The sequence below is a fragment of the Williamsia sp. genome (assembly GCF_036566845.1).
Taxonomy (GTDB): Bacteria; Actinomycetota; Actinomycetes; order Mycobacteriales; family Mycobacteriaceae; genus Williamsia.
The window spans coordinates 1-46,907 of sequence record NZ_DATCVM010000066.1 but is presented as its reverse complement, the minus strand read 5'-3'; the positions used below and the strand labels follow the sequence as shown (position 1 = coordinate 46,907).

Sequence of the window (46,907 nt, the reverse complement as noted above, 5' to 3'; positions counted from 1 at the left end):
GGGGCAGCCGCCCGCCGGTGACCCCAACTACGGCGCCTATCAGCCCTATGGCCAGCCCGCGCCGGGAGGATGGCCGCAGGGCGGCGGGGGTGGGCAGGTCCCACCTCCGAAGTCGAAAAAGCCGTTGTTCATCGCCTTGGGTGTTGTCGCCGCGGTGGTGATCGTGGGCCTGGTCGTGTCTCTGGTCGTCGCCTTCAGCGGCGACAGCGATTCCGGCGAGCCCGATGCGGCGGTTGAGTCGTACCTGCAGGCCCTGGCCGACGGTGATGCGGCGAAGGCGCTCGGTCTGATGAAGGCGCCGGCATCAGAACTCCTCCTCACCGACGACATCCTCAAGAAGCAACAGGAGATCGCCCCGATCACCGACGTGAAGATCATCGACACCAACGACTCCAGCAGCATGGCGACTGTCCAGGCCACGTACATGTTCGGTGACCGAAAAGCCGACGAGACCTTCATGCTGAGCATGACCGGCGGCGACTGGCGATTGGACGACGGTGCCGTCGCGGTCGACATCTCGTACTTCAAAGACGGGATCCCCGGACTGACGGTGTTCGGCGTGCCCGTCGACCAGGAGTCGAAGATCTACGTGTTCCCCGGCCCCGTCGAATGGGGAACGTCGAACAAGAACTTCACCGTCGTCGACGAGAAGCCGAACGAGTTCGCGATGTCAGGGAGCAGCTATGGATCGACCAGCTCACCGACCGTCGACCTGAGTTCCACCGGTACCGCGGCCGTCCAGTCGGCGTTGCAGACCTACGTCGACAACTGCGCGTTGTCGAAGGAGACCGACTCGAGCATCGACAAGCCCGGCTGCGAGCAAACCGTCTACGCATTCGACGCGGAACCGGGTTCAGCGGTGTGGACCGCGCCCACCGACCTTGGCGCGGTGGAGTACTCGCTCGGCTATGACGACCCCAATCAGGTGTCGATCAGCGGCGACCTACCGTGGTCGGTGACGTATCGGACCAAGGCGTCGGGGACTCGGCCCGGGGAGACCAAGACCGAGACCGACACCCAGTATCTCTACGGCGACGTCGACCTGTCCGTCGACGAGCCGGTGTTCACGCCTAGCTGACCGGCAACAAGACCACGGAGCCGCTCGTGGCCCGCGCCTGGAGATCGGTGTGGGCGCGGGGGGCTTCGGGCAACGTGTACCGATTGCCTACGTGGACCTTCACCATCCCGCTGCTGATGCCGGTCATCACGTCCCCGGCCCGCCAGGCCCGTTCAGCGGGATCGGCGATGAAATGTGCGATGGTCGGCCGCGTGACCGAGAGTGACCCGGCGGCGTTGAGACGCTGGAGGTCAAACGGCGGAACCGGACCGCTGGCCGCCCCGAACAGGACAACCGTTCCGCGTACGGCGGTCGCGTCGATGCTCTGGTCGAAGGTGTCGGCACCGACACCGTCATAGGCGACCGCCACACCTGCGCCCGCGGTGAGGGCCCGCACGCGCTCGGCGAGATCGTCGCCGTACCGAAGCACCTCGTCGGCACCCGCGCCGCGCGACAACTCTTCCTTGGTGTCGTTCGACACAGTGGTGATGACCCGGATGCCCTTGGCCTTCGCGATCTGCGTCAGTACCAGTCCGACCCCACCGGCGCCGGCGTGCACCAGGACCGTGTCGCCGGCTTTCGGATGGGCCGAGCCGTCCAGAAGGTAGTGGGCGGTCATGCCCTGCAGCAGTGCGGACGCGGCCACCTCATCGCTCACCGCATCCGGAACCGCCACCGCGACATGAGCGGGCATCGTCACGAGTTCGGCGTAGCTGCCGGGGGCATCACACCAGGCCACCCTCTGGCCCGCCGAGGGCGACTCGACGCCGTCGCCGACCGCGACAACAACACCGGAGCCTTCGCTGCCGGGTATGTACGGCAACTGCATCGGGTAGATGCCCGCACGCTGGTAGGTGTCGATGTAGTTCACGCCGACCGCCGCGACCCGAACGAGGATCTCGCCCGGCTTCGGCTCCGGGTCGGGGAGTTCGACGAATTCGAGGACTTCGGGCCCGCCGTGGCGGCTTACCTGGATCGCGCGCATGACTGTAGTTGTACCCACTGATGGCGGTGGTACACAGCGGGGTGTCCCATCTCGGACCCGTCAGCACGGCAACTATGCTGTGGCAATGAGCGAGCACAAGGCGGTCATCGCAGCGATCAGTAAGTACGTGGCGCGCGAAGGCGGGTCGGCAACGGCGGTTTTGCAGCCCATCGGCGCAGCCGGTGTGCGGATCACTCTCGTCGGCGGTGCCGGCGGCATCCTCGGTGACCAGGTGGTGGCCGACCTCGACACGGCGAAGTCGATCGTCGAGCAGGTCGATGGCCTCCAGGTCGGGGAGTGGGATCGGGAACTGACCTCGGCGGCCACGGTGGACACGTCGCACTACCGCAAGATGGCGGGCTGGGTCGCGAACACCTAGTGCCCGGCGAGCGCCGGGTTACGACGCAGCTGCGGCCTCGATCGGCTGACCCGATGACTCCGGCCCGGATGTCGCCGGTGCCTGTCGCGGCCGCATGGCCACCCACAGGGCAGCCGTGGCAGCCACCGTGGCTCCGGCGCCTGCGACGTGGACGACCACGAGTGCGGCCGGAATGTCGGTGATGTACTGCGTGACACCCACCAGTGCCTGCGCGGAGACGACTCCGACCACCACGTAGAGACGTTTCTTGAGTCCCGTCGGCGCGGCGACGGCGAAGAGCGCGAACCCGATTGCGACCAACACCGACAGGTAGGCGATCAGCAGGTCGGCGTGCAGGTGCACGAGTGTGGTGATCTCGATCTTCAATCGTGGAACCGGCTTGTCGATGCTCTTGTCGCCCGCGTGCGGCCCGGCCCCGGTCACCATCGTGCCGGCGATGAGGACACCGGTCATCAGTACCGCCGAGACCACCGCGAGCCAGCGCAGCGGTGCGGGGACCACGGCCACGGCCACGCCGTCGTCGGGTTCGCGGACCTTTTCCAGCAGCAGAACCGACAGCCACACCATGCCCATCGACAGCAGCATGTGAATGGCCACCGTCCACCACAGCAGGCCGGTGAGCACGGTGATGCCGCCCATCACGGCCTGGACGATGGTGGAGGCCGGCATCAGCCAGGCGTAGACGCGGACCTCGTAGCGGCGACGCGCGCGGGTCACCGCGATCACGATGATCGCCGCGGCCAGGACCACCAGGAACGTCAGCATCCGGTTGCCGAACTCGACGGCCCTGTGGATCGCATCGACCTCGTCGTGCTGGACCGGCGTGAAGCTGCCGGGGAAGCACTGCGGCCACGTCGGGCAACCCAACCCCGATGCGGTGACCCGGACCACCGACCCCGTCACCGCAATGCCGGCCTGTGTCAGCACCACCGCCACAGCGGCGAAGATCTGGAAGCGGAGTGAGGGGAGCGGGAGCCGGTCGACGAGCCGGACAAACAAGCGATACACGTTATTGATCGTAGGGTGCCGGGTTTGACGGTCGGGGCTCAGGTGAACTTGAAGTAACGGACCGCCGCGACACCGGCCGCGATACCCCAGGCAGCCAGCACGGCGATACCGATCAGGTCGAGCGAACCGGCCGTTGCCTGATGCAGCGCCTCGCTCAGGGCCCCGGAGGGCGTGCAGCGGACGATCCACTCGACGGCGGTCGGGATGTTGTCCCCGACCACGACGATCGAGGCGATCCCGATGAATGCGAACCAGAGGAGGTTGGCCAGGGCGAGCACGACCTCGGCCTTGAGGGTGCCGCCGAGCAGTAGGCCCATCGCGGAGAACACCAGCGTGCCGATGGCGATCACGAGGATGCCGAGGAGCAATCCGCCCGGCGAGGGATCCCAGCCCAGGATCAACCCCAGGACACCGAGGATCACCGCCTGGATGCTGACGACGATGGCCACGGCTATCGATTTGCCGGCGATCACGCCCCATCGCGGCAGCGGTGTGGCACCGAGTCGCTTGAGCGCGCCGTACCTGCGATCGAATCCGACGGCGATCGCCTGACCGGTGAAGGCGGTGGACATCACCGCAACCGTCATGACCGCCGGGACGAACATGTCGGGGCGGGACTCGTCGAAGTCGCCGACGGGCAACAGACACAAACCGATCAGCATCGTGATCGGGATGAACATCGTCAGCAATTGTTGTTCGCCGTTGCGCACCAGGAGGAGCAATTCGATGCGGGACTGTGCGGCGAGCATCTTGTGGATCGACGCGGCCCGCGGACGAGGGGTGAATGTGCCTGCGGCGAAGCGGTTGCCGCTGCTGGTCGGGGTGGTGGTCATTCGCGGATCCCACGGCCGGTCAGATCGAGGAACACGTCTTCCAGACTCCGAGTCTCGACCTGTAGGTCGGTTGCCAGTACGTCGATATCTGCGCACCATCCGACTACGGTGGCCAAAACACGAGGGGTGACGTGGCCGGTGACCAGGTACCCGCCGGGTGAGAACTCCTGGCACGAATAGCCTTCTGGCAGTACAGCTTCCAGCAATTTCATATCGAGTCCGCGGGGCGCGTGGAAGCGCAGCTCGTTCTCGGCGCCACGGCTGGTGAGTTCGGCGGGGGAGCCCTTCGCGACCTCGACCCCGTGATCGATGATCAGCAACTGATCCGCGAGCTCCTCCGCCTCGTCCATCAGATGTGTGGTGAGCAACACCGATACACCGTCGGACCGGAGTCGGTCGATCAACTCCCACACCATGATCCGGGCGTGGGCGTCCATGCCGGCGGTCGGTTCGTCGAGGAACACGACCTCCGGACGTCCCACGAGTGCACACCCGAGCGCCAGACGCTGTTGCTGTCCACCCGACAGCCGGCGATACGGCGTGCGCTGGGCGTCGACGAGCCCAAGGTTCTGCAACAGCCAATCGGGGTCGATGGGATCAGCGGAGTATGCGGCGCACAGCGCCAACATCTCGCCCGCTCGTGCGCCCGGGTAGGCGCCACCACCCTGGAGCATCACGCCGATCCGGCTGCGGACCGCTTCGTTGTCGGCGATCGGGTCGAGTCCGAGAAGCGTGACCTCACCGGCATCCGGGGCGGCGAAGCCTTCGCAGATTTCGACGGTGGTCGTCTTGCCGGCGCCGTTCGGGCCGAGGATCGCCAGGATTTCGCCGGTCTGGAGCTCGAAGTCGAGGCCGCCGACCGCGGTTGTCTCACCGAATCTCTTGACCAGGCCTCTGACTGACAAGGCGGGTCCGGTCGCCGCGGCACCGGTGACCCCGGGAGCGTACGACGGGCTGTTCACAACGACCAAGAGTATGCTGCCGGCGCGCTGAGTCCGAATACGGGTGACACCCCGGGGCACGCGCTGACTCCCCGGCTCACCTGGTAACGGATGCCGCCCCGGCGTTCTCGGTGTTCACGCGCTTGCGCCGCTGCCATGGCATTTCCTCGAAGAACAGTGCTGTGAGTATGGCCACAAGGAGGATGGCCGCGACGATTGCCTCGGCCAGCTGGAAGCCGCGCGTCCCCGCACCGGTGGGGAGCACGACGATGGCCATGACCGCCGACAGTGTGATCGCGATGATGCGGAACCATCGCCCCGTGGCCCAGGCGGCGAGCGGGATGATGAACCACAGCAGATACCAGGGCTGAACGAACGGGAAGAACAGTACGAAGCTGCCCATCGCGAGGCCGAGGGCCCCGACGGGGTGGATGCGGCCGGCCAATGCTGCGAGCAGCCAGCGCACCACCAAGATCGCCGCGATGACCTGGCCGACCGGACGGGCGACGTCGAGCATCGCCTGGGTCTGATCGCCCAGCCCGAGGAGAACACCGACCCGGCCGGTCGTCACCGACATGAACGTCGGCATCGACATCCAGGAACGCACCACTCCGCCGGTCGACAAGGTCTTCGTCCAGCCGAAGCCGAGTCCGGTCCCGACGCAGATGAGAACGGTGACGAGAACGAGGATCGTGACCAGGAGCCCGGCCGCGCCGAGCAAGGCGAGCACGCTGCGCCTGGAGCGTTGCCAGTATTCGCGCACCGGGGCATGCCGCAGTGCCGGAAGGGTGGCGCCCCAGCGACGGGCCAGCGCCACACCGACAAAGCCCAGCGCCAGCAACGAGGAGACCTTGATCATCCCGGACCCGGCGATCACCACCACGCCGGCGATCAGGATCCACCCCGGCCGGCTCGGCAATACAGAACCCGGTTTTCGGAGCCGCATCGGTGAATCGATACCCCGGAAGCACAATTCGAGTCCGGCAAGCATCATGCCGAGCATCAGCGCCTCGTTGTGGATGCCGCCGACCAGATGCAGGATGAGCAGCGGATTCATCGCGCCGAGCCACAGCGCGGCGACGGGCGACACCCCGCAGCGGCGGGCCAGGCGGGGCAGCGCCCAGACGATCATCCCCACGCCGAGCAGCGCCAGCACCCGGTGTGCGGCCAGGGCGGCCGGGATGTTCTCACCGGTCAGGTGGGTGATCTGGTCACCGAGCCAGAGGAACAGGGGACCGTAGGGCGCCGGTGTCTCACGCCAGATGTTGGGCACCGAGCGCGTGAACACGTGGTCGATGCCCAGTCCCGTGGCCGGACTGATCGAGTAGGGATCGAGGCCACGCGCCGCGATCTCACTCTGGGCGAGATACGAGTACACGTCCTTGCTGAGCATCGGCGGTGCCAGCACGAAGGGGATGATCCAGACCAGCAGCGTCCGATCGGCCTGACTGCGGGTCATCCGCCGAGTCGGTGAGCGGTCCTTCATGACGTCGACACCTAGACGCCCGACGGCGAATCGCCCGAGCAACAGCCAGGCGAGGACCAGGATCACCACACCGGTCAGGGAGAACGTCAGTGCAGTCGGCCACATCCGCGACGGCAGGGACAGCACGCGCATACCGGCGAGTGGATTCTGCAGCACCGGGAGCGCGCCGGTCCCCAACGACCCGACGAGGATGAGGACCGAACCGAGGGAACCGAAGACCCGGATCCGGAGCAGGCGTTTGTTCTCGGCGGGCGTGAGAGGCCCCGCCTCGGATTCGTCGCCGTGCAGCCGGGCGACCGCCAGCCCGTAGTCGCCGGTGGCGTCCTTGTCGGGTTCGGGTTCTCCGACGCGTCGTAGGCCCAGGTATTCGAGAGCCTTGCGGAATTCTGCGCGGATCGGACCCCGAGATCCCGGGGCAGCGTTCTCGGGGCCGACGGGAGGGTCGACTTCTGGGGCTGCGATATCCGGCACAGAGGAGACTGTAATCGCCTGATCGATTCTGCCCGCCCGGCCCGCGGTGGCGAGCGCCACGGCACGCTCGCAGGTGTGGCGTTGGTCAAGCAAGGTGACCCTTGCTAGCAATCGGAATCTATTTCGGTAACACTTGTGTTGTGAAAACGGCCGCTGATACCTCGCATGCCCCGGAAGGGGTATCGATGTCTGCTGCGCCGGGCACACACATCGGAGCTGAATCCCCGGTTCCGGTCAGCCACGACGGACAGACCCGGGCCGCTGTGGTCACCCTCATTCTCGAGCAGGGGCCGGTCACCGCGGTGCACATCAGCGACGAGCTCGGCATCACCCCCACAGCGGTTCGTCGCCATCTCGACGCGATGATCGCCTCGGGTGATGTGGTCTCGACCGCGGCGCCGCGCTATGCACAGCGTGGTCGTGGTCGTCCGGCCAAGCATTTCCAGCTCACATCGAGCGGTCGTGGTCGCCTCAAGCACGCCTACGACGACCTGGCCGGCGCCGTCATGCGCCGCCTGCGCAAGATCGGTGGCGAGGAGGCGGTTACCGACTTCGCCATGGAGCGCGCGCAGGAAATCATGTCTGACGTGCCGGTATCCGGCAGTTCGGCGGAAGATCTCGAGAACACCGCAGAACAGATTGCCGAAGCTTTGACCAGTGCGGGATTTTCTGCGACCACCCGTCGCGTTGGAAATGGTGTGCAGATCTGCCAGCACCATTGCCCGGTCGCGCATGTGGCCGCCGAGTTCCCGGAATTGTGCGAAGCAGAAACCGCGGTGTTCACCGCGAAACTCGGTACACACGTGCAGCGTCTGGCAACGATCGCCAACGGCGACTGCGCATGCACCACCCACGTGCCACTTGCAAAAATGCAGGCGGCAAATCAGGTCGGCGCCCAGTCCGCGTCGGCATCGGTAGCCTCCGGAAGGAGTCACATATGACGGTCACAGACCCGACCCCCGCAGTAGCATCGGCGGACGTTCTGACGCAGGAAGAGACGATCGACTCTTTCGGTTCATACGGATACGGCTGGTCCGATTCCGATGTCGCCGGTGCCAGCGCCCAGCGCGGCCTGTCCGAGGCGGTCGTCGCGGACATCTCGTCCAAGAAGAGCGAGCCCGAGTGGATGCTTGCCGCGCGCCTCAAGGCGCTCTCGATCTTCGATCGCAAGCCCATGCCGAACTGGGGCAGCGACCTCGACGGCATCGACTTCGACAACATCAAGTACTTCGTGCGGTCCAGCGAGAAGCAGGCCGCCACGTGGGACGATCTGCCCGAGGACATCAAGAACACGTACGACAAGCTGGGCATCCCCGAGGCCGAGAAGCAGCGTCTGGTCTCCGGTGTCGCGGCGCAGTACGAGTCCGAGGTCGTGTACCACTCGATCCGTGAAGACCTCGAAGCGCAGGGTGTCCTGTTCCTCGACACCGACACCGCGTTGAAGGAGCAGCCCGAACTGTTCCGCGAGTACTTCGGCACGGTCATCCCGGCCGGCGACAACAAGTTCTCCGCACTGAACACCGCGGTCTGGTCGGGTGGCTCGTTCATCTACGTCCCGCCGGGTGTGCACGTCGACATCCCGCTGCAGGCCTACTTCCGGATCAACACCGAGAACATGGGTCAGTTCGAGCGCACGCTGATCATCGTCGACGAGGGTGCATACGTGCACTACGTCGAGGGTTGCACCGCGCCGATCTACAAGACCGACTCGCTGCACTCCGCTGTTGTCGAGATCATCGTGAAGAAGGGTGGCCGCTGCCGGTACACCACCATTCAGAACTGGTCGAACAACGTCTACAACCTGGTCACCAAGCGGGCCAAGGCCGAGGCCGGCGCCACCATGGAGTGGGTCGACGGCAACATCGGTTCCAAGGTCACCATGAAGTACCCGGCGGTCTGGATGACCGGTGAGGGCGCCAAGGGTGAGGTTCTCTCGGTTGCGTTCGCAGGTCCCGGGCAGCATCAGGACACCGGTTCGAAGATGGTGCACCTGGCTCCCAACACCTCGTCGAACATCGTCAGCAAGTCGGTGGCGCGTGGTGGTGGGCGAGCGTCGTACCGCGGTCTCGTCCAGGTCAACAAGGGTGCCCACGGAAGCCGTTCGACGGTCAAGTGTGATGCGCTCCTCGTTGATCAGATCAGCCGCTCGGACACCTACCCGTACGTCGACATCCGCGAGGACGACGTGACGATGGGTCACGAGGCCACGGTCTCCAAGGTCAGCGACGATCAGATCTTCTACCTCATGAGCCGCGGTCTGACCGAGGACGAGGCGATGGCGATGGTGGTTCGCGGATTCGTCGAGCCGATCGCCAAGGAACTCCCGATGGAATACGCGCTGGAACTCAACCGGCTGATCGAACTGCAGATGGAAGGCTCCGTCGGATGAGTTCTGCCACAGGTGTTGTCGGTGCCGTGGAGGGCGAGAACAGCCGGCCGCCGTCGCGGGGCGGCGAGTCTCGACCCGCCGTCAACAAGGGTGCGATGTTCACGTCATTCGACGTGAACGCCTTCGAGGTGCCCCGTTCCAAGGACGAGGCGTGGAAATTCACCCCGTTCCGTAAGCTGCGTGGCCTGCACGACGGTGGCGCACAGCGCACGGCCGAGGCGACCACCGTGGTGAGCGGAGCGGTCGACGGTGTGACCGTCGAAACCGTCGGTCGCGACGACAAACGACTGGGTCAGGGCGGCGTGCCGTTCGATCGCATTGCCGCACAGGCATATTCGTCCTTCACCTCGGCGACGGTCATCACCGTGGGCAAAGAGGTCGAACTCGCCGAGCCCGTCACCGTGGTGGTCGAGGGACCGGGTGTGGGCGAGACCGCATTCGGTCACCTGCAGGTCCGGCTCGAGCCCTTTGCCAAGGCAACTGTTGTGATCGATCAGACGGGCAGTGGCACCTACGGCGAGAACATCGAGTTCATCGTCGGTGACAGCGCACATCTGACAGTCCTCAATGTCCACGACTGGGCCGACGACATGGTGCATGTGGCCGCCCATCACAACCGGCTCGGCCGGGATGCGGTGTTGCGCCACTTCGCGATCAGCCTGGGTGGCGAGTTGGTTCGCCTGAGCCCGGTGGTCCACTACGACGCGCCCGGCGGCGACGCCGAACTGTGGGGCCTGTACTTCGCGGACGCGGGACAGCATCTGGAACAGCATCTGCTGGTGGATCATTCGCAGCCGCATTGCCGGTCGAACGTGGTCTACAAGGGTGCGCTCCAGGGTGTCGAGGGCGATCGTGCCCACGAGGCCCGCACGGTCTGGGTCGGCGACGTGCTGATCCGCGCCGGCGCAGAGGGCACCGACACCTTCGAGCTGAACCGCAACCTGATCCTGACCGACGGTGCACGTGCGGACTCGGTGCCCAACCTGGAGATCGAGACCGGCGAGATCGTCGGTGCCGGACACGCCAGCGCCACCGGGCGTTTCGATGATGAGCACCTGTTCTACCTGCAGTCTCGTGGCATCCCCGAGGACGAGGCCCGCCGCCTGGTCGTTCGCGGATTCTTCGGTGAGGTGATCGCCAAGATCGCGGTCCCGGAACTGCGCGACCGGCTGTCAGCCGCCATCGAAGCCGAGCTCGAGGCCGCCGGCGCCTGATCGCCCGCAAGCACAAACTTTCCCCAGATATCAGCAAGGAACTCAAATACCGTGGCCACTTTGGAAATCCGTGATCTGCACGTCAACGTCAAGCAGACCGATGCCGATGCCGAACCCATCAACATCCTCAAGGGTGTCGACCTGACCATCTCCTCGGGCGCCACCCACGCGATCATGGGCCCCAACGGCTCGGGCAAGTCGACGCTGTCGTACGCCATCGCCGGACATCCGAAATACGAAGTGACGCAGGGCACGATCACCCTCGACGGTGAAAACGTCCTGGAGATGTCGGTGGACGAGCGGGCCCGCGCCGGCCTGTTCCTGGCGATGCAGTACCCCGTCGAGGTGCCGGGTGTGTCGATGTCTAACTTCCTGCGCACCGCTGCCACCGCCGTGCGCGGCGAGGCACCGAAGCTCCGTCTCTGGGTCAAGGAGAGCAAAGAGGCGATGAACGAACTGGAGATCAACCCGTCGTTCGGAGAGCGCAGCGTCAACGAGGGATTCTCCGGCGGCGAGAAGAAGCGTCACGAGATCCTGCAGCTGGGTCTGCTCAAGCCGAAGATCGCGATCCTCGACGAGACCGACTCGGGCCTGGACGTCGACGCCCTGCGCGTGGTCTCCGAAGGTGTCAACCGCTACAAGGATCGCGAGAACGGTGGCGTCCTGCTGATCACCCACTACACGCGCATCCTGCGCTACATCAAGCCTGACTTCGTACACGTGTTCGTCGGCGGCCGCATCGTCGAGTCGGGCGGACCGGAGCTCGCCGACGAGCTCGAGGAGAACGGCTACATCCGGTTCGCCCAGGCGGCGACCGCCTGATCCCGGATCGACCCTTCGTCCGCACTTCTTTCAGGAGGCCAGACATGACAAGCATCGATGAGACGATCGCTTCGACGGCCCTGGACGTGACCGCTGTGCGCGCCGACTTCCCGATCCTGGGTCGCACGGTGCGCGACAACAAGCCGCTGGTGTACCTCGATTCCGGTGCCACCAGCCAACGTCCGGTGCAGGTCCTCGATGCCGAACGTGAGTTCTTGGTCACCTGCAATGCCGCTGTCCACCGCGGTGCGCATCAGCTGGCCGAAGAGGCGACCGACGCCTACGAGGACGCACGCGCCGTGGTCGCCGGCTTCGTCGGCGTCGATTTCGACGAGTTGGCGTTCACCAAGAACGCCACAGAGGCGTTGAATCTGGTCACCTACACGCTCGGTGACGACCGCAGCGCCCCGGTGCTCGGCGGCGCAGCACTCGGCCCCGGCGACACCATCGTCGTCACCGAGCTCGAGCATCACGCCAATCTGGTTCCGTGGCAGGAACTCTGCCGCCGGACCGGGGCAACTCTGAAGTGGTACGGCGTCACGGACGAGGGCCGGATCGACTTGGACTCGCTGGAACTCGACAACTCCGTCAAGGTGGTGGCGTTCACCCATCAGTCGAACGTGACCGGTGCCGTGGCCGATGTACCCGAGATGGTGCGTCGCGCCCGCAGTGTCGGTGCGCTGGTGGTGCTTGATGCCTGCCAGTCCGTCCCGCACATGGTTGTGGACTTCCACGAACTGGATGTGGATTTCGCGGCGTTCTCGGGCCACAAGATGTTCGGGCCCTCGGGGGTGGGCGTGCTGTACGGCAAGCGTGAACTGCTTGCGCAGCTGCCGCCGTTCATCTCCGGCGGATCGATGATCGAGACGGTCTCCATGGAGGTCTCGACCTACGCGCCGGCGCCGCAGCGTTTCGAGGCAGGCGTGCCGATGACCTCCCAGGTGATCGGGTTGGGCGCCGCTGTTCGCTATCTGCAAGACCTCGGCATGGACGCCATTGCGGCACACGAACATGCACTCGTCGAGGCGACGCTGTCCGCACTCGGCGCCATCGAGGGTGTCCGCATCATCGGTCCGGCGACCTCGGAGCAGCGCGGGGGTGCGGTGGCCTTTGTCGTCGACGGTATCCACGCGCACGACCTCGGCCAGATCCTGGACGACGAGGGTGTGGCCATCCGCGTGGGGCATCACTGTGCCTGGCCGCTGCACAAGCGTTTCGGCGTTGCCGCCACCGCACGCGCGTCGTTCGCCGCCTACAACACATTCGACGAAGTCGACGCGCTGGCTCGCGCCATCGTGAAGGCCCAGGAGTTCTTCGGCGTGCGCGAAGCCGGTGGCGACAATGCATCCGGCGGGGTGGCGCTCTGATGCGTATGGAACAGATGTACCAGGAAGTCATCCTGGATCACTACAAACATCCGCAAGGCCGCGGCCTGCGCGATCCCTTCGGCGCCGAGGTCCATCACGTCAACCCGACGTGCGGCGACGAGGTGACCTTGCGGGTTGCCCTCTCCGACGACGGTGAGACCGTCGCGGACGTCTCCTACGACGGACAGGGCTGCTCGATCTCGCAGGCCTCCACCTCGGTGATGTTCGAGCAATTGGTCGGTCAGAGCGTGACAGAGGCTCTGGCAACCGTGGATTCGTTCAACACCATGATGACCTCACGCGGCTCCGTCGAAGGTGACGAGGACGTGATCGGCGACGGCATCGCCTTCGTCGGGGTCAGCAAATATCCGGCTCGCGTGAAATGTGCACTGCTGGGCTGGATGGCATTCAAAGACGCGCTGGCGCAAACCGTTGCCGGCACACAGGATTCGGCTAGGGAGTCGGTATGACAGCAACATCAGAACCTGAAGGCTCGACCCAGGTCGCGGAAGACGCAGCACCTGCCACACAGTCGGCACCCGCCGCTCCGGCGGTGCCCGCCGCGGTGGCGACCTCGTTGCCGTCGATCGACGACATCGAAGAGGCCATGCGTGACGTGGTCGACCCCGAACTCGGCATCAACGTCGTCGACCTCGGTCTGGTGTACGGCCTCGACGTCAACAACGACGCGGTTGCCAAGATCGACATGACCCTGACGTCGGCTGCCTGCCCTCTGACGGACGTCATCGAGGATCAGGCACGCAATGCGCTGGTCACCTCGGGTCTGTGCACCGACATGGAACTCAACTGGGTCTGGCTGCCGCCGTGGGGCCCGGACAAGATCACCGACGACGGCCGCGAACAACTGCGGGCGCTCGGCTTCACCGTCTGATCCGTCATCGTCTGATCACTGTCGCCGCATCACCGCACCGCGCATGACCTTGTAGGCCACGGCGCGGTCGGTGTGTGCGACCACACGCGTCATCGCGCGGGCCACTCCGGCGAGGTCGTCGCGGGAACTGAGGTAGGCGCGTTGATCGGCGACCGGTAGATCGAAGAATCCGTCGAAGAACCGGACGACGTCGATGGGGTCGAGTCCCAGGAGTGACGTCAGTCCGCGATCCCGCAGCCGGTACACGGCCCGGGTTCGGCGGTTCCACAGCGCTCGGCGCGGATCCTGCTGATTCACAAGGGCGTTCACCACGGTGTCGGCCTCGCGCAGACTTGCCGCGAGGCTGTATCCGGTGGCCGGGTGCATCATCCCCCCGCCGCTGCCGAAGCGCAGCGGCCGGTCCTTCCACGGGACACCGCTCTGGCGGCGCAAAGCGAACCAGACCTTCTCGTCGTCGGTGTCGTCGATGTCGGCCGCCGTGATGCCATGGCCGGACAGCCTGGTGTGCAACCGATTCCGGAGTTCGCCGATCGGTAGTGCCGGTATACCGGCCAGGCAGGTTTCCTCCAGCAGGACACGATTCCCACCGAGCGATATGGCGTAGAGAAATGACGGTGGAGTGCCCCGCGCCGCGCCGCGCCAATCCATCAGCACCGTCTCGACTGCCTCCAGGTAGCGGTCGGCCAGATCCGCGTCGACCACAACGCCATAGGCGGATTGTGCAGGTGCGTCGGTGGCCCGCAGACCTCTCGCATCGACAATTGTGTGGGCTTTGACACGGCGGTTGCCCTCGACGACCACGTGGTCGTCGAAGAGTTGCATCACCCGGGACCCGATCACGGCATCGTCCGTGACCGGCAGGCTCCGTTGCAATCCGCCGGTGTCGAAGGTGACGTAGGAGCGGTCGACGACCCTCCTCCGCGGCGTGTACACAACGGCCTGCGGCGATTGCGCCGCAAAGGATTTGGAATCGACCCAGCCGGGCAGTTCGTCGGCCCACGACCCGTATGTGGCGGTCCATCCGCGATCCGGCGCGGGGTCGATCAGTGCGACCTGCAGTCCAGAGGTTTCAGCACGATGTGCCAGCGCCCGACCGGCCGGGCCGGCTCCGACGACGACCAGGTCCCGATGCTCACCGGAATTCCGCATACAGGCGACCGTATCTTCTTGGCGTACACTGGCACGTCGTGATTACGGCAACTGACCTCGAGGTACGCGCGGGCGTACGCACCCTACTGAGCGCCCCTGGTCCGGCGCTACGGGTGCAACCCGGTGACCGCATCGGGTTGGTGGGCCGCAACGGTGCCGGCAAGACAACCACCTTGCGCATTCTGGCCGGTGAGGGCGAGCCTTACGCCGGTTCGGTGACCAACAGTGGAGAGATCGGCTATCTGCCCCAGGATCCCCGTGAGGGCAATCTGGAGGTCATTGCGAAGGACCGGGTGCTCTCGGCCCGCGGTCTCGACGTCCTGTTGCGCGATCTGGAGAAGCAACAGGCTCTGATGGCAGAAGCCGCCGACGACAAGATCCTCGACAAGGCCGTGCAGCGCTACGGACAGCTCGAGGATCGCTTCTCGGCACTCGGTGGATACGTCGCGGAGTCCGAAGCAGCCCGGATCTGCAACAGTCTCGGGTTGCCCGACCGCGTCCTGGCCCAGCCGCTGCGCACCCTGTCCGGTGGTCAGCGCCGCCGGATCGAGCTCGCCCGCATCCTGTTCGCGGCGTCCGACGGCAGTGGCGGCAAGTCCGGCACCACCCTGCTCCTCGACGAGCCGACCAACCACCTCGACGCCGACTCGATCGGCTGGCTCCGCGGTTTCCTGCAGAATCACGACGGCGGCCTGATCGTGATCAGCCACGATGTCGAACTGCTCGCCGACGTCGTCAATCGGGTGTGGTTCCTCGACGCCGTGCGCGGTGAACCCGACATCTACAACATGGGCTGGAAGAAGTACCTCGACGCCCGTGCCACCGATGAGCAGCGCCGCAAGCGCGAGCGCGCGAACGCCGAGAAGAAGGCCGGCGCTCTGCGCGTGCAGGCCGCGAAGATGGGCGCCAAGGCGACCAAAGCCGTTGCTGCACAGAACATGCTCAAGCGAGCCGATCGCATGCTCGACAACCTCGACGAGGAGCGGGTGGCCGACCGGACCGCCAAGATCCGGTTCCCGGATCCCGCGCCGTGCGGCAAGACCCCGCTGATGGCGTCGGGCCTGACGAAGATGTACGGGTCGTTGGAGATCTTTGCCGGCGTCGACCTCGCGATCGACCGCGGCAGTCGAGTTGTGGTGCTCGGTCTCAACGGTGCCGGCAAGACCACGCTGCTCCGACTGCTCGCCGGAACCGAGAAGGCCGAACGAGGCACGCTGGAACCCGGTCACGGCTTGAAGATCGGTTACTTCGCGCAGGAACACGACACCCTCGACGACAACGCGAGTGTGTGGGACAACATCCGTCACGCCGCACCCGATGCGGGGGAGCAGGATCTGCGCGGGTTGCTCGGTGCGTTCATGTTCACCGGTCCGCAGCTCGATCAGCCGGCCGGCACGTTGTCCGGTGGTGAGAAGACGCGTCTGGCCCTGGCCGGACTCGTGTCGTCGGCCGCCAACGTCCTGCTCCTCGACGAACCGACCAACAACCTCGACCCGATCTCCCGTGAGCAGGTGCTCGACGCGCTGCGCAGTTACAAGGGTGCCGTGGTACTGGTGACTCACGACCCGGGTGCGGCCGCCGCGCTCGATCCGCAACGGGTGATCCTCCTGCCTGACGGCACCGAGGACCACTGGTCGGCGGACTACCAGGAGATCATCGAGCTCGCCTGACCCGATCTTGGTGGGTTTTGGCGAGCAAACGCCCAGGTCGCGCTCGCCACAAGCCACCACTTTCGGTCAGAGGGATGCTCGTCGACAGTGCCGGAACGGTTCCTCGTGCGCGCGCGGACGCCAGAAGCGACGTGGTGTAGACGGATCCGGCTGCCATGAAGAGGTAGTCGACCGAGTTCTTGGCACCGGAATTGATGCCGTACGGCCCTTCGCCGACGCTGACCGAAGCCTTCCTCCGTCCTCGCAGTTCATCGCGGACGATGCCCCAGTCGACCGCGAAGTCGGCGGGCAGCGGCGCACAGCCGAGGACCTGTTTGGCGCGCGGGAAGTATGTGCTGAGGAGTTCGTCGTGGTTCGCCGACGCCGGGAAGATCATTCGAAGTCGATCCGGCGGGACCGAGGTGAACATCCCGAAGGTCAGGGACCCACCGCCGACACCGGCGCCGTAGATTGCGCGTCGACTTCATTGCCGAAGATGCGGTCGATCAGACCCGGATACGGATTGATCGGCGGTGACAGCAGGCCGTTGATGTGCGCTTTCGTGCTGAACCAGGCCGCGCGGCCGTCGGCCTGGTTCACGGTCGCAAAGGTGTTGCCGTCCGGCGTGATCGGCCATCGCCGGCCGCGTTCGAGAACGGTCGTCGACACCCCGGTCGAACATATGGCGGCGATGGACGCTCCTACCCACTCCCTCTCAGCGTCCACACAGACTGGCTGGTCAGGGGTTTGGTGAGCCCGGCTACAGATTGGCCACGAAGCGATCCATCGTACGCTCGGCGATCGCGGTGATGGTCAGCGACGGATTCACGAGCCCCACCGCGCCGGGCAGGTACGAACCATCCGTGACGTACAGATTGTCGTAGCCGTGGATCTTTCCGTTCTCGTCGGCGGCCTTCCCCATCACCACACCGCCGAGGCCGTGGTAGGTGCTTGCCGAACCGAATCCGACCGCGCGGGAGTAGATCGGAATGCCGCTGACCGCTCGCCCGTGGTCGCTCTCGGCCCGCCGGCGGAACTGTTCGGCGAAAGCCGCACCCCGCTGATCGAGAGTGTTTCCTTCGGGAAAAGGGTAGTTCAGGACCGCAGTGCCAGTGCTGTGGTCAAAATCGATGGTGCCGCGATCATCGCTGTGCACCTGGATGAGGTTGGTGGTCGCGGCCTTGCCGAGGGGCGCGGGCAGGGGAGTCGAGTGATAGACGATCGATGCCGGACCGCCGGGTAGATCATCTTCATACAGTCGGCCGTATCCCGGGCCTCCCTGAATCGGTCCATAGTCGTCGGACAGTGCCGTCCGAGCAGTCAGGAAGTCGCCATTTGCTCCGAATCCAGCCCCGACCTTCGGTGACAGATCGGAGAGCGTTCCCTTTGCCCGCGCCTCGACCAGCATGCGGGTGGTGTGGAAGGAACCGGCCGCCATGAACAGGTAATCGGCCTCGGCCGTCACGGTACGCACCGTGCGATGCTGGTCGTCGATCACTCGCGCCGACACCACGAAACCCCTGTGCCGATCGCGCGGTCGGATCTCGTATACCTCGTGCATCGCGTTGATGGTCACGTTGCCGGTGGCCACTGCTGCGGGCAGATAGTTGCGGTCCACCGAGTTCTTGGCACCGCTGTTGACACCGAATCCCAACTCTCCGTTGGTCACCGATGCCACAGCACGTCCTTCGAGCTCGGCACGCACGATATCCCAGTCGATGGCGTAGTCGAACGACACCAATTCCCTGCCGTACCGTTCGGCGGTGTCCCGCCAGGCGCGCGTACCGATGTATCGGGGGTGATTCATGATGTCGGTCGGCAGAGGTGAGGCGTTCAACATGTTCTTGGCGCGGGGGTAGTAGGTCGCGGCGAGCTCGTCGTAGCCCGTCCCGGCCGGAAAGACGTGATCGAAATCCATCCTCCGAGGTATCGGCGTGAAAGCGCCGAACGCGAGCGATCCGCCGCCGACACCGGCGCCGTAGACGGAGTCGATGCCATTGCCCTTCACACGGTCGAGGATGCCGGGATACCGGCTCACCGGAATACCCACCGATGCCGTGATTCCGACGGAGTCACTGAACCATGCGGCCCGCCCGTCGGGACCGGTGAACGTGGCAAAGGTGTCGCCCTGCGGTCCGATCGGCCAGTGACGGCCACGTTCGAAGACGGTGGTTGCCACGCCGGCCTGCCCCAGCCGCAGTGCGGCAACAGCACCGCCGAACCCACTGCCGATCACGATCGCGGTGGGGCCGCCGGTCACGGCCGTGGCGCGGGGCGCGATGGCCGCGGCTGCCGCGATGGCAGCACCTGCGGTGGCGGCGCGCAGTACGGCGCGCCGGCTGGTGACAGAGTTCAAACCGGTCATGAGTTCACCTTCCTGATGGATAGGCGAACCATATACGTGTTAGGTGAGGGTCACCTAACAGGGGGTGATGTCAGCCGTCGCCTGCCCGCGGCGGCACCCGGACGGTCCGGTCAGGCGTAGCGCTTCTTGAGTTCCCGCTTGACCAGTTTTCCGGTCGGTGTCCGCGGCAGTGAGTCGACAAAGTCCACCGTCTTGGGCGCCTTGTAGTGGGCGAGCTGCGAGCGGACGAGCGAGATGAGTTCCTCGGCGAGGGTGTCGCTGCCGGTGATTCCCGGTTCGAGCTGGACACAGGCCTTGGCGACCTCACCGAGATCCGGGTCCGGGATGCCGATGATGCCGACGTCGAATACATCGGGATGGCCGATGAGGACGTTCTCCGCCTCCTGCGGGTAGATGTTCACGCCACCGGAGATGATCACAAAGGACTTGCGGTCGGTGAGGTAGAGGTAGCCGTCGGAGTCGACGTAGCCCACGTCACCACTGGTCGTCCAGCTCGGATGGTCGGGATGTTGTGCGTCCCGGGTCTTTTCGGAGTCGTTGTGGTACTCGAAGGGCAATTCGTCGCGCTCGAAGTAGACAGTGCCGATGTCGCCGGTGGGTAGCTCGCTGCCGTCGTCGGCGCAGATCCGGACGATCCCGAGCAGCGGTTTGCCCACGGATCCGGGATGGGCCAGCGAGCCGGCACTGTCTATGAATGTGGCACCGGCGCCCTCGGTGGAGGCGTAGTACTCGCCGATCACCGGCCCCCACCATTCAATCATCGCCCGTTTGACGTCGGGCGGGCAGGGCGCCGCCGCGTGGATCGCGGCCTCGATGCTGCTGACGTCGTACTTCGACCGCACCTGCTCCGGCAGCTTCAGCATCCGGATGAACATGGTCGGCACCCACTGACTGTGGGTCACCCGGTACTCGTCGATCAGCGAGAGTGCGGTTTCGGGTTCGAATCGATCCATCAGGACGACGGTGCCGCCGAGCGAATTGACCATCCCGCAATAACGCAGTGGCGCAGCGTGATACAGGGGAGCGGGACACAGGTACACACTGTTCGAGTCGAAGCCGTAGATGGCGGAGAACACCGGCGTGTAAGGGTCGGGGACCTCGTCGACCTGGCCGTCCTGCAGTGGGACCTTGATGCCTTTCGGACGGCCCGTCGTGCCGGAGGAATAGAGCATGTCCTGGCCGCGGGGCTGATCGGCGAGCGGGGCGTCGGAGGCCTGGTCCAGGATCTGATCATACGATTCGAATCCGGGAAGCGCACCGCCCCAGGCAATTCGGTGGGTCACGGAGTCGACCTCGGCCGAGCGGCTCACCGATTCGGCGGCCTCTGCCGATGCCAGCAGCGCCACCGCGCCGCAGTCACCGAGGATGTAGTTGGTCTCCTCGGCCGTCAGGTGATTGTTGATCGCGGTGATGTACATGCCCGAACGCAGTGCTGCCCAATAGGTTACGAGCATGCGGATGTCATTGGTGGACACCATGGCGACGTTGTCGCCGCGTCCGAGTCCGATGTCCCTCAGGTGGTGGGCCAGTTTCGTCGAGAGCTGGTCGAGTTTGGCATAGGTGATCGATTCACCGGTTGCGGGGCGGACCACCGCGACCTTGTCCGGTGAGCTGCCGACAAAATTACCCGGGAACATGCACGACCTCCGGCTCTGGCGATCACGGTCGGTCGACCGCGAAATGTTAACCAGGACTATCACAGGGGCGGGGACGCGCGCGGGCATTTCGGCGGCAGGCGAGGTGGGTGGACATCCTTAGTGGGACCGGCGTACCGATTCCTCGACGAGGTCGAGCACCTGATGGAGATCGTCCGTCGCCGCGCCGGACGCCAGACGCGTTGTGAGGCCGTCCAGAATGAGATCGAGATAGGCGACGAGAACACTCGTGGGCAGATCGTCACGAAGGCGGCCGGCCGTACGCTGGCGCTCCAGGCGCGCCAGCGTGGCCGACTCCAGTTCCGCCGAACGCGCTTTCCATTCGGTGCGGAAACCCGGATCGGTACGCAGCTTCCGGGCTATCTCGAGCCGCGTACCGAGCCAGTCGAACTCCTCGGGACGGTTGAGCATGTCCCGCATGACCTGAACCAGCCCCTCGTTGGCCGCGACATCTGCCATCCGCTCGGCATCTTCGTGGGCCAGCGCCAGGAACAGTGCCTCTTTGTCGCGGAAGTGGTGGAAGATCGCACCCCGCGACAAGTCGGTTGCCTCCTCGAGCCGACGCACGGTGGCGCCGTCGTAGCCGAACTCGGCAAAACAACGGCGCGCACCGTCGAGGATCTGTCGTCGCCGGGCTTCCAGGTGGTCTTGACTTACCTTGGGCAACCGACTGCGTCCGCTCGTCAGCTCTTGAGCATGTTGCGCAGGACGTACTGCAGGATGCCGCCGTTGCGGTAGTAATCGGCTTCACCCGGTGTGTCGATGCGCACCTTGGCGTCGAACTCGATGACCGAGCCGTCTTCCTTGGTGGCGGTGACCTTGATCGTCTTCGGTGTCTTGCCCTCGTTCAGCTCGGTGATGCCGGTGAAGTCGAAGACCTCGGTGCCGTCGAGACCCAGTGACTTGGCCGACTCGCCCTCGGGGAACTGCAGCGGGATCACACCCATGCCGATCAGGTTCGAGCGGTGGATGCGCTCGAACGACTCGGTGATGACCGCGCGGACGCCGAGCAGGCTGGTGCCCTTGGCGGCCCAGTCACGCGAGCTACCCGAACCGTATTCCTTGCCGCCCAGGACAACCAGCGGGATGCCGGCCTTCTGGTAGTTCTGCGACGCGTCGTAGATGAACGACTGGGGTGCACCGTCGAGGGTGAAGTCGCGCGTGTAGCCACCCGAGACACCGTCGAGGAGCTGGTTCTGCAGGCGGATGTTCGCGAAGGTGCCGCGGATCATCACCTCGTGGTTGCCACGACGCGAACCGAGCGAGTTGTAGTCCTTCCGCTCCACACCGTTGGCATCGAGGTACTGCGCTGCCGGGGTGCCGGGCTTGATCGGGCCGGCCGGGCTGATGTGGTCGGTGGTGACCGAGTCGCCGAGCAATGCGAGCACGCGAGCGCCCTTGATCTCGGTGACCGGTGACGGTTCGACCGCCATGCCCTCGAAGTACGGCGCCTTGCGGACGTAGGTCGAGTTCTCGTCCCACTCGAAGGTCGCGCCCTCGGGGGTCGAGAGATTCTGCCAGCGGCTGTCCCCGGCGAAGATGGTCGCGTAGGACTTGCGGAACATGTCCTGGCTGATCGCCGACTGGATCGTGTCCTCGATCTCCTTCGTGGACGGCCAGATGTCCTTCAGGAAGACCGGGTTGCCGTCGTTGTCGTTGCCGAGCGAGTCGGTCTCGAAGTCGAAGTCCATGGTTCCGGCGAGGCCGTAGGCGATCACCAGCGGCGGGGAGGCCAGGTAGTTCATCTTCACGTCGGGGGAGATGCGTCCCTCGAAGTTGCGGTTACCGGAGAGCACCGCGGTGACCGACAAGTCGTTGTCGTTGATCGCCTTCGAGATCGCCTCGGGCAGCGGGCCGGTGTTACCGATGCAGGTGGTGCAGCCGTAACCGCCGAGGTAGTAGCCGAGCTTCTCGAGGTACGGCCAGAGGCCGGCCTTCTCGTAGTAGTCGGTGACGACCTGCGATCCGGGAGCCATGTTGGTCTTGACCCACGGCTTGGTGGTCAGGCCCTTCTCGACCGCGTTGCGAGCGAGCAGCGCAGCGCCGAGCATGACCGACGGGTTGGAGGTGTTGGTGCACGAGGTGATACCCGCGACCACCACGGCGCCGTGGTCGAGGACGTACTCACCACGCTCGTCGTCGCTGATCTTGATCGGCTTGCTGGGCCGGCCCTCCGCACCGTTGGCTGCCGACAGGACGTCGATCGCGCCGTCGTCCGCGAAGGACAGGCTGGCCGGATCGCTGGCCGGGAACGACTCTTCGATCGCCTCGTCGAGCTGGGTGTGGTCGGTCGGGTGGTTCTCTTCGACGTAATTGTGGATGTCCTTGCGGAACGCCGTCTTCGATTCGGACAGCAGGATGCGGTCCTGCGGGCGCTTCGGGCCGGCGATCGAGGGAACCACGGTGCTCAGGTCGAGTTCGATGTACTCGGAGAACACCGGCTCGCGCTCGGGATCGTGCCACATGCCCTGTTCTTTGGCATATGCCTCGACCAGTGCGAGCTGCTCGTCGCTGCGCCCGGTCAGGCGCAGGTACTCGATGGTCTCGCCGTCGATCGGGAAAATTGCTGCGGTGGAACCGAATTCGGGGCTCATGTTGCCCAGGGTCGCGCGGTTGGCGAGGGGAACCTCGGCCACGCCGGCGCCGTAGAACTCGACGAACTTGCCGACCACGCCGTGCTGACGCAGCATGTCAGTGGCCGTGAGCACGACGTCGGTGGCGGTCACGCCGGGCTGGATCTCACCGGTCAGCTTGAAGCCGACAACGCGCGGGATCAGCATGGAGACCGGCTGGCCGAGCATGGCGGCCTCTGCCTCGATACCGCCGACGCCCCAGCCCAGCACGCCCAGGCCGTTGACCATGGTGGTGTGCGAGTCGGTGCCGACGCCGGTGTCGGGGTAGGCCTGGCCGTTGCGGGTCATCACGGTGGGCGCCAGGTACTCGATGTTGACCTGGTGCACGATGCCCATGCCCGGGGGGACGACCTTGAAGTCGTCGAAGGCGCCCTGGCCCCAACGCAGGAACTGGTAGCGCTCACCGTTGCGCTGGTACTCGAGGTCGACGTTGCGCTCGAGGGCGTCGGCGCGACCGAATACGTCCAGGATCACGGAGTGGTCGATGACCATGTCGGCGGGGGAGAGCGGGTTCACCTTGGTGGCGTCGCCGCCGAGTGCGGTGACGGCCTCACGCATGGTGGCGAGGTCGACGATGCAGGGGACGCCGGTGAAGTCCTGCATGATCACGCGGGCCGGCGTGAACTGGATCTCGGTGTCGGGCTCGGATGAGGGGTCCCAGTTCGCGATCGCGTTGATGTGATCCTGGGTGATGTTGGCCCCGTCTTCGGTGCGGAGCAGGTTCTCTGCCAGCACCTTCAGGGAGTACGGGAGTTTTTCTGTTCCCTTGACTGCGCTGAGTCGGAAGATCTCGTATGAGTTCTCACCAACGGTCAACGTGCCGCGGGCGCCAAATGTATCGATACTCATCGCTTACGTCAGCTCCACTCTTCGTGTGTTGTCGGCCGGCCTGGGCGACGCCGGTCCTTGCTCTTGTCGGCATGATCACCGGCAGGTACGAGTCGACGGGCTGCGCCGATCCGTGCTTCCAACGATTCTAGCAGTACGAGCGTACTGGTAAACCCGGTGGGGGTGATCGGCGTGTCTCGGCTAGATGCGACACGCCTGGAGATGCCGTACGAGATCAATTGTGTCGTACTGTGCTGCCGTAGGTTGGATACAGGCTGAACTTTGCGGCAACGCACAGATTCAGGTGGCCCGAACGGAGACAGTAGGCAGATGGCACCGACGCCCTTCTTGACGATCATCCCGCAGGACGTCGACATCGCCGAGCTCCAGGCCGGCCTGGCCGACGACGGGGTGGTCGCCCCGCCGGAGATGACCCCGGCCATCGCGGCCGCTGTGTCACAGGCTCGCGCCGAGGGCTACGACGTGCACTTCGTCGTGACCGACGCGATCTACCCGCGGATCACCTACTACCGCGACATCGCCACCGAACTGCAATCCGAGACCGGCGGGACGGTCATTGTGCTGGGCGGCAATTATGTGGGCAGTTCCAGTGATGAGTTCAGTCGGGTCGAACTCGAGAACGCGACCGACAATCTCGCGATTCACAACCCGCCACAGGCCGCTGCGCAGATGGTGGACCGGATGACCGGCCAGACCGACGTGCCCTGGACAGTGCTGACGATGGCCCTTATCGCAGTCGTCGCCGTCGGTGCCGTGATCGCTCGCAAACTGCAGTTGCGCAAGGGAACCGGTGTGGCGCCGGCCGGCGTCACCGAGGGATCGGTGACGTCGCGCCCCGGCGGCCCCGATTCGACCGATCAACTCTGAGTTCACTCGCTGCGCCCTGATACAGGTCACCAATTCCTATTCGCGGAACTGAACCACATTAATGTGATTCGGTCATGCCCAATTTGTGACCTTTCGCATTCATGGTGATCACAGCGTTTCCGCAGGTAATGCCCTCGTTGTAATTTGTGGCTAATGTTTCCTCAGTTGCCTTTGTGACGTACGGTTCGTATGTCATCGATGGTGTTAATGGGGAAGTTGATCACCATCGTGGCGATGGCCGAGTGTGCCACTGCTCCGCAGCGGTATCCGGCGCACTGTCAGATCTGCGAGGGAGTCGTCTGTGAGTCGAGGGAAGACGTTAGTGCCACGGAAACGCGGCATTCGGGTGTCCTCGGCGACCGCACTACTGGCAGTAGTGACGGTCGCCTGCGCGCAACTGGCCACCGGTACGGCGGCCGCGGCCCCACCGACCGGCGCCGAACAGATCGCCACATTGATCAACCAGATCGCCGAGACGAACCAGACGATGGTGAACCTTGACGGCGATGTCGCGGTCAAACGCGAAGCGGTGAACCGGGCACTGGTGGATCTCCAGAACGCCAGGGAATCGGAGCGCCTCGCAGCCGTCGCGGTTCGCGGCGCCCAGCAGTCACTGACCGAAGCGTCGGACGCAATCGTGTTCGCGCAGAACGACTTCGATGCGTTCATTCGCAGCCTTTACGCCATGGGCAACACGCAGGGATCGGTGATGGGCTACCTGTCGGGCGACCCTGGCGCCCTGCTCGACCGGGCATCGGTGGTCGATCAGATCAGTCGTGATCAGCAGGCCACCATCACCAAGTTGCAGCAGGCCCGCAACGAAGAGGCCAATCGTGCGGCCACCGCCAAGGCCACCGAGCAACAGGCCAAGTTCGCGACGGCGTCCGCCGAGACCCGTCAGGCCGACGCCCAGACCGCGATCGCGGCAGCCACCGAAGCAGTGAAGGCCGAGGCCGCCCGGCGCGCAACACTCGAACGGGATCGGGCCACCGCGCAATCCGAACTGGACAAGCTGCGCGGCCAGCCGGCACCGTCGACCCCCGGCGCGCCACCGGCGTCTCCCGGATCGCCGGCGACCGCGAATCCGGTGGAGCAGCAGACCGCCATCGAACAGCAGGCACACGAAGACGCGTTGCGGGCCGCCGGTGAAGCAGCCGCGAAGCTGGCGCTGGACACCTCACAGCAGTTGCTCGCCGCGATGGTCGGCTCGATGTCGCCGCCGCACACGGACATCGAGAATCCGGCCCCGGTCGATCCGACCGTGCCGGTGGATCCATCCGTCCCGGTCGATCCGACCCTGCCCATCGACCCGTCGACCGGTGTCCCGACCGAGCCGACGACCCCGACCACCCCGGTCAGTCCGGTGACCTCGGGATCGGCTGCGGTGGAGATCGTGGTCAATCGCGCGCTCTCGCAGCTCGGCATCACCTACTCGTGGGGTGGCGGCGACGCCAACGGTCCGACGCTGGGCATCCGTGACGGTGGCGTGGCCGACTCGTACGGCGATTACAACAAGGTCGGGTACGACTGTTCGGGTCTGATGATCTACGCATTCGCCGGAATCGGGATCTCGTTGCCGCACTACACCGGTTACCAGTACACGTCGGGGCCGCAGTTCCCGCTCTCGCAGATGCAGCGCGGCGACATGATCTTCTACGGCCCCAACGCCAGTCAGCACGTGGCGCTGTACCTGGGCGACAACCAGATGGTCGAGGCTCCGCAGTCGGGTGACGTGGTCAAGATCTCGCCCCTGCGCACCAGCGGCGCGATGCCCTACGTCGTTCGTCTGACCTGACGCGGGCGGGTCCGTCTGCCGGGCTCCAGTACCCTCGATTCAGTCAGCACAACGATCGAAGAGACCCCGGAGGGTATCGGTGAGCTCAGCGCAGGACGAGAGCAAGGCTTCAGCAGAGGAATTCAAGCTCACCCAGGCAGATGTCGCCTTGCTCGAGAAGGCGATGTTCGAGGTCAAACGGGTGATCGTCGGACAGGACCGTCTGGTGGAGCGAATCCTCGTAGGCTTGCTCGCACGTGGGCACATCTTGCTCGAAGGTGTTCCCGGCGTGGCCAAGACGCTGGCCGTCGAGACCTATGCCACGGTGGTCGGCGGATCGTTCTCGCGGGTGCAGTTCACCCCCGACCTCGTTCCCACGGACCTCATCGGCACCCGGATCTACCGACAGAGCCGGGAGGAGTTCGACACCGAACTCGGCCCGGTGGTGGCCAACTTCCTGCTCGCCGATGAGATCAACCGTGCGCCCGCGAAGGTGCAGTCCGCGCTCCTCGAGGTGATGGCCGAACGTCACGTGTCGATCGGTGGGACCACATACCCGATGCCGGATCCGTTCCTGGTGATGGCCACCCAGAACCCCATCGAGAACGAGGGTGTCTACCCGCTGCCCGAGGCTCAGCGCGATCGCTTCCTCTTCAAGGTGCTCGTCGACTATCCCGCGATCGAAGAAGAGCGTGAGATCGTCTACCGCATGGGCAACAAGCCGCCCACGGCCAACCCGGTCCTCGATCCGGAGACGATGGTCCGGCTGCAGAACGTCGCGGCCAACGTGTTCGTCCACCACGCCCTGGTCGACTACGTAGTCCGTGTCATCAACGCGACACGTCGTCCGGCCGAGCTGGGTCTGAAGGACGTGGCCGGATGGCTGTCGTACGGCGCATCGCCGCGCGCGACGCTGGGCATCATCGCCGCCGCCCGCGCCCTGGCCCTGATCCGTGGGCGCGACTACGTCGTCCCTCAGGACGTGGTCGAGGTCATCCCGGATGTCCTGCGCCACCGTCTGGTGCTCAGTTACGACGCACTCGCCGACGAGGTGGATGCCGATGCGGTGATCACGCGGGTCCTCCAGACGATCGGGCTGCCGCAGGTCAGTGCGCAGCCGTTGAGCACGGCACCCGCGGCGCACCAGCCGACGAACTCACAACACCTGAACTCCCAGCCCACGCATCAGCAACCCGCGCATCAGCAGTCCGGCTACCCGCAGCAGGGCGGCTATCTGCAACAGCCGAACCCGCTGAGCAAGCCGGCCGCAGCGCAGGGTGGCCCGGCACAGGGCAATCAGTCGAACTATGGCGGATAACAGCGCACTTCCGTCGTTTGGCGCGGGCACGCTGGAAGATCCCAAACTGACGGCAGCACTGAAAACGCTCGAGATCGTGGTCCGTCGCAAGCTCGACGGCGTGCTCCAGGGTGATCACCTCGGTCTGATCCCGGGTCCGGGGACCGAACCGGGGGAAGCCCGTCCGTATCAACCCGGAGACGACGTCCGTCGGATGGACTGGTCGGTCACGGCACGGACAACCCAGCCCCACGTCCGACAGATGGTCGCCGACCGCGAACTCGAGACGTGGCTGGTGGTCGACATGTCGGCGAGTCTGGATTTCGGAACCGTCAACACCACCAAGCGAGATCTCGCGGTGGCGGCCTGTGCCGCGATCGCACATCTGACACTCGGCGGCGGCAACCGGATGGGCGCCGTCGTCTGCACCGGCGACCAGGTGGTTCGGATTCCGGCCCGGGGCGGTCGCGCGCACGCACTCGACACCCTCAAGACCATCGCGACGACAACCCGTTCGAGCGACGGCGTCCGCGGCGATCTGCATGCCGGGATCGATGCCCTGCGCCGGCCGGAGCGTCGCCGGGGCCTCGCCGTGGTGGTCAGCGACTTCCTCGGACCGATCGACTGGGACCGCCCGCTGCGTGCCATCTCGGGGCATCACGACGTCCTCGGTGTCGAGGTCCTCGACCCGCGCGATCTGGAGCTGCCCGATGTCGGCGAGATCGTCTTGCGCGATGCCGAGTCCGGTCAGATCCGGGAACTCACCGTCACCGACAAGATCCGAGCTGATTTCGCGCGTGCCGCCGAGGAACATCGCCAGCAGGTGCAGCGCACGTTGAGGCGTTGCGGCGCACCGACTCTCGCGTTGCGGACCGACCGGGACTGGATTGCCGACGTGGTCCGATTCATCGCTCAGCGGCGTCGCGGCATGAATGCGGGGTCCACCCGATGAACTGGTTCGATCTCGCTTCGCCGTGGTGGCTGCTGGTCCTGCTCGCCGTGGCCGGGCTCATCGCCGGCTACGTCTACATGCAACGCCGGCGTCAGAACCGCGCACTCAAGTTCGCCAATCTCGATCTGCTCAACCGGGTCGCACCGAAGACCAAGAACCGGGCGCAGCACATACCGATCGTGCTGATGGTCCTGGCGCTTGCTGTGCTCGTGGTCGCCATGGCCGGACCGCAGGCCGACCGGAAGGTGCCGCGCAACAAGGCCACCGTCATCCTGGTCATCGACGTCTCGCGGTCGATGGACGCCACCGATGTGTCACCGTCCCGGCTCAAGGCAGCCCAGGAAGCGGGCAAGAAGTTCGCCGACGAACTCACCGAGGGCATCAATCTCGGCCTCGTCTCCTATGCGGGCACGGCGACCACCCTGGTCTCGCCGACCCCGAACCGCCAGGCCACCAAAGACGCCATCGACAAGTTGACGCTCGACGACAAGACTGCGACCGGCGAGGGCATCCTCGCGGCGATGACGCAGATCAAGACCCTCAACGCCGTGCTCGGCGGGGACCAGGGTGCTCCGCCGGCCCAGATCGTCCTGCTGTCGGACGGCAAGGAGACCGTGCCCGACGACCCCGACGATCCGCGTGGCGCGTTCACCGCGGCCCGTAAGGCGAAGGAGGAACGGATTCCGGTCAACACCATCTCCTTCGGAACCGAGACCGGCACGGTCGACCTCGAAGGCGACCGGATCCCGGTACCGGTGGACGACGAATCGCTGCAGCGGATCGCTCAACTGTCCGGCGGAAAGTTCTTCACCGCCTCGAGCCTCGAACAACTCAACCAGGTGTACGAGAACCTGCAGAATCAGATCGGTTACGAGACCCAGCGCGGCGACGCGTCCCGGCCCTGGCTGATCGTGGGCACACTGCTCGTCCTGGCCGCCGCCGTGAGTGCGGTGGCGATCAACCGCCGGCTCCCGTGAAGGGACCACTTACACATCAACAGTCGGCAAAGCGATAGGTTGACCGTCATGGCTGACAGCAATTCGAAGGTATCGCGCTCCGTCCTCGTGACCGGCGGCAACCGTGGAATCGGTTTGGCGATCGCGCAGCGGCTCGCCGCCGACGGTCACAAGGTGGCCGTGACGCATCGGGGCTCAGGAGCCCCCGAGGGACTGTTCGGGGTCAAGTGCGACGTCACCGACACCGACTCGATCACTGCTGCGTTCAAGGCGATCGAGGAGCACCAGGGCCCCGTCGAGGTCCTGGTGTCGAACGCCGGTATCACCGACGACACCCTGCTCATGCGGATGACCGAAGAACAATTCGAGAAGGTCATCGACGCGAACCTGACCGGCTCGTTCCGGGTTGCCAAGGCGGCCTGCCGTTCGATGCTGCGCAAGCGATTCGGCCGGTTCATCTTCCTTGGTTCGGCGGTGGCGATGATGGGCACACCGGGCCAGATCAACTACGCCTCGTCGAAGGCCGGCGTGATCGGGATGGCCCGGTCGCTCACCCGCGAACTCGGATCCCGCTCGATCACCGCCAACGTGGTCGCACCCGGGCTCATCGAGACCGACATGACCGACGAACTGCCGGCCGACTACAAGGAGCAGGCGGTCAAACTGATCCCGGCGGCCCGTATCGGCCGGCCCGAAGAGGTTGCCGCAGTTGTCAGCTGGCTCGCCTCCGACGACTCGTCCTACGTGTCCGGGGCAGTGATCCCGGTCGACGGCGGACTCGGGATGGGTCACTGACCGGCCGGCGCAACCAACCAGCATTCACTCCACACCGACGCACGAAACACCCCGAGGAGCAAAGACATTGAGCGGGATACTCGACGGCAAGACAGTTCTGATCACCGGGATCATCACTGATTCCTCGATCGCGTTCCACGCCGCCGCGATGGCGCAGGAGCAGGGCGCGCGCGTGATCATCACCGGGTTCGACCGCCTGCGGCTGATCGACCGGATCGCACAGCGCCTGCCCAAGGAGGTGCCACCGGCCCTCGAACTGGACATCACCAACGAGGATCACCTCGGGACGCTCGCCGACCGCCTCAAGGAGATCGCGCCCGAGGGCGTCGACGGCGTCCTGCACTCCATCGCCTTCGCTCCGCGCACCCTGATGGGCCCGGAGGCCAAGCCATTCCTCGAGGGTCCCGGCCCGGACGCCGCGCAGTCGTTCCAGGTGTCGGCGTGGAGCTACGCGGCACTCGCCCGCGCGGTACTGCCCGCGATGAACGAGGGTGGATCGATCGTCGGCATGGATTTCGACCCTCGCACATCGATGCCGTACTACAACTGGATGGGTGTGGCCAAGGCCGCACTCGAATCCGTGAACCGTTATGTGGCACGCGAAGTCGGCGAGGCCAAGAAGATCCGGTCGAACCTCGTTGCCGCCGGTCCCATCAAAACCCTTGCGGCCAAGGCCATCGCCGGCACCGCGACCGGTGACGCGCAGAAGCTGAACCAGCTCAACGAGTACTGGGACGGCGCGTCGCCGATCGGCTGGAACGTCGACGATCCGTCGGTTGTCGCCAAGTCGGTGTGCGCACTGCTGTCCGACTGGCTTCCGGGCACAACCGGATCGATCGTCTACGTCGACGGTGGGGCGAGCCACAACACCTGGCTGCCCGAGGGTTTCGCGACGGAGTGAGCGGGACAACCGGATTCGACGCCGTTCTGTTCCTGTCCTTCGGTGGACCGGATGGGCCCGACGATGTTCGACCGTTTCTGGAGAACGTCACCCGTGGCCGCGGTGTGCCGCCGGAACGACTCGACGAGGTCGCCGGTCACTACCTCCACTTCGGTGGGGTGTCGCCGATCAATGCCCTGAACAAGGCGATGATCGCGTCCATCGAATTCGAGCTCGAACGGATCGGCGTCGATCTGCCTGTCTATTTCGGGAACCGCAACTGGCATCCGATGGTCGAGGACACGCTCGGGCGAATCCGCGCCGACGGACACCGGAGAGTGCTGGTCTTTCCGACGTCTGCGTGGGGCGGATACTCGGGATGCCGGCAGTACGACGACGACATCGCTCGTGCCCTGAGCGCTCTCGGTGCCGACGCCGGCGACATGTATCTGCGCAAACTGCCGCAGTACTGGCAGCATCCCGCAATGACCGCGTCGTGGTCCGAAGCCATACTGGCGGCGAAAGCTGTACTGCCAGAAGAGCTTCGCGACGAAGCGCGACTGGTGTTCACCGCTCACTCGATTCCGCTCTCCGCCGACCGCGCAGCGGGTCCGCCAGCCGATGGTGGGCAGCTCTACAGTCGACAGGTCGCGGCGGCCTCGGCAGCGGCGGCGCAGGCGGCGGGCTTTGCGGACTTCGATCAGGTCTGGCAATCACGGTCGGGCCCACCCCGGATCCCGTGGCTGGAACCGGATATCTGCGATCACCTCGTGACCCTCTGCGAGCGCGGGACCCGTTCGGTCATCGTGTGTCCGATCGGATTCATCTCCGACCACCTCGAAGTCGTCTGGGATCTCGACAACGAGGCACGGGACCAGGCGCAGGAGCTGGGTCTGGGCTACGCGCGGGCGGCAACGGTGGGGACGGACCCGCGGTTCATCACCATGGTTGCCGGGCTGATCGCCGAACAGTGCAATGGTGACGTCGAGTTCAGGCTCGGCATGACGGCCAATGGTGCACCCTGCGCGTTCGGGTGCTGTGAACCGGTCAAGCGTCCCGTGTCGGCCGAACGGTCATAGCTGCCGGGCTCAGACCCGCTTACCCGACACCAGTTCTTCGATGACGGCATTGGTGGCACTCATCCGTGCTATCCGGACAGTCCGGCCGAGCTCCCGCAACGCTGAATCGCCGTTCTGCTGCTGACCGGCGCTGATGCCGAAGTCAGGTGCCGCGGCGCCGGCCACGGACAGGATAGCGGCTACGTGGGCGGCCTGTTCGAGGATACGTTCGGCCCGTGGATTGACCCCCGGCGGCAGTTGTTGGGCGGCCAGCCGGGTCATCGCCGCGACGACCTGACGCGGATCGGGGCGGTCCACCGCGGACGAGTTCCGCGGCATCCGCAGTCCGGCAACGATGTCGGTGGCCGACCGGATCCCTTCTCGCAGTTCGTATTCGACCTCGCCGAGCGAGTGGGTGACCGGTACCGCGAGGCTGCCGATCAGCGTGTGCACCCCCCATCCGATGGTGTAGCGGTCGAGCCGGCGGGGGATGAGGGCATACCGTCCGGGGACAACGAGCAGTTCACCGGCTTCCAGGGCGGCCATCGTGACCGGACCCCGCAGCGGCAGCCCGAGCATGTCGCCGGGAGCGACCAGGAGGACGGCCAGTCCCTGACCCGAACCCTCGCGGACCAACCGCAGCAGGGCATCACTCTCCTCCCCTTCGGGATTCAATGAGAGTTCTTGGGCGGCAGCAGCATCGGCCGCGATGACCCGGTGCCGGGAACTCCACCAGCCGAGCACGTCGAGGAGATCGTCGGGGGAGCAGCGACCCGATTGCCACGCGGCACCCCACGCACCGAGGGCGCTGCCGATGCCCGCGGTGTCGCTGGGGTAGTCGTACTCCGTGTCGGTCATCACTGCTTTCGGGTTGAGGTGTGTACCGGGTGATCTTACTGCCGCCGGCGCCGGCACGGCGTGGCAAGTACCACCACCGGGTGCCGACCCCTAACGTGGTGCCGGTGAACAGCAATGGGTCCGATCGCTATGGCCGAGATGTCCTGTCCGGGCCACGTCGAAGTACCCGCCCGGTGGTTCCCGAGATCGCGGCCGAGCGCGGTCTGGTGGCCGAGGACGCGGCGAGTGGATTCTGTGGTGCGGTTGTCGGATTCGAGCGTAGCTACGACGGAGAGTTCGTCCGTCTGGAGGATCGACGGGGCCTGACCCGGATATTCGCGATGCGTCCGGCGGCGTTCCTGATCGACGGCGCGCCGGTCACGTTGACAAAACCTGTTGTGAAGCCGCCGTCGGCGCCGACGCGCACCGCGTCCGGATCGAGGAAAGTCGCCGGTCGGCGTGCGCGGGTGGCGCGCGCGAGCCGACTGTTCGTCGAGGGCGTCCACGACGCGGCGCTGATGGAACGGGTCTGGGGCGACGACCTGCGCGTCGAGGGTGTCGTGGTCTCGAGTCTCGACGGCCTCGACAATCTCGACGAAGCGCTCGCCGAGTTCGGTCCCGGGCCGACCCGCCGGGCCGGGGTCCTCGTGGACCACCTGGTCGCCGGTTCCAAGGAATCGCGGCTCACCGAACGCGTCGGCGAATATGTCCTGGTCACGGGACATCCCTACATCGACGTCTGGGAAGCGGTGAAGCCCGCCGCGGTGGGGATCAAGGCTTGGCCGAAGATCCCGCGGGGCACCGACTGGAAGACCGGCATCTGCCAGGAATTGAACTGGGGGACGCCGCAGGACGGCTGGCGAAAGGTGAATTCGTCCGTCTCGAGCTTTCGCGACATCGAGGTTCCGTTGATCCGGGCCGTCGAGGAACTGATCGATTTTGTCACCGCGGTCGAATGAGGACATCACCGACTTCCATTTGAGTGGCACAGTGGAGATGTGGGCAGTGCACTCATCTGGCTGGTTGTAGGACTGATCTTCATCGGCGCTGAAGTACTCAGCGGCGATCTCATTCTGCTCATGCTCGCCGGCGGAGCCCTGTCCGCGGGCGCCGTCAGCGCTGTCCTCGACACCCCGCTGTGGGTGGACGGAGTCGTTTTCGCGGCGGTGTCGTTGCTCCTGGTGTTCACGGTCCGTCCGGTTGCCAAGCGTCATATGTACAACCGTCCTCGCCTGGCAACCAACACCGAGGGCCTGATCGGCCAGCACGGTGTGGTTGTCGCGGCCATCGACGACCACTCCGGGCAGGTCAGGTTCGGTGGTGGCGTCTGGTCCGCGCGTGCGGCCCATCCCGGTGACCGATTCGCCGAAGGTGAGTCGGTGACCATACTCGAGATCGACGGCGCCACCGCAGTGGTGTGGAAAGGATGAGCCCGATGATCGTAGGAATTGTCGTGATCGTGGTCTTGGTGCTGGTTGTTGCCGTGGTCCTGGTCAAATCGGTTGCCCTGATCCCGCAGGCCGAAGCCGCCGTGATCGAGAGGCTGGGCCGGTACACCAAGACCGTGTCCGGTCAGCTCACGCTGCTGATCCCGTTTGTCGATCGGGTCCGGGCCCGGATCGATCTGCGGGAGCGGGTGGTGTCGTTTCCCCCGCAGCCGGTGATCACCGAGGACAACCTCACGGTCAACATCGACACCGTTGTCTACTTCCAGGTGACCACGCCGCAGGCGGCGGTCTACGAGATCAACGACTACATCGTGGGCGTCGAACAGTTGGCCACGACCACACTGCGCAACGTGGTGGGCGGCATGACTCTCGAGGAGACCCTGACGTCGCGTGACTCGATCAACGGGCAGCTGCGCGGGGTGCTCGACGAGGCCACCGGCCGCTGGGGTCTGCGGGTTGCCCGCGTCGAGCTGAAGTCGATCCTTCCACCGCCCTCCATTCAGGAGTCGATGGAGAAGCAGATGAAGGCCGATCGGGAGAAGCGCGCCACGATCCTGACCGCCGAGGGGCAAAGAGAGTCAGCGATCAAGACCGCAGAGGGCAACAAGCAGAGCCAGATCCTGTATGCCGAGGGTGCCAAGCAGGCCGCGATCCTCAACGCCGAAGGCGACCGGCAGTCCCGCATCTTGCAGGCGCAGGGTGACCGTGCCGCGCAATACCTGCGTGCCCAGGGCGAGGCGAAGTCGATCGAGAAGGTGTTCGCCGCGATCAAGGCCGCCAAGCCGACCCCTGAACTCCTGGCGTATCAGTACCTGCAGCAGCTGCCGGAGATGGCCAAGGGGGAGGCCAGCAAGGTCTGGGTTGTCCCATCCGACTTCGGTTCGGCGCTGCAGGGTTTCGCGAAGTCGTTCGGTGTGCAGTCCGACGACGGTGTGTTCCGGTACGAGGCCCCGGCCGACGACAGCCCGGCACAGACCGACGAATCAGACATCGCCGATTGGTTCGAGACGGCCACCGATCCCCAGGTTGCGCAAGCGGTTGCCGCGGCCGAAGCGGTTGCCCGGACGCCGATCGCCGACCAGCCCCCGCTCTCGACCCGCCCGAACGACCCTGTCCTCGGAGCCGGTCCGGACAACGCGCCGGGCACCCCGGGATGGCAGGCGCCGGCGACCGACAAGCCGGGATCACAGCAGCAATAGGTCAGTGCAGCAATAGGTATGCCGCACCGGCGACGGACGCGGCCCAGACCACCGAGGCCAGGGTCCCGATGATGAATTGCTCGGCGGCACCGGGTTCGCGCAATTCGGGATAGCGGCCCAGGCCCTTGACCGCCAGGACGATGGCGATGGCCTCCGGCCAGTGCAGACCCAGCGCCGCGACCACCACGATGCGTTCGAGATATCCGATGACGCGGCCACCACGCAGCGGAGTGGGTACCGGAGCGGGATCGGTCGCCGGCTCCGGTGGGGCCGGGGTGTCGAGTTGCCAGGGTTCGATGCCGCCCAGGAGCAACCCTGCCCGCACCATCAGGGTGCCGCCGGTGATCGCCGCCGAGGCGGTGAGGCACCAGATCACCACGGCCCCGGCACCGTCGGCCGGATCGGCCACCAGGCCGAGTACGGCGACGAGGCCGAGGATCGCCGGTGCGATCATCGCCGCCGCGATGTTCGTCCGACGGCCGTGCCCGAGGGGGAGCCGGCTGATGAGAAGTGGCGCGAGTGCGGTCGCTGCCAGCAACAGGATGGCAGCGATGATCATCGGTGTGCAACGTCCAGTAGATGGGTGGCGAGCACTCGGGTGTCCTCCTCGATATGCCAGTCCGCGGCCTGCAGTCGTTGGGATATGGCCTGCGGTGTGATGCCGAGTGTGGCAGCCGCCTCTGACTGACTGTGGCCCTGCCGCATCTCGCGGATGGCTTCCCGTCCGGCGGGACTGCGTCCGGTGGCGGTCCGGACGAGCAGGCGCAGCGCGGTCTGCGCGTGCCCGTCGGCAGCATCGCCGGATCCGACCACACTCAGGTGGTAGCGGGTGGTCTTCGCGGAGTTCACGGCCTCCCGGGCCCGTTCGAATGCCTGCCCGCGGCCGGCTCGGGTCTGTTCGGGCAGGGGGAGTTCGACCTCGCCGATGCCGACCCCGATGCTCCAGTGTCCGTCGGAGGCCAGGATCCCGACCGCCTCCGTGACCGCCTCGGGATCATCGAGAACGGCCTGCAGCTCGTCGCCCGCCGTCCGATCGAAGGGCCGCACCGTCGTGACGCCGGCAAGCGCTGCGATGGCCGCCGGAACCCGATCCGGCTCGCTGCGACTCCGGCGCTGATCGATCGTCAGTACGTACACCGCATCCTCCGCATCTGAGGTCAGACAGTGCTCCCGCCCTGCGGGAGAATCGATCAAGAGTCAGACCTTGAAAAGAGCCTATCAAGTCACACGGCTTGATTGAAAGGAATAAAGCTTTTCAACTTGAGGTAGCGGACGCAGAGTCGGACGGGTTCGCAGCTCCGGGACCGGCCTCCACATCCGGTACGCCGCCGGAAGGTGTGTTGACACCCATGCGCGCATCCACGACCAAGCCGATCACACCGACACTGAACAGGGCGGCCGACAACACCAGTGACCAGACGTCCCCTTCTCCGGTCAGGGCGTCGCCGAGCAGCACCACAGCCGCGGTACCGGGCATCACCCCGACCACCGTCGCCAGCGCATACGGCACGAACTTGATCGATGACAACGCCGCGATGTAGTTGGTCACCGAGAACGGGCAGACCGCGATCAGTCGCAACGACCCGACCGCCAGCCATCCACGCCGTTCCATGCGCAACTCGACCGCCTTGGTCAGCGGGTGGTGCAGATAGGGCCTGATCCGGGAACGGCCGTACCTTCGCACCAGGACAAAAGCGGCCACCGCGGCGAAGGTGGTCGCCAGCATCGCTCCGGTGAAGCCGACCGCCGGACCGAACAGAAGACCGGACGCCACCGTGAACGCCGAGCGCGGCACCGGGAAGATCACGATCAGCGCGTAGGCGACGAAGAAGACCCAGACAAATGCCGGGCCGAACGAATCGGCCCACTCCCGCATCCGAGAAACCGAGGGGATGGAGAACATGGACGCGGCGATCAAGACCGCGATCACAACTATGAGTCCGATCACAGCCCGGATCACGGCGGTCCGCCGGGTGACTCGGCCACTGGTTTGCACGGGCTCAACCATACGGCCGACCTCCCGGTTCGCAGATGTGCGCGACACCACTGCGATACCACCCACCTTGCCTTTTGGCCCGAGCGATCGATCGGATAGTGTCGATTCACGCTCTGATGCGACCGAGATCACGACGTCACCAGCCGATCGAAGGGCTCACCCCGAATGCCGGATACCCATTCCGACCTCCAGGACCTGGAGGCCAGTTACCAGCGATGGTCCGACTCTGCCGCTCAGGTACTGGCCAAGTCCAAGCGTGTCGATGCCGCAGACCTGACTGACAGCCCCGAAGCGCTACTGTCGACGATCACGCCGGACGAGCTGGTCATCAAGCCGCTGTACACACGACGCGATGAGCTCGACGAGTCCGGCCTTCCGGGTTCGTACCCGTATGTCCGCGGCAGCGACGCGACCCGCGATGTGAACATGGGCTGGCGCGTCACCGAACGCTTTGGTGACCCCACCGGAGAACCCCAGGACCCGAAGGCGCTCAACGCCGCGATCCGGGAGGCACTCGACAACGGTGCGAGCGGTCTGTGGCTTGCGGTCGGCGACAATGCGATCGCACCGGAGCAGCTGGCCGATGTCCTGGCCGGGGTCTTCCTCGACCTCATCCCGATCACCATCGACGCCGGAGCCGCCGGGATCGACGCGGCCCGTGTCCTTGCCGGCCTCCTGCCGGACACCGCATCGCTGAGCACGGTCGCCTCGTACGGCCTGGCGCCGCTGACGGCGACGTTGTCCGGCCGTCCGACCGTCGAGCTTGCTGATGCCATCGCCGTCGCACGGGAATCCGGACCGGCAGTGCGGGCCGTCCGTGTCGATGGCACAGACTTCGCGCTCGGTGGCGCCACCGACGTCCAGGAACTGGCCTTCGCCGTGGCCGCCGGCGTCGAATATCTCCGTGAACTCACCGCGGCCGGCCTCGGTGTCGACCAGGCGCTGGCGCAGTTGACCTTCGCGTTGTCGGCTACCGACGACCAATTCGGCACGATGGCCAAGTTCCGCGCGATCCGCCGACTGTGGGGCCGGGTGGCCGAGGTCAGCGGCGCACCGTCGGCGGGAGCCGCCGTCACCCACGGCGTCACCGCACTGGCGATGATGAGCCAGCGCGATCCCTGGGTGAACATGCTGCGCGTGACCACCGCGACGTTCGGAGCCGGAGTTGGCGGCGCCGACCAGATCACGGTGCTGCCGTTCGACGCCGCCCTGGCACCCGCCGATCGCACCACCAACCCGAGCTTCTCGCGCCGGATGGCCCGCAACACGCAGCTTCTGCTGCTCGAGGAATCCAACGTCGCCAAGGTGATCGACCCCGCCGGTGGCTCCTGGTTCGTGGAGTCGCTGACGGACAGTCTGTCCGTCGCCGCCTGGTCGCTGTTCCAGGAGATCGAGGCCAAGGGCGGCTACCGTCAGGCACTGTCCGACGGCTGGATCTCCGAGCAGATCTCCGCCTCGCTGGCAGCCCGCGACAACGCGGTTGCACACCGGACCACCGCGCTCACCGGAATCAACGAGTTCCCGAATCTGGGGGAGAAGCCGCTCGCCACCGAGGCTGCGGCCGATGTTGCCGATCAGCCGGCGTCGGCTCCCAACCTCGCTCGCATCGCCCGGCCCTTCGAGCGTCTGCGCGATCGTTCCGATGCCTTCCTCGCCGCTCACGGTCGTCGTCCCACGGCGATCATGTTGCCGCTGGGTTCGGTGGCCGAGCACAACGGCCGCACCACCTTCGTGGCCAACCTGCTGGCGGCCGGTGGCATCGAAGCAGTCAATCCCGGTCCGCTGGACGGTGATTCGGTGCCCGGAGCGATCTCGGCGGCGGGCAACCCGACTGTCGCGGTCCTGTGCGCGGCCAACCCTCGCTACGCGACCGACGGCGGCGTTGCACTCACCGCAGCCCGTTCTGCCGGTGTCGAGACCGTCCTGCTGGCCGGTCCGCCCAAGGCCTGGACAGATACCGCCGGTACCCCGGATGGATTCCTGCAGATCGGGATCGACGCCATCTCCACATTGACCGACCTGCTCGACAAGATCGAGGCAAAGAGCTGATGACCAGTACAGAAAAGAAGATCGACGCGCAGCCGAAGCAGGGCATCGCGAGTTTCGCCGACATCCCGCTGTCGGCCGCGGGAGCGGCCCCCGCAGCCGGCGACAGCGACAAGCTGATCGCCGATCTGGCTCAGGCGCACGGCTATTCGACCGAGCAGGTCACCTGGAGCACCCCGGAACAGATCGACGTGAAGCCGATCTACACCCGCGGCGACCGCGACGCGGTGACCACCGACGGCGAGCACCCGTACCCGCTCGACACCGTTCCGGGCCAGGTCCCGTTCCTCCGTGGTCCGTACCCCACCATGTACGTGAACCAGCCGTGGACGATCCGGCAGTACGCCGGCTTCTCCACCGCAGCGGAGTCCAACGCCTTCTACCGTCGCAACCTCGCGGCCGGCCAAAAGGGCCTGTCGGTGGCGTTCGACCTCGCGACACACCGTGGCTACGACTCCGATCACGCCCGCGTGGCCGGTGACGTCGGTATGGCCGGTGTGGCAATCGATTCCATCCTCGACATGCGGCAGTTGTTCGACGGCATCGACCTGGGCAACGTGTCGGTCTCGATGACGATGAACGGTGCGGTGCTGCCGATTCTCGCGCTGTACGTCGTTGCCGCAGAGGAACAGGGTGTGCCGCCGGAGAAGCTCGCCGGCACCATCCAGAACGACATCCTCAAAGAGTTCATGGTGCGCAACACCTACATCTATCCGCCGAAGCCGTCGATGCGGATCATCTCCAACATCTTCGAGTACACCAGCCTCAAGATGCCGAAGTTCAACTCGATCTCGATCTCGGGCTACCACATCCAAGAGGCCGGTGCCACAGCCGATCTCGAGTTGGCGTACACCCTTGCCGACGGCATCGAGTACCTGCGGGCCGGTGTCGACGTCGGTCTGGACATCGACAAGTTCGCACCGCGACTGTCGTTCTTCTGGGCCATCGGGATGAACTTCTTCATGGAGGTTGCGAAGCTTCGTGCGGCGCGGCTCATCTGGAGCGAGTTGGTGGCCAAGTTCGACGCCAAGAACCCGAAGTCGCTGTCACTGCGTACCCATTCGCAGACCTCGGGCTGGTCGCTGACCGCACAGGATCCGTTCAACAACGTCGCGCGTACCTGTATCGAGGCGATGGCCGCGACACAGGGGCACACCCAGTCGCTGCACACCAACGCCCTCGACGAGGCGCTGGCCCTGCCCACCGACTTCTCGGCTCGTATCGCCCGCAACACCCAGTTGCTGTTGCAGCAGGAGTCGGGAACCACACGTCCGATCGATCCGTGGGCCGGTTCGAACTACGTCGAGTGGCTCACGCACGAACTGGCGAACAAGGCGCGGGCGCACATCGCCGAGGTCGAAGAGGCCGGCGGTATGGCGCAGGCCATCAACGAGGGCATCCCGAAACTCCGGATCGAAGAAGCTGCCGCACGTACGCAGGCGCGTATCGATTCGGGCCAGCAGCCGGTGATCGGCATCAACAAGTACCAGGTCGACGAGGACCAGGAGATCGAGGTCCTCAAGGTCGAGAACTCGAAGGTCCGCGGCGAGCAGATCGAGAAGCTGGAAAGGCTTCGCGCCAGCCGCGATTCAGCAGCCGTGCAGACCGCGCTGGAGAACCTGTCGCGCGCTGCCGGCTCGGCCGAGGGCGGCTTGGAGAACAACCTGATGGCCCTGGCCATCGAGGCGGCCCGGCACCAGGCCACCGTCGGTGAGATCTCCGAGGCGCTGGAGAAGGTCTACGGTCGCCACCAGGCAGAAATCCGCACCATCAGCGGTGTGTACCGACACGAGGCCGGAACTGTGCAGAACATCGACGACGCCATCGAGCTGGTCAACAAGTTCGCCGATGCCGAGGGTCGCCGGCCGCGTGTGCTGGTCGCGAAGATGGGCCAGGACGGCCACGACCGCGGACAGAAAGTGATCGCGACCGCCTTTGCCGACCTCGGATTCGACGTCGACGTCGGCCCGCTGTTCCAGACCCCTGATGAGGTGGCGCTGCAGGCCTCGGACAACGACGTGCACGTCGTCGGTGTCTCGTCGCTGGCGGCCGGTCACCTCACCCTGGTGCCAGCACTCCGCGATGCCCTCGCGAAGGTCGGGCGCAGCGACATCATGATCGTGGTCGGCGGCGTGATCCCGCCCGGTGACTTCGACGAGCTGTACGAGGCCGGCGCCGCCGCGATCTTCCCCCCGGGAACGGTCATCGCAGACTCTGCCGTGGAGCTGATCAAGAAGCTGTCCGTCGAGTTGGGACACGAGCTGAGTTCGTGACGGTGAGACGAGCACATGCCTAGACCCCCATTGGATCTGGCAGCGCTGGCCGATGCCGTGCGCGCCGACAGGCGACCTGATCTGGCGCGAGCCATCACCTTGGTCGAATCGACGCGGGCGGATCATCGCACCCAGGCGCAGGAATTGCTGCTGTCACTCGGTACCGACTCCGGCAAGTCCTACCGGGTCGGTATCACCGGCGTACCCGGTGTCGGTAAGTCGACGACCATCGAGGCGCTCGGCATGTACCTGATCGAGCAGGGACACAAGGTTGCCGTGCTGGCGGTGGATCCGTCATCGACCCGCACCGGTGGTTCGATCCTTGGTGACAAGACCCGCATGGGTCAGCTGTCGGTGCACCCGAATGCCTACATCCGGCCTTCACCGACCTCGGGCACGCTCGGCGGTGTTGCCAAGGCGACCCGCGAGACGATCGTGCTGCTCGAGGCCGCCGGCTTCGATGTGGTGCTGGTAGAGACGGTCGGCGTCGGTCAGTCCGAGGTCACGGTGGCCAACATGGTCGACGTCTTCTGCTTCCTGACACTGGCCCGCACGGGTGATTCGTTGCAAGGCATCAAAAAAGGTGTCCTGGAACTTGCCGACATCGTGGTCGTGAACAAGGCCGACGGCAAATATCTGACCGAGGCGAAGAATGCCGCGCGTGAACTGCAGGGTGCGCTACGCCTGCTCACCCCACACGAGGCGATCTGGCGTCCGCCGGTGCTGACGATGAGCGCCATGGAGGGGACCGGCGTTGCCGAGTTCTGGGAGACCGTCCTCAAGCACAAGGAAGTCCTCAGTGCGGCAGGTGAATTCGATGCCAGGCGTAACCGCCAGCAGGTCGAGTGGATGTGGGCGATGGTGACCGATCAACTCCTGCGGCGACTCGATGCCAACACCGATGTGCGCGCCATCCGAAACCGCGTGGAGGACGATGTGCGATCGGGTTCTCTCACACCGGCATTGGCGGCCGCCGCGATCGTCGAGGCCTTCGACGGATAACAGCACCACTGCACCATCCGCGATGGCGGATGCGGGAGTCAGGTAGCGGCCCGGAGATCCTGCACCACGATCGCGAACGCCGCGATCCGGTCGATGAGATCGTCGAAGAACAGATCTGGGTCGGTGCTGGTCGCGATCTCGGCATTCACCTGTCGGTTCCAGAAGCCCCGTTCGTCAGCGACTGTCGTTCCGCGGGTGAGGGTCCCGTCGACCTCGACGTCCACGCAGGCGTGACGGGTCCGGGTAATCGATGGATCAAGTGCAACGGCCGCGGCAAAGGGATCGTGCATGTGCGCGATGTAGCCCTCGGACTGGGCTTCGTGGAACTCGAAATAGAACCGCACCGCGTCTACGATGTGGCGGACGATCAGGTTGTCCGCAACAGAACGGGTACCCGGCTCGTCATCGGGACCGGGCTGTTCCACGGGGGTCGATTCGGCCTGCGCCGCGAGTCGGCCGAGGTGATCGGGGGTCATCCGGATGGTCTCGGTGAGGTCGAGGGGGCAGATGATCGGGCGCGGTGCGCCGCCGTGACCGAACGCCGCGAAGACCTCTTTGGCCGCCTCGGGATCGACAGCGATGTTCCACTCGGTCGTGGGAGTGGTGTTGCCGCTCTGATGGAATACCCCACCCATGACGACCAGGCGGCGAAGTCTGCTCGGCAACAACGGATCCCGTCGAATGGCCAGAGCGAGATTGGTGAGCGGGCCGGTGACCAGGCCCACGTATTCGCCGGGACTCTCCGCCGTCAATTCGATCCAGGCGTCAGCTGCATCGCGGGGCGACTGGCTCGAGGTCGCGACGGGCAGTTCGGCGTATCCGATGCCGAGTGGCCCATGGGTTTCCTCGGTGGTCATCAACGGTGTCTCGAGTGGGGCGTCGGCGCCCACGCAGACCTCGACGTCCTCGCGGCCGCAGAACTGCAGCCACGCGAGGTTGTTGGCGCAGACCACATCGGTGGGGACGTTGCCGCCGGTGGACAAGACCGCCCGGATATCCGCCGACGGATGGGCGAGGAGATACAGCAAGGCCAGGGAATCGTCGATTCCGGTGTCGCAGTCGAAGATGAGTGGCACTGACGTCACCGTTCGACTCTAAATGACGCCGGAACCAGAAGGTGCGCCGCGGCTCCCGAGAATGGCCAGCCGGAGCAATCTGACGCCGAATCCTGTTCAACGACCGCGACGAATGTTAATCTGAACACAGACGTTTCCCCTTTTGGGCTCCTGCTGGACGTCGAGAGGATGTCATGACCATCGCAGAATCGCGCCCCCCGCTGCGTGCCACCGCACCCGGTGAGGGCGAAGACTCGCTGTTCAACAACGCCGACAACGAGATCGAACTGATCCCACCCGACTCCATCACCGCGGAGCAGACCGGCCATTTCACGTTTCTCCCGGTCAACGGGGCAGCGTTTGTGATGCAGGTGATGCATCCGGTCATCGGTGACGTCGTCGGCAAGTACTCGGTGTTCCGCACCGATCCGGCCGGCCGCGCGATCCGTTCGATAGATTCGGTCCTGCGCTGGGTCTACGGAGGCGAAGAAGCGATCGCCGAAGGCAAACGCCTGCGCAAGATGCACCAGCCGCTGAAGATGAAGAACGCGCAGGGTAGGCACATCAGCGCGCTCAATCCCGAGGCCTATCAATGGGTCATCGGAACCGCGTTCCCGACCACCCTGGCGGCCGGACCACTGCTCATCGGCCGCGACTTCAACGATGAGGAGAAGCTGGAGATCCTGCGAGACAACCGCCGGATCGCGAAGATCGTGCAGGTGCCGATGAAGGGATACCCCGAGACGATCGGGGAGTTCAACGAGTACTTCGACGACTTCGTCAACAACAAGCTGGTGGCCCATGACGTCGCCCTGACACTCATCGCGCAGATGAAAGAAGCCCCACCCATTCCTCGTTCCGTGCCGGCACGCCTGCGCCCGGCCGTACAGGCGGCAGCCAAGTTCGCGGGCAAACCGGTGCAGAACCTGAACTACCTCACAACAGTAGGCGTGATGGATCCGCGCGTTCGCGAGATCCTCGGTCTGACGTGGACCAACAAGGAGCAGCAGGACCTCGAGCGGATGCACAGGATGATCCGGGGTTCGTACAAGGTGCTCCCCGAACGGCTGACCTACTTCCCGCTGGCCTACCACGCCCGACGTCACCATGCCGCGATCCAGGCCATGAAGAAGCGGGAAAACGCCGGCGCCGCCTACAAGGTCCGCGAGCGTCAGGACTGAATCAGGCCTCCGCCTGATTCAGGACATCCCTTGTCAGTTCGAGCTGGCCCAGATGCTGGGCCAGCTCGCGCTGTATGTGCATGAGCACCCATTCGGGTGAGGCTGTCGCGGCCTCGGCGCGTGTGGACCCCGTCGCCGCCCGGTCCCGGAGGCCCTCTCCGACGGCGATGTCGACCCAGCCCGGCAGACGGCCGCGCACGGCGGTCATTCGATCGACCAGCACAGCGACCGATCCGGTGGCGGTGAACTCGGCGTCGCGGTCGCGCGGTATCCGTAGACCCGCGATGACCGATCCAGCCCAGTATTCGATGACGCCGACACAGTGAAAGACGATGGCGTACGGGCTGTTTGCGCCCGCCACCGGCGGCCGGGTGTTGGCCCGGACATCGCCGAGCGACTCGAGGATCGACACCATCGCGTCCATCGTCTCGCCGCAGACGGACAGCATCGCCTCACCCAGCGGATCGGTCCCGGTTGTGTTCACACCCAACCACTTACCACGGATACGGCTCAAAGTCTTTCAGGAAACATCCGTAGAGATCGATGCCGGCTTCTCCCTGCACGATGGGGTCGTACACCCGTGCAGCGCCGTCCACCAGGTCCAGTGGCGCCCGGAAACCCTCATCGGCAAGTCGCATCTTGCTGGTGTGCGGTCGCTCGTCGGTGATCCAGCCGGTGTCGACCGCGGTCACCAGGATCCCGTCCTGATAGAGCTCGCCTGCGCTGGTGCGGGTCAGCATGTTGAGCGCCGCTTTGGCCATGTTGGTGTGCGGATGTCCCGGGCCCTTGTATCCGCGCGAGAAGATCCCCTCCATCGCGGACACGTTCACCACGTACTTGCGGCGGGCCGCCGATGCCTTCATCGCCGGGGTCAGCCGCGACAGCAGGATGAACGGCGCCACGCTGTTGCAGAGCTGCACTTCGAGCAGTTCGAGCGGGTCCACCTGATCGACCGTCTCCACCCAGCTGTTGCTGTCGACGAGATCGGGGAGAAGTCCGCCCGCGTCGATCGCCGTGCCGTCCGCGATCCGCGCCGGCGCAGAGGACCCGGCCGTCATGGCCAGTGCCGCGAGGGCTTGCGCGGCGGCGTCGGTGTCGCCGCCGGAGGCCAGTGCGTGCGGATGCAGCTCACTGCTGTCACCCATGG

The 46,907-nt window shown here is 65.6% G+C and carries 44 protein-coding genes; 25 read left to right on the top strand and 19 right to left on the bottom strand.

Translation table 11 applies throughout. From position 1 onward, the window contains the following. Window positions 1-1,078 (top strand): hypothetical protein (locus VIQ49_RS06040; RefSeq protein ID WP_331882009.1); only part of this gene is annotated, 1,078 nt, incomplete at its 5' end. On the opposite strand, the gene VIQ49_RS06035 is transcribed toward VIQ49_RS06040, so the two are convergent. Continuing rightward, window positions 1,071-2,042 (bottom strand): quinone oxidoreductase, encoded by a 972-nt coding sequence (locus VIQ49_RS06035; protein WP_331882006.1) that lies wholly within the window; start codon window positions 2,040-2,042, stop codon window positions 1,071-1,073. The genes VIQ49_RS06040 and VIQ49_RS06035 overlap by 8 nt on opposite strands. An 85-nt stretch (window positions 2,043-2,127) precedes the next feature. Between VIQ49_RS06035 and VIQ49_RS06030 the strand changes: the two genes are divergently transcribed. Continuing rightward, complete coding sequence (locus VIQ49_RS06030; protein ID WP_331882004.1) at window positions 2,128-2,421, top strand: hypothetical protein; 294 nt, start codon at window positions 2,128-2,130, stop codon at window positions 2,419-2,421. A gap of 18 nt (window positions 2,422-2,439) precedes the next feature. Here the strand turns inward: VIQ49_RS06030 and VIQ49_RS06025 are convergent, their stop codons facing one another. From VIQ49_RS06025 to mptB, 4 genes are all read right to left on the bottom strand, one after another. Continuing rightward, window positions 2,440-3,429 (bottom strand): heme A synthase, encoded by a 990-nt coding sequence (locus VIQ49_RS06025; RefSeq protein ID WP_331882002.1) that lies wholly within the window; start codon window positions 3,427-3,429, stop codon window positions 2,440-2,442. A 38-nt stretch (window positions 3,430-3,467) separates the two neighbouring features. Beyond that, entirely contained in the window at window positions 3,468-4,262 is a 795-nt protein-coding gene (locus VIQ49_RS06020; protein ID WP_331882000.1) for an ABC transporter permease, read from the bottom strand. Continuing rightward, window positions 4,259-5,224 carry an ABC transporter ATP-binding protein gene (locus VIQ49_RS06015; protein WP_331881998.1) on the bottom strand — a complete coding sequence of 322 codons (966 nt, stop codon included), beginning with the start codon at window positions 5,222-5,224 and terminating at the stop codon, window positions 4,259-4,261. Before VIQ49_RS06015 ends, VIQ49_RS06020 begins: the two co-directional genes overlap by 4 nt. Window positions 5,225-5,300: 76 nt before the next feature. Continuing rightward, window positions 5,301-7,160, bottom strand: a complete 1,860-nt coding sequence (gene mptB / locus VIQ49_RS06010) for a polyprenol phosphomannose-dependent alpha 1,6 mannosyltransferase MptB (RefSeq protein WP_414731585.1) — start codon at window positions 7,158-7,160, stop codon at window positions 5,301-5,303. Window positions 7,161-7,345: 185 nt separating this feature from the next. On the opposite strand from mptB, the gene VIQ49_RS06005 reads away from it, so the two are divergent. The 7 genes from VIQ49_RS06005 to VIQ49_RS05975 all read left to right on the top strand — a co-directional run bounded on the left by VIQ49_RS06005 (window position 7,346) and on the right by VIQ49_RS05975 (window position 13,844). Continuing rightward, the gene (locus VIQ49_RS06005; RefSeq protein ID WP_331881996.1) at window positions 7,346-8,101 is read left to right on the top strand and encodes a metalloregulator ArsR/SmtB family transcription factor; all 756 of its coding nucleotides are present in this window, start codon (window positions 7,346-7,348) and stop codon (window positions 8,099-8,101) included. Next, a complete protein-coding gene (gene sufB / locus VIQ49_RS06000; protein WP_331881993.1) occupies window positions 8,098-9,549 on the top strand; it encodes a Fe-S cluster assembly protein SufB in 1,452 nt (483 codons plus the stop codon). The genes VIQ49_RS06005 and sufB overlap by 4 nt, the downstream gene beginning before the upstream one ends. 95 nt (window positions 9,550-9,644) lie before the next feature. Further along, window positions 9,645-10,763 carry a Fe-S cluster assembly protein SufD gene (gene sufD / locus VIQ49_RS05995; RefSeq protein WP_331882017.1) on the top strand — a complete coding sequence of 373 codons (1,119 nt, stop codon included), beginning with the start codon at window positions 9,645-9,647 and terminating at the stop codon, window positions 10,761-10,763. 51 nt (window positions 10,764-10,814) lie between these two features. Further along, window positions 10,815-11,585: a Fe-S cluster assembly ATPase SufC gene (gene sufC / locus VIQ49_RS05990; RefSeq protein WP_331881991.1), complete on the top strand. Its 771-nt coding sequence runs from the start codon at window positions 10,815-10,817 to the stop codon at window positions 11,583-11,585. A 44-nt stretch (window positions 11,586-11,629) separates the two neighbouring features. Next, the gene (locus tag VIQ49_RS05985) at window positions 11,630-12,952 is read left to right on the top strand and encodes a SufS family cysteine desulfurase (RefSeq protein ID WP_331881988.1); all 1,323 of its coding nucleotides are present in this window, start codon (window positions 11,630-11,632) and stop codon (window positions 12,950-12,952) included. Continuing rightward, window positions 12,952-13,422, top strand: a complete 471-nt coding sequence (gene sufU / locus VIQ49_RS05980; protein ID WP_331881985.1) for a Fe-S cluster assembly sulfur transfer protein SufU — start codon at window positions 12,952-12,954, stop codon at window positions 13,420-13,422. Before VIQ49_RS05985 ends, sufU begins: the two co-directional genes overlap by 1 nt. Beyond that, window positions 13,419-13,844, top strand: coding sequence for a metal-sulfur cluster assembly factor (locus VIQ49_RS05975; RefSeq protein ID WP_331881982.1), 426 nt, complete (start codon window positions 13,419-13,421; stop codon window positions 13,842-13,844). Before sufU ends, VIQ49_RS05975 begins: the two co-directional genes overlap by 4 nt. Window positions 13,845-13,859: 15 nt before the next feature. Here VIQ49_RS05975 and VIQ49_RS05970 read toward each other — a convergent pair whose 3' ends face one another. Next, the gene (locus VIQ49_RS05970) at window positions 13,860-14,993 is read right to left on the bottom strand and encodes a lycopene cyclase family protein (RefSeq protein WP_331881979.1); all 1,134 of its coding nucleotides are present in this window, start codon (window positions 14,991-14,993) and stop codon (window positions 13,860-13,862) included. Between the two features lie 38 nt (window positions 14,994-15,031). On the opposite strand from VIQ49_RS05970, the gene VIQ49_RS05965 reads away from it, so the two are divergent. Then, window positions 15,032-16,663, top strand: coding sequence for an ABC-F family ATP-binding cassette domain-containing protein (locus tag VIQ49_RS05965; protein ID WP_331881977.1), 1,632 nt, complete (start codon window positions 15,032-15,034; stop codon window positions 16,661-16,663). On the opposite strand, the gene VIQ49_RS05960 is transcribed toward VIQ49_RS05965, so the two are convergent. The 6 genes from VIQ49_RS05960 to acnA form a co-directional block, all read right to left on the bottom strand. Continuing rightward, window positions 16,647-17,039, bottom strand: coding sequence for a hypothetical protein (locus VIQ49_RS05960; protein WP_331881975.1), 393 nt, complete (start codon window positions 17,037-17,039; stop codon window positions 16,647-16,649). The genes VIQ49_RS05965 and VIQ49_RS05960 overlap by 17 nt on opposite strands. A gap of 41 nt (window positions 17,040-17,080) precedes the next feature. Further along, entirely contained in the window at window positions 17,081-17,311 is a 231-nt protein-coding gene (locus VIQ49_RS05955; protein WP_331881973.1) for a hypothetical protein, read from the bottom strand. Window positions 17,312-17,402: 91 nt separating this feature from the next. Further along, the gene (locus VIQ49_RS05950; RefSeq protein ID WP_331881971.1) at window positions 17,403-19,007 is read right to left on the bottom strand and encodes a GMC oxidoreductase; all 1,605 of its coding nucleotides are present in this window, start codon (window positions 19,005-19,007) and stop codon (window positions 17,403-17,405) included. 110 nt (window positions 19,008-19,117) lie between these two features. Continuing rightward, on the bottom strand, window positions 19,118-20,644 hold the full coding sequence (locus tag VIQ49_RS05945) for an AMP-binding protein (RefSeq protein ID WP_331881969.1): 1,527 nt from the start codon (window positions 20,642-20,644) through the stop codon (window positions 19,118-19,120). A gap of 117 nt (window positions 20,645-20,761) precedes the next feature. Next, the gene (locus tag VIQ49_RS05940; RefSeq protein ID WP_331881967.1) at window positions 20,762-21,328 is read right to left on the bottom strand and encodes a helix-turn-helix domain-containing protein; all 567 of its coding nucleotides are present in this window, start codon (window positions 21,326-21,328) and stop codon (window positions 20,762-20,764) included. A gap of 17 nt (window positions 21,329-21,345) precedes the next feature. Further along, entirely contained in the window at window positions 21,346-24,144 is a 2,799-nt protein-coding gene (gene acnA / locus VIQ49_RS05935) for an aconitate hydratase AcnA (protein ID WP_331881965.1), read from the bottom strand. A gap of 309 nt (window positions 24,145-24,453) precedes the next feature. On the opposite strand from acnA, the gene VIQ49_RS05930 reads away from it, so the two are divergent. The 8 genes from VIQ49_RS05930 (at window position 24,454) to VIQ49_RS05895 (ending at window position 32,744) form a co-directional block, all read left to right on the top strand. After that, the gene (locus VIQ49_RS05930) at window positions 24,454-25,011 is read left to right on the top strand and encodes a DUF6676 family protein (RefSeq protein ID WP_331881963.1); all 558 of its coding nucleotides are present in this window, start codon (window positions 24,454-24,456) and stop codon (window positions 25,009-25,011) included. Window positions 25,012-25,333: 322 nt separating this feature from the next. Then, window positions 25,334-26,806 carry an NlpC/P60 family protein gene (locus tag VIQ49_RS05925; RefSeq protein ID WP_331881960.1) on the top strand — a complete coding sequence of 491 codons (1,473 nt, stop codon included), beginning with the start codon at window positions 25,334-25,336 and terminating at the stop codon, window positions 26,804-26,806. 79 nt (window positions 26,807-26,885) lie between these two features. Then, complete coding sequence (locus tag VIQ49_RS05920; RefSeq protein ID WP_331881958.1) at window positions 26,886-28,103, top strand: AAA family ATPase; 1,218 nt, start codon at window positions 26,886-26,888, stop codon at window positions 28,101-28,103. Next, entirely contained in the window at window positions 28,093-29,034 is a 942-nt protein-coding gene (locus VIQ49_RS05915) for a DUF58 domain-containing protein (RefSeq protein WP_331881955.1), read from the top strand. Before VIQ49_RS05920 ends, VIQ49_RS05915 begins: the two co-directional genes overlap by 11 nt. Continuing rightward, window positions 29,031-30,011: a VWA domain-containing protein gene (locus VIQ49_RS05910; RefSeq protein WP_331881952.1), complete on the top strand. Its 981-nt coding sequence runs from the start codon at window positions 29,031-29,033 to the stop codon at window positions 30,009-30,011. The genes VIQ49_RS05915 and VIQ49_RS05910 overlap by 4 nt, the downstream gene beginning before the upstream one ends. A 48-nt stretch (window positions 30,012-30,059) precedes the next feature. Further along, complete coding sequence (gene fabG1, locus VIQ49_RS05905; protein ID WP_331881949.1) at window positions 30,060-30,785, top strand: 3-oxoacyl-ACP reductase FabG1; 726 nt, start codon at window positions 30,060-30,062, stop codon at window positions 30,783-30,785. Window positions 30,786-30,852: 67 nt separating this feature from the next. Further along, window positions 30,853-31,686 (top strand): NADH-dependent enoyl-ACP reductase InhA, encoded by an 834-nt coding sequence (inhA, locus tag VIQ49_RS05900; RefSeq protein WP_331881947.1) that lies wholly within the window; start codon window positions 30,853-30,855, stop codon window positions 31,684-31,686. Beyond that, window positions 31,656-32,744 (top strand): ferrochelatase, encoded by a 1,089-nt coding sequence (locus tag VIQ49_RS05895; protein ID WP_414731587.1) that lies wholly within the window; start codon window positions 31,656-31,658, stop codon window positions 32,742-32,744. Before inhA ends, VIQ49_RS05895 begins: the two co-directional genes overlap by 31 nt. 9 nt (window positions 32,745-32,753) lie before the next feature. Here VIQ49_RS05895 and VIQ49_RS05890 read toward each other — a convergent pair whose 3' ends face one another. Further along, window positions 32,754-33,581, bottom strand: a complete 828-nt coding sequence (locus tag VIQ49_RS05890) for a hypothetical protein (protein ID WP_331881943.1) — start codon at window positions 33,579-33,581, stop codon at window positions 32,754-32,756. Between the two features lie 98 nt (window positions 33,582-33,679). On the opposite strand from VIQ49_RS05890, the gene VIQ49_RS05885 reads away from it, so the two are divergent. The 3 genes from VIQ49_RS05885 to VIQ49_RS05875 are packed head-to-tail and all read left to right on the top strand — an operon-like array spanning window position 33,680 to window position 36,207. Further along, window positions 33,680-34,519 carry a DUF3097 domain-containing protein gene (locus VIQ49_RS05885; RefSeq protein ID WP_331882015.1) on the top strand — a complete coding sequence of 280 codons (840 nt, stop codon included), beginning with the start codon at window positions 33,680-33,682 and terminating at the stop codon, window positions 34,517-34,519. Window positions 34,520-34,558: 39 nt separating this feature from the next. Next, window positions 34,559-34,990: an NfeD family protein gene (locus VIQ49_RS05880; RefSeq protein WP_331881941.1), complete on the top strand. Its 432-nt coding sequence runs from the start codon at window positions 34,559-34,561 to the stop codon at window positions 34,988-34,990. After that, window positions 34,987-36,207 (top strand): SPFH domain-containing protein, encoded by a 1,221-nt coding sequence (locus VIQ49_RS05875; RefSeq protein WP_331881938.1) that lies wholly within the window; start codon window positions 34,987-34,989, stop codon window positions 36,205-36,207. Before VIQ49_RS05880 ends, VIQ49_RS05875 begins: the two co-directional genes overlap by 4 nt. 1 nt (window position 36,208) lies before the next feature. Here the strand turns inward: VIQ49_RS05875 and VIQ49_RS05870 are convergent, their stop codons facing one another. The 3 genes from VIQ49_RS05870 to VIQ49_RS05860 all read right to left on the bottom strand — a co-directional run bounded on the left by VIQ49_RS05870 (window position 36,209) and on the right by VIQ49_RS05860 (window position 38,203). Beyond that, complete coding sequence (locus VIQ49_RS05870) at window positions 36,209-36,766, bottom strand: hypothetical protein (RefSeq protein ID WP_331881935.1); 558 nt, start codon at window positions 36,764-36,766, stop codon at window positions 36,209-36,211. Next, window positions 36,763-37,344, bottom strand: coding sequence for a hypothetical protein (locus VIQ49_RS05865; protein ID WP_414731586.1), 582 nt, complete (start codon window positions 37,342-37,344; stop codon window positions 36,763-36,765). The genes VIQ49_RS05870 and VIQ49_RS05865 overlap by 4 nt, the downstream gene beginning before the upstream one ends. Window positions 37,345-37,462: 118 nt before the next feature. Then, on the bottom strand, window positions 37,463-38,203 hold the full coding sequence (locus tag VIQ49_RS05860; protein ID WP_331881929.1) for a TVP38/TMEM64 family protein: 741 nt from the start codon (window positions 38,201-38,203) through the stop codon (window positions 37,463-37,465). A gap of 165 nt (window positions 38,204-38,368) precedes the next feature. Here VIQ49_RS05860 and VIQ49_RS05855 point away from each other — a divergent pair, with 165 nt between their 5' ends. The 3 genes from VIQ49_RS05855 to meaB are packed head-to-tail and all read left to right on the top strand — an operon-like array spanning window position 38,369 to window position 43,524. Continuing rightward, on the top strand, window positions 38,369-40,252 hold the full coding sequence (locus VIQ49_RS05855; protein WP_331881926.1) for a methylmalonyl-CoA mutase family protein: 1,884 nt from the start codon (window positions 38,369-38,371) through the stop codon (window positions 40,250-40,252). Next, window positions 40,252-42,522 (top strand): methylmalonyl-CoA mutase, encoded by a 2,271-nt coding sequence (gene scpA / locus VIQ49_RS05850; RefSeq protein WP_331881924.1) that lies wholly within the window; start codon window positions 40,252-40,254, stop codon window positions 42,520-42,522. The genes VIQ49_RS05855 and scpA overlap by 1 nt, the downstream gene beginning before the upstream one ends. A gap of 15 nt (window positions 42,523-42,537) precedes the next feature. After that, entirely contained in the window at window positions 42,538-43,524 is a 987-nt protein-coding gene (gene meaB, locus VIQ49_RS05845) for a methylmalonyl Co-A mutase-associated GTPase MeaB (protein WP_331881921.1), read from the top strand. Window positions 43,525-43,562: 38 nt separating this feature from the next. Here meaB and VIQ49_RS05840 read toward each other — a convergent pair whose 3' ends face one another. Then, window positions 43,563-44,600 (bottom strand): nucleoside hydrolase, encoded by a 1,038-nt coding sequence (locus tag VIQ49_RS05840; protein ID WP_331882012.1) that lies wholly within the window; start codon window positions 44,598-44,600, stop codon window positions 43,563-43,565. A gap of 173 nt (window positions 44,601-44,773) precedes the next feature. On the opposite strand from VIQ49_RS05840, the gene VIQ49_RS05835 reads away from it, so the two are divergent. Continuing rightward, a complete protein-coding gene (locus VIQ49_RS05835; RefSeq protein WP_331881918.1) occupies window positions 44,774-45,760 on the top strand; it encodes an oxygenase MpaB family protein in 987 nt (328 codons plus the stop codon). A gap of 1 nt (window position 45,761) precedes the next feature. Here VIQ49_RS05835 and VIQ49_RS05830 read toward each other — a convergent pair whose 3' ends face one another. Next, window positions 45,762-46,244 (bottom strand): DinB family protein, encoded by a 483-nt coding sequence (locus VIQ49_RS05830; RefSeq protein ID WP_331881915.1) that lies wholly within the window; start codon window positions 46,242-46,244, stop codon window positions 45,762-45,764. A gap of 10 nt (window positions 46,245-46,254) precedes the next feature. After that, window positions 46,255-46,907, bottom strand: a 653-nt coding sequence (locus tag VIQ49_RS05825; RefSeq protein WP_331881913.1) for an SDR family NAD(P)-dependent oxidoreductase, incomplete at its 5' end; no start/stop codon positions are given.

What these genes read in the sequence shown, in the direction of transcription:
- VIQ49_RS06035 (WP_331882006.1), bottom strand. Translation starts at nt 2,042, where the DNA reads ATGCGCGCGATCCAGGTAAGCCGCCACGGCGGGCCCGAAGTCCTCGAA.
- VIQ49_RS06030 (WP_331882004.1), top strand. Translation starts at nt 2,128, where the DNA reads ATGAGCGAGCACAAGGCGGTCATCGCAGCGATCAGTAAGTACGTGGCG.
- VIQ49_RS06020 (WP_331882000.1), bottom strand. Translation starts at nt 4,262, where the DNA reads ATGACCACCACCCCGACCAGCAGCGGCAACCGCTTCGCCGCAGGCACA.
- VIQ49_RS06005 (WP_331881996.1), top strand. Translation starts at nt 7,346, where the DNA reads ATGTCTGCTGCGCCGGGCACACACATCGGAGCTGAATCCCCGGTTCCG.
- sufB (WP_331881993.1), top strand. Translation starts at nt 8,098, where the DNA reads ATGACGGTCACAGACCCGACCCCCGCAGTAGCATCGGCGGACGTTCTG.
- sufD (WP_331882017.1), top strand. Translation starts at nt 9,645, where the DNA reads ATGTTCACGTCATTCGACGTGAACGCCTTCGAGGTGCCCCGTTCCAAG.
- VIQ49_RS05985 (WP_331881988.1), top strand. Translation starts at nt 11,630, where the DNA reads ATGACAAGCATCGATGAGACGATCGCTTCGACGGCCCTGGACGTGACC.
- sufU (WP_331881985.1), top strand. Translation starts at nt 12,952, where the DNA reads ATGCGTATGGAACAGATGTACCAGGAAGTCATCCTGGATCACTACAAA.
- VIQ49_RS05975 (WP_331881982.1), top strand. Translation starts at nt 13,419, where the DNA reads ATGACAGCAACATCAGAACCTGAAGGCTCGACCCAGGTCGCGGAAGAC.
- VIQ49_RS05970 (WP_331881979.1), bottom strand. Translation starts at nt 14,993, where the DNA reads ATGCGGAATTCCGGTGAGCATCGGGACCTGGTCGTCGTCGGAGCCGGC.
- VIQ49_RS05960 (WP_331881975.1), bottom strand. Translation starts at nt 17,039, where the DNA reads ATGATCTTCCCGGCGTCGGCGAACCACGACGAACTCCTCAGCACATAC.
- VIQ49_RS05950 (WP_331881971.1), bottom strand. Translation starts at nt 19,007, where the DNA reads ATGACCGGTTTGAACTCTGTCACCAGCCGGCGCGCCGTACTGCGCGCC.
- VIQ49_RS05945 (WP_331881969.1), bottom strand. Translation starts at nt 20,644, where the DNA reads ATGTTCCCGGGTAATTTTGTCGGCAGCTCACCGGACAAGGTCGCGGTG.
- acnA (WP_331881965.1), bottom strand. Translation starts at nt 24,144, where the DNA reads ATGAGTATCGATACATTTGGCGCCCGCGGCACGTTGACCGTTGGTGAG.
- VIQ49_RS05930 (WP_331881963.1), top strand. Translation starts at nt 24,454, where the DNA reads ATGGCACCGACGCCCTTCTTGACGATCATCCCGCAGGACGTCGACATC.
- VIQ49_RS05915 (WP_331881955.1), top strand. Translation starts at nt 28,093, where the DNA reads ATGGCGGATAACAGCGCACTTCCGTCGTTTGGCGCGGGCACGCTGGAA.
- VIQ49_RS05910 (WP_331881952.1), top strand. Translation starts at nt 29,031, where the DNA reads ATGAACTGGTTCGATCTCGCTTCGCCGTGGTGGCTGCTGGTCCTGCTC.
- fabG1 (WP_331881949.1), top strand. Translation starts at nt 30,060, where the DNA reads ATGGCTGACAGCAATTCGAAGGTATCGCGCTCCGTCCTCGTGACCGGC.
- VIQ49_RS05890 (WP_331881943.1), bottom strand. Translation starts at nt 33,581, where the DNA reads ATGACCGACACGGAGTACGACTACCCCAGCGACACCGCGGGCATCGGC.
- VIQ49_RS05875 (WP_331881938.1), top strand. Translation starts at nt 34,987, where the DNA reads ATGAGCCCGATGATCGTAGGAATTGTCGTGATCGTGGTCTTGGTGCTG.
- VIQ49_RS05870 (WP_331881935.1), bottom strand. Translation starts at nt 36,766, where the DNA reads ATGATCATCGCTGCCATCCTGTTGCTGGCAGCGACCGCACTCGCGCCA.
- VIQ49_RS05855 (WP_331881926.1), top strand. Translation starts at nt 38,369, where the DNA reads ATGCCGGATACCCATTCCGACCTCCAGGACCTGGAGGCCAGTTACCAG.
- scpA (WP_331881924.1), top strand. Translation starts at nt 40,252, where the DNA reads ATGACCAGTACAGAAAAGAAGATCGACGCGCAGCCGAAGCAGGGCATC.
- meaB (WP_331881921.1), top strand. Translation starts at nt 42,538, where the DNA reads ATGCCTAGACCCCCATTGGATCTGGCAGCGCTGGCCGATGCCGTGCGC.
- VIQ49_RS05835 (WP_331881918.1), top strand. Translation starts at nt 44,774, where the DNA reads ATGACCATCGCAGAATCGCGCCCCCCGCTGCGTGCCACCGCACCCGGT.